A 57,671-nucleotide genomic window follows, 5' to 3' on the forward strand; every position below is an offset into this window, starting at 1 on the left:
AATGGTAGGCGCTGCAGGGATCGAACCTGCGACAACCTGATTAAAAGTCAGGTGCTCTACCAACTGAGCTAAGCGCCCTTAAGAATTGCCCCCAATAATTGCCCCAAATAAATTTTTTAGGAATTGGTGGAGGAAGAGACGGGAAAATACGGACCCGAGGGGCCTCGGTCAATCCATTTTACCGTAGATTGAGGAGAAAGTTTCTGGTTCGGGTTATTTGTATCGTTTTACCAAGTGTTCGCAGACCCTGGCGGAGACAAAATGGCTCACATCACCGCCCATGACGGCGATTTCCTTGACGAATTTAGAGGCGATGAATTGGTAGCGGTCTGCGGCCATCAAAAACACCGTTTCGACATCTTTGTTTAAACGCGAGTTCATGCCCGCCATTTGAAATTCGTATTCGAAGTCAGATACAGCGCGGAGTCCGCGGATAATCACAGATGCCCCCAGACCAGACGCCAATTGGGTCAGCAGGTTATCAAACGACACGACCTCTACCGGATGTTCTTTTCCAATGTCCATCGCCGCGACCTCAGCCTCAACCATGGCGACCCGGTCATCTAGGCTGAACAAGGGCTCTTTACCCGCATTAACCGCCACCGCAACGACGAGCTTATCCACCACCCTGGACGCGCGTTCGATAATATCGGTATGGCCTTTGGTCACGGGATCGAAAGTTCCCGGATAGACGCCAATCCGCGGTGCCGTCATGATTGATCCCCCAGTTTTTTATCGCCCCGATAAAACCTTAGCTTCGCTTGAAAAGTTTGCTTCGCTTTAAGAATCCGCCTCGACTTCATCGCCAACAGTTTCATCTGAAGTCTCGCCGGCTTCATCATCGCTCTCGCCTTCATCATCGTCGTCAACGTCACGTAAGCGCGTGACTGAAACGACATTCTCGTCTTCCGCCGTCTTAAATAACGTCACGCCACGGGTCGTGCGGCCCATGAAGCTGATGTCTTTTACCGGACAACGGATCAATTGACCACCATCTGTCACCATAACGATTTGGTCGCTATCCAAAACAGGGAAGGACGCGATGATCTTCGTCGTCCCCTCCCCTCGGCTGAGATCAATGCTGCGGATGCCCTGCCCGCCGCGGCCTGAAATTCTAAATTCGTAGGCCGACACCCGACGGCCGAAGCCGTCTTCTGTCATGGTGAGGATGAATTCTTCTGCCTCTGCCATCGCTTGGAATTTTTCTTCCTGTAAGTTGGCAGCGGAGGCTTCATCTTTTGCCTTATCTTCAGGTCGGTCGGTATAATCGCTGCCCGCAAGCCGTCGGTTCGCCCCAACCGCAGAAAGATAGGTTTCTCGGTCCGCGACCTCTGCATCGACGTGGGTAAGCCCCGACATCGCGATAACCTCATCCCCATCTGCGAGTTTAATTCCCCGGACACCGGTGGAAGACCGGCTGTTAAACACCCGAAGGTCGTCTACCGGGAAGCGAATGCACTTGCCGTCGCGGGTCGCCAACAGAACGTCATCGTTTTCGCTGAATGTCCGCGCCTTGATCAAGCGGTCATCGGCATCGCCATTCTCAAACTTCATGGCAATTTTGCCATTGGCCTTCACATTGCCAAAGTCAGACAACAAATTGCGCCGCACTTTGCCTTTGGCGGTCGCAAACAAGATATTCAGATCGCCCCAGGTTTCTTCATCTTCCGGCAGCGCCATCAAGGTTGAGATGGTCTCACCTTCTTTCAACGGCAGCAGATTGATCATCGCCTTACCCCGCGCCGTCGGAGAGCCTAACGGCAGCTTATAAACCTTGAGCTTATACACAATCCCAGCAGACGAGAAGAAAAGCACCGGTGTGTGCGTATTGACGACAAACACCTGGGCAACGAAATCCTCGTCCCGTGTGCTCATACCTGAGCGCCCCTTACCGCCCCTGCGTTGAGCCCGGTAGGTCGACACCGGCACCCGCTTGATGTAGCCGGTACTGGACACCGTCACGACCATGTCTTCGCGCTGGATGAGGTCTTCGATGTCATGCTCAAACTCGGACTCGCTGATCTCGGTACGGCGCGGCGTGTCGAACTGCTCCTTCATCTCAAGCAATTCTTCGGTGAGAATCCCCAATAACTTCTCGCGTGATCCGAGGATGGACAGATGCTCCGCGATCTCGGCACACAGTTCTTTTAGATCATCGCCGATTTTATCGCGCTCCAAGCCAGTCAAGCGATGCAGGCGGAGTTCAAGGATCGCGCGTGCCTGGGCTTCTGAAAGCTTGTAATGGCCATCTACGACCTTGCGATCGGGCTCATCCAACAGCGCAATCATTGGCTCAATATCTGTGGCAGGCCAGTCACGCTCCATCAATTGCGCGCGTGCGGTCGCCGGGTCTGATGCCGCGCGAATGAGTTTGATGATCTCGTCAATGTTAGCGACGGCAACCGCGAGTCCCGCCAATACGTGTGCCCGATCCCGGGCTTTGCCAAGTTTAAAGATCGTCCGCCGCCGAATGACGACTTCGCGGAATTCAACAAAGGCGCGGATAATTTCCTTTAAATTCATCAACTTCGGCATGCCGCCATCGAGCGCCAGCATGTTGACCCCGAAACTGGTTTGCAACGGCGTAAAGCGGAACAACTGCGCCAAAACGACCTCGGGCACCGCATCCCGTTTAATCTCAATCACCACGCGAACGCCGTGGCGGTCCGATTCGTCACGAAGATCGCTGATGCCTTCGATCTTTTTATCGCGTACCGCCTCAGCCATGATCTCGATCATCCGAGACTTGTTCACCTGATAGGGAACTTCGGTAACGATGATGGCATAACGGTCCTTGCGGATTTCCTCAACTGCCGTCTTGCCGCGAATAACGACTGAACCCCGACCAGTTTGGTGCGCGGAAACGATTCCTGAACGGCCCAGGATAATCCCGCCGGTGGGAAAATCGGGCCCAAATACATGGTCGGTGATTATCTCATCTATCGTGATATTTGGATTTTCGATATACGCGCAACAGGCGTTAATCACCTCACCCAGGTTATGGGGAGGAATGTTGGTCGCCATGCCGACGGCAATGCCACCAGCTCCATTGACCAATAAATTGGGAATTTGCGCCGGTAAAACTGACGGCTCGTGCTCCGATTCGTCGTAATTGGGTTGAAAATCGACAGTATCCTTGTCGATATCCTCCAACAACGAATGGGCGGAACGTGCCAGTCGAGCTTCCGTATACCGCATTGCTGCAGCACGATCGCCATCCATGGACCCAAAGTTCCCCTGTCCGTCAATCAACGGCAGGCGCAGGGAAAAGCTTTGTGCCATCCGCACCATCGCGTCGTAAATCGCGGTATCGCCATGTGGGTGATATTTACCCATGACATCACCAACGATCCGCGCCGATTTACGGTAGGCTTTGTTATAGTCGTAGCCGTTTTCCTTCATCGAATAGAGAATACGGCGATGGACAGGTTTCAATCCGTCACGGACATCAGGAAGCGCCCGGCTAACGATCACGCTCATTGCGTAATCGAGATACGACCGCTTCATTTCGTCTTCAATGGTGACGGGAACAATGTCCCTTTCGGGAGGCGTCGTCGGAGGTATGGTCAAGAGGTTATCTCGGTAAAATTAAATACGGCAGGGAGGCTCAAACCAGCCGATTAGATGTGCCCCCCTATTGTTACTAAATCTAGCACCTTTAGCTGCACCACACAACAACATGGACGAAAAATCCGTCCCTAATTTTCCGAACCCACGCAAGCAAGCGGCCAGATCGCCGCGTTTTCAAAACGAACCAATTTCACAATCTCGAAACTAGATTAAGTATTTTCAATAATTGATTGATTTAAAACGGTATTTCATCATCAAGATCGCCGCCTGGCGCAGGGGCTCCCCCACCACCACTGGCGCCACCATCACCAGCTGGAGCCGAATCAGAGCCGCCCCATTCGGGCGCTCCTCCACCCCCATCGGCAAAGTCACCGCCGCCACCGCCACCACGGGTATCCAACATCGTCAAATTACCGCGGAATCGCTGCAGGACAACTTCGGTCGTATATTTGTCCTGACCACTGTTATCGGTCCATTTTCGGGTTTGTAATGCCCCTTCAATATAGACCTTGGAGCCTTTGCGAAGGTATTTTTCTGCAACATCCGAGAGACGCTCATCAAAAATCACGACTCGGTGCCATTCGGTCTTTTCTCGGCGCTCTCCAGAACCTTTATCGGTCCAGCTCTCTGAGGTGGCAATCGACAAATTGGCGATCTTGGCGCCATTTTGAGTGTTTCGCACTTCTGGATCCCGACCTAGATTGCCGATTAAGATAACTTTGTTAACGCTGCCTGCCATAACTTTCCCCCACGAGTGGACTGGATAATAAAAACGGAACGCATGTTCCTGAAAATCTTTCGCACTTTACACGCAGTATCCAAACCCACGCCACACCGAAGTAATCCACATATCCACCGTTATTGTGGACGATTTAAATAAGAACATTTCATGAACATACGGTTGATTCGATTCGATGTCAACATACGCTGGTTGGGATATTATGGGTGTTCAACTCAACGATAAAAAATCCGCAAATTTACTGTTTATTAGATGAAACCGGATCAGAATATGCTTAATAATGTCGGTTTGCATATTTTCGGATTATTACCTTGGGGGAGTTTATATGCCGGAGCTTGCAACGAAAGGCTGGCCGAAGACTTCAGACGGCACCACAGATTGGGAGGCCGTCTTCGAAGACGCTGAAGGTGGTCTAATTCCTTTGATTGCCCAGGCAAATTCGCCGCAAGCCCTGCGCGAGTGCGCCATAGTCACAATCCAGATGCTGTTCTCTCGCGACAATGATGCTGAAAATGTCACCAATTTAACTTCCGAACTTAATGAACTTGTGCCTGATGACGCGCAGGCGCATCAGCTTGATTTCTTTGGCAAAGCGATCACAACAGTCCTTCGTCAAATCAAGCAGGAACGAATCGATTTAGCTGAGGAGTATGTGAAAAATAAGAAGCTTGAAGAAGAAGAAAAAGCGGCTGACGTATCAAAAGAAGCGGCAGCACCAAAACCTTCTGACGCCCCTTCAGAACCTAGCAATACGGAACGTCGGTCACCACGAAAGACGAATAAACCGTCCTTAAAGAAGCCGAAGAAAAAGCCCCCACTCAGCCCAATTTGGTCGATTGCTGCTGCTGCTGTTTTAGCAATTGCCCTTGGTGGCGGGGTGTATTTAGCTTTCGCACCGAGCGACACTGAAGTTGCCGCCAAAGCTTGGGCCGGTTGGGCGAAGAAGACTGTCACGGCTCGCCTACCAAGCAGTTCTTGGGCCATTACGTCGGCCAAACAAGGCGATGGTAAAACCGTCGTTATAGAAATCCTCATCAGCGATAAAAATCATATCGCACAAATTAAATCTACGCGGCGTATCGTGAGGTCAGAATTTCTAAAACCCGTCTGCCCAACAGCAGAATCCGGCATCAGCCGCATGATTGATGTCGGTTGGAATTTGTGGATCACTCTGAAAAGCAAAACCGGCAACTTGACCGGCGGCACATGCAAGTACTAGTCCTTTACACGACCTAGACCAAGGTTTAAAATTCGCCTGTTCAGACCGTAATTTCTATCCATTCGTCGAAGGTTAGGCCTGCGCAGCCGAGCGTTGGTTCCGTACTCTATACGAGCGCCGGTATTTAATAATAAAAATTTTGGGTTTCGTTCCTTGGAGGTCTCAATTCTGGATGCGAGCAGCATGCAGAGAGAGGGCTTGCTTGCTCGTAGAACACTATTAGGGGGCGTGTTCAAAGTGTCGCCTCATGATGAGTTATCTTGAGGGGGCACAGTCTTTAACTCCCTCTCTGGAGCCCCTCAAAATGGCAAGCCAAAGTCAGTCCCAGAATAAGCAATCCCAGCAACAACAGCAACAACAGCAGCAAGAACAACTGCAACAACAGCAGCAGGAGCAGCAGCAACAACTTCAGCAACAGCAGCAGCAAGAACAGCAGCAGCTACAGCAACAACAGCAGCAGCAAGAGCAACAGCTTCAGCAACGCCAGCAGGAGCAACAGCAGCAGCTACAACAGCGCCAACAACAACAGACGCAGGCCCAACAGCAGCAACAACAGGCCCAGCAGCAACAGGCGCAAGATCAGTAAGAACCGTCATCTCAACGATAATAACGACTGCGAACAATGACTTAGGCAATCAAGCCCCCTTCGATAATCTTTTCTAACGGGCTTTAGTATTTGTCGGTGGACTGAACGGCGAATTTGCTGACCTCTTCAGCGCGTCGTCAGTCCGCTTTTTCGACCCCACATATTCGCTAACGTCACACCTCCGAAAGTGCTAAGCTCGATTTAGGAGTGATTGATGACATATTGTTTAGGCATAAAGCTGCGCGAAGGGCTCATCTGTCTGTCTGATGGCCGCATCACTTCGGGTGGCCAAGTCTCTATCGCCCGCAAGGTAAGTCTCCACGGCCCAGTTGATCAGCAGGTCTGTGTTATGACATCCGGGCTCCGCTCATTGCGCGACAAGACCATATCCTACTTCGAGCAAGACTTCTCCGAAGAATCGCTGACTGCCGAAAACATGATTGAGGTGGTCGATATCTACACAAGCAGCCTGAGACGCGTCGCGGAAGAAGACCAGAACGCGTTGCAATCCTCGCAACTTTCCTTTGATTTGAACGCAATCATTTCTGGGCAAATTGGCGATGACCCAGAGCCATCGATGTTTCTGATCTACCCGGAAGGCAATTGGGTCGAAGTGACCGAACGAACGCCCTACATCTCAATAGGTGCCACCGCCTATGGAAAGCCGATTCTGGATCGCATGCTTAACTATGAGACACCAATGGAGCTGGCATTACAGGTCGCCTTTTTATCGTTTGATTCAACCCGGGTCAGCATGTCCGGTGTGGGTTTCCCCCTCGACATGCTCACCTTTACCAAAGACCGCAGGTGGCGCGAGATTGAACTTGATATCGATGATGTCGCGGGTATTCGACAATGGTGGAACGACAATGTAACGGCGCTTGCCGCCAATATGCCGCCAGGACCTTGGGTAGATCATTTACTACCGGGCGGCGGACTAAAAATTATCTCAAAAAATTGACCCATGACGCAAATTATCGGTGGCTTTGTTAGCGCTCCCTTTACTGCACCTATATCAGGGTTTAAATCTGAACGGTTCTGAACTCTTTTTCCCGGACCGTGACCCTCTATGGCTCTCCCTAAACACCATGCCCCCAATATTCACGTGCGCGGCGCCCGCGAGCACAATCTTCAAAACGTTGATGTGGAAATTCCCCGCGACAGCCTGACCGTGGTCACCGGATTATCAGGTTCGGGTAAGTCCTCCCTAGCGTTTGATACGATCTATGCCGAAGGCCAGCGCCGATATGTTGAAAGCCTGTCGGCTTATGCGCGCCAATTCTTGGAATTGATGCAAAAGCCGGACGTGGATTCCATCGAAGGCCTTTCACCGGCGATTTCCATCGAACAAAAGACCACGTCACGCAATCCTCGTTCTACAGTCGGCACAGTGACCGAGATCTATGATTACATGCGGTTGATGTTTGCGCGCATCGGCGTGCCGCATTCACCGGCGACAGGCCTGCCCATTGAAAGCCAAACCGTCAGCCAAATGGTCGACCGGGTCATGGAGATGGAAGACGGCACCCGCCTTTATATTCTGGGTCCCATCGCCCGGGGCAAAAAAGGTGAGTTCAAAAAAGAACTCCAGGACCTGCGCAAGCGCGGATTTCAACGGGTTCGGGTAAATGGAGAGCTCTATGATATAGAGGACGCGCCAACCCTGGATAAGAAGTTTAAACACGATATTGAGGTTGTTGTAGACCGTTTGGTCGTTCGGGAAGGGCTTGAGACCCGGCTTGCCGATAGTTTTGAGACGGCACTTGAACTGGCCGATGGCTTGGCCTTTACCGAAAACGCGGATTCGGGGGATCGGGTTACATTTTCGGCCAAGTTCGCCTGCCCTGTCTCCGGCTTCACGATTGATGAGATTGAGCCTCGGCTGTTTTCCTTCAACAGCCCCTTTGGTGCCTGCCCGGCCTGTGATGGCTTGGGCACAGAAATGTATTTTGACCCTGAACTGACGATCCCCAATGACCAGGTATCATTGTCACAAGGGGCCATCGCGCCCTGGGCCAATTCGTCGTCCCACTATTACAGGCAAACCCTGGAAAGCCTCGCCTCACATTATAAATTCGACCTCGCCAAACCGTTCGCCAAATTGTCCAAAAAAATCCGCGAGATGGTGCTTTATGGCTCGGGAAATGAGTCGGTAACGCTGCGCTATAATGATGGTCGAAAGTCTTATGATATCGACAAGCCGTTTGAAGGGGTTATCCCGAACATGGAACGGCGGTGGCAAGAAACTGATTCGTCTTGGGTGCGCGATGAACTAAGTCGCTATCAAACCGTGACAACGTGTGAAACATGCAGTGGCTATCGGCTAAAGCCTGAGGCCCTGTCGGTCAAAATTGATACCCTTAGCATTAGCGAAGTGGCGGGAATGTCTATCGATGAAGCCTGCGACTGGTTCATAGCGCTGGACGCAAAACTTAGCCCAAAACACAGCGAAATTGCCCGTCGAATTTTGCGCGAAATCAATGAGCGGCTGGGGTTCCTGCGCAATGTCGGGCTTGAATATCTGAACCTATCGCGCTCGTCCCGCACCTTATCGGGCGGCGAAAGCCAACGCATCCGGCTGGCATCTCAGATTGGCTCAGGCTTAACAGGTGTTCTTTATGTGCTTGATGAACCTTCCATCGGCCTGCATCAGCGCGACAATGCCCGACTTTTGGAAACCCTGAAACATCTGCGGGATCTCGGAAATACCGTCATCGTTGTCGAGCATGATGAAGATGCCATTCTGGAAGCAGATTATCTCATCGATATGGGACCTGGGGCTGGCATCCACGGCGGCAACGTGGTTGCCCACGGCACCCCCAAAGATGTCATGGTTCAGCCCGACAGTCTGACGGGACAGTACCTAACAGGCTTCCGGCAAATCCCTGTGCCGACCAAACGCCGCAAGGGCAAAAAAGGCAAAGCCCTGACCGTCGTCGGTGCCCGGGAAAATAATCTCGAGAACATCACGGTAAGTTTTCCGCTCGCGACCTTTACCTGTGTCACGGGAGTCTCAGGTGGCGGCAAGTCGTCACTGGTGGTGGAAACCCTCTACAAGGCCCTCGCTCGCCGCCTTCATGGTGCGCGGTTGCATCCTGGTGCCCACGACGAGATCAAGGGACTGGAACTCATTGATAAGGTCGTCGACATCGATCAATCACCCATTGGCCGAACGCCGCGCTCCAATCCGGCCACCTACACAGGTTCCTTTACGGTCATTCGGGATTGGTTCGCCAACCTGCCGGAAAGCCAGCAGCGGGGCTATAAACCCGGTCGGTTCTCCTTCAACGTTAAGGGTGGGCGTTGTGAAGCCTGTCAGGGGGACGGCGTTATCAAAATCGAGATGCACTTCCTACCGGATGTCTATGTGCAGTGCGATGTCTGCAACGGCAAACGCTATAATCGAGAAACCCTGGACATTAGGTTCCGCAATAAATCCATCGCGGATGTGCTGGATATGACCGTGGATGAGGCCTTGGATTTCTTCAAAGCCGTGCCATCGATTAAGAACAAAATGTTGACCTTGCAACGGGTTGGATTGGGCTATATCCACGTTGGCCAACAGGCGACAACGCTTTCTGGTGGGGAAGCACAGCGCGTCAAGCTTGCCAAGGAACTCTCTAAACGTGCCACCGGCAAGACCTTCTATATCCTGGACGAACCCACCACCGGACTGCATTTCGAAGACGTTCGCAAGTTGTTGGAAGTGCTGCACGAATTAGTGGACCAGGGCAACACGGTGCTGGTCATTGAACATAACCTAGAAGTCATCAAAACCGCCGACTGGGTTATTGATCTCGGCCCCGAAGGCGGCTCCAAAGGTGGCCAAATTGTCGCCACCGGCACACCAGAAGAAGTCGTCAAAATCAAAGGCGGATACACCGCTCAATATCTGGCCGGACAACTAGATAAAAAACCAGCGCGTAAAACAGCGTAACCCTGTTTGCATTTTCTTCACTAATTTCTCTCATATTTGGGAGGGGAATTAGGGAAATTGGGGGTAGCCATGTCGGGACCGGCTTACGAACCGAAATATTTCAAGGATATGGAGATAATTTTTGCCGAGGGTGACAGAGGTGGCGAAGCCTATTTCGTTAAATCCGGACAGGTTCGACTGACCAAAAACATCGACGGCAAGATGGAAAATCTTACCACGGTCGAGACCGATGCAATTTTCGGTGAGTTGGCAATTCTTGGCGACATACCCCGCCACGCAACTGCCGTCGCCATCGGCGAGTGCCATTGTTTATCGATCAACCGCCAGGACCTTCATGCGATCGTCGGCGAAACCAGCGGTGAAGTTCAAGGGCTGATCAGTTTCTTGGTTACCTATTGTGAAGAATTTCTGGTCTACGAAATGCGCGGATACATTCCGGGTGAGGCCGAAAAACCCGAACATAGGAAAGCATTTCACCTGCTAAAAACCGGCGAAATCCAACGCGCGATCGGCGAAATAAAAGACCCCGTCATGACCGTCATACTCCGCTCGCTCTATCACTATGCGGAACGCAGGCTGCCACTGGAACTTTGGGAACTTCTCTAACTTCCAGGCCGAATACGTCGCCACACATCACGGGTCACTTCGGCCATGCTTTCGGCCTGGAAATGGCTAAGGCAATTCCGCATACCAACGATGTAATAGTTATTTAGGTCTCGCTTGCAGTCATCGAAGCGCCGACGCGCCAATTTTTCACCCCTCGATTCCGGGTCCTTGCCGATAACGTCACGCCATAAAGAATATCTTTTGAGTCTAGAGACCTCACCCTTTCCAGGCAGAACATTGATCATTTTTTGGGTCAGTCGAGATTCTGTCACCGCATCCTTTTGAGTGATCATAGAGCCCTCGGCACGCTTGCGAAGTGGGCCGGTAAATTGAGCAATTTCTTTTTTGCTCAGCGGATTGATGTCCTTTGGTTTGCTGAGCGGCACCAAAGACCCAAGCTTACCGACCGACAGAGCGGCCTTTTCTACTCTCATAGAAATCAGTTCACGCTCCGGGATACTGATGGTGACGGATGCATAACCGTTAGAACTTTTAATCCGAACCCGGTCGGCGACTGAAACTTTTTTAACCCTGCCTTTTACGTCCTTAACGTACATCGACAAATCAGTTTCAATGGTCGGAAGATATTCCGTCCCATCGACGGGAATTCCGCGCTGTTCTTGCAAACAAAAGGTCGAAAACTCAGCCGAACAGGTGCCATTTTCGCAGGTCATCGGCGTTGCCTCAACCGACGCTATCAATCCCAGAATTTGCGGTGCAGCTTCCGTCCGACCAGAACCAACCAGTAACAACACAGAAATTATCAAGATACGAACAAGCATAACGCCCTCCATCTCTAACCTAAACAAAGAGTCTCACAGACCACAGGGCGGCGTCAACTGGCGGCAATTAGCGACGATTAAAATTAAATATAAATAATTTGATAATAAATGGTTGTATTTTTTCCTAACGTCCCCAGATCGAAATTTAATGATAATGATTATTAATTTAACCAGCACCTAAGGGGAAACGGTGTCCATGGTTCAGAAGACAAAAGACCGTCTTACGAACAACGACCTGCGACAGGTGGTCGATGCCTGTCCTGCCATTATTTACACCCGCGATGTTCAGGGTGACTTCCAAGCAACATTCATGAGTGAGAGCATTACGGAACAACTGGGCTATGAGCCTCAAGAGTTCTTGAATAATGTACAGTTTTGGAATGACCATATCCACCCAGATGATATTTCTCGGGTGCTAAAGGAATTCCCGTCGGTATTAAAGAATGGCCATCTAAGCCATAAGTATCGGTTCCGTCACAAGGACGGTACCTACTGCCTCGTGCGTGATGATATGAAGTTCATCTCTGATGCAGATGGCACGCCTGAGAAAATAGTCGGGACCTTGCTTGATTTCACCAGACAAGACCTAATCGACGAAGCGTTTCTAGCCAGCAATGAACGGTTTCGACGTTTCTTCAACATGCCGTTTACCGGCGCCGGCATAACGGCGATTTCCGACAAAAGCTGGATCGAGGTCAACGACACCCTATGCCGTCTTATGGGTTATAGCCGCGAAGAAATGCTGGAATTGACTTGGGCTGATTTGACCCATCCAGATGACATTGATGAAAACACGCGTCTGTTTAACGAGACTATTTCAGGGGAAAATCTTAAGTCATACGGAATGGAAAAGCGTTATATCCGCAAGGATGGGTCAACGCTTTATGCAATTTTGTATTCCGAATGCGTACGGCAACCAGACGGAACTCCGAGTTATATGGTCATTTCCGTTGAGGATATTACTGAACGCAAGCAGTTCGAAATGGCACTCTTGCAAAGCGAGGAGAACATCAAACAAGAACGCAACTGGCTAATCGATGCAATTAACGCCTTCAAAGACGGATTTGCCCTCTACGACGCAGACGACAAGTTGGTGATCTGCAACGAAAATTTTCTTAAAGCCCATGAAGATTTGAGGAACATTTTGAAACCGGGCATTACCTATGAGGAATGTGTCAGGACCCGTGCAAGGCTTAGCCAGCATAGAGATGGCATAATACGGGACGAAGAATGGATACAAAAAAGATTACACCAACACCGCAACCCAACGGAGCCATTTGAACGATCCTTTGCCGATGGAACAACATTTCAAATTCACGAATTTAAAACGCGTAACGGCGGCACGGCCGTCGCCCGATTTGACATTACAAACCAAAAGAAGGCCAACAATTCGTTGGCTCAAAATGAAATTAAATTGAAGGCGGCACTTTCCAAAGCCGACGAAGCCAACCAAGCCAAATCGATATTCCTAGCCGCCGCCAGTCACGATGTCCGTCAACCCCTTCAGTCAATGGGGATGTTCCTCTCTGTGCTGGAAGACAAGTTATCAAAGACCCCAGTTGGCAAAGAAAAAACCGTTCAGGCCCTGGTCGATCGTATGAATGATTCGGTTTCGGTTCTTACCGGATTGTTTGATTCGCTCTTGGAAATTTCCAAGCTGGAATCACAAACTTTGGAACCGATAATTACAGAATTTAATGTTGCCGAATTGGTCGCACGATTGGCGGGTCAGTTTGAGTCTCGGGCTCGCGATAAGGGGCTTGATTTCAAAGTTGTAAGCGGCGATTTCAAAATCCAGTGCGATAAAACCCTTGTAAGTCAAATCTTGAGCAATTTCCTGAGTAATGCCATCCGTTATACAGACACCGGCGAAATTCTATTCGGAGTTTATCGACAGGGAAGACAAATTAGTATCGAGGTAAAAGACGCGGGCATCGGCATCTCCGAAACAAATATAAATCACATCTTTAATGAGTTCTTTCAGGTCGGAAACAAACAACGCGACCGGACAAAAGGATTGGGTCTCGGACTAGCCATCGCCAAAAGAACTGCCGATCTAATGGCCCTGCCTCTTACGGTATCGTCAAAAGAGGGAAAAGGATCCAAGTTTGCAATTCAAGTGCCTCTCGCTAATGACCATTCGGATACCTCCAAACAGGTCGCTGATGGTGCCTCTAACAAACCAGGAAACAGCGCCACGAAAACGATCCTCGTGATCGACGACGACCCGATCGTTTTGGAAAGCTTGAAATTCCGCCTGGAAGCTTGGAACCACGTGGCACTCGCAGCCCTTTCGCTGGAAGAAGCGCAGGAATTGCTCCTCCAAAACGACACCCACCCCGATATCATCATCTCGGACTTGAGACTGAGCGAGACCATGGACGGCGTTCAGGCTATCAAGGTTCTGCGCGCTGGCCTAAAAAACGATGTTACCGGCATCATTCTGACCGGCGATACCTCCCCCGACCGACTTGCATACATTGAACAAGATGGACTCACCGTGGTTCACAAGCCGGTCCATTCCGATATGTTAGCGGCATTGCTGAACGAGCCCTTCAGTTAACCGATCCCATTTCATCCACGTCGGACGTGCATTTGTAATCCAAATATTGCCCGTCAATAATTATAAACTGGCGAAAAGTAGTGCCTGCACTAGGCATCTGCCCCTCATGAATGCGGCAAAGTAATGTAATGATACTGTCAGGTTTCTGTAAGAGATTTTTAGCTATAATAACAACATCTTAACTACGGTAAAACTCGACGAAACACATCGACATATTGCGAAACTATTTTAGATTTCAAATTTGTAAGTAAAATTAATGACCTATTATACTTAATATAGAAATTCTGGTATACTGAAACCTTAGAAATCTGGATGTACAGTAAATTATTTACATAATAATTATATAAATATTTTTTTCTTGCAAAAATAATTAGCGACCACACATGCAAATCCGAGGGTGCAATCGATGAACACCCTAACGGTAAAGGATTTATGACCATTGGGACACCCAACTACTTTGATTAATCAAGATCAATCGAAGCTAAATTCAGGGAACAATGCGAAAAAGTAAATTAGTTCAGTTATCACATTTCACCTCTAGAGGGAGACTTCAGACATGCGGTTCAACGCCATTCAAACTTGGTTCTCAAACCTACGGACAAAAACAAAAGTCCTCATCGGCGTTTTATCGCCTTTGGTCCTATTAGTTATCCTAGGCATCGTCGCGGTCACCAGCATAAACAGCATCGTAAAAACCAACGGGTGGGTTGACCATACACGTGTGGTTCTGGCTGATGCAGCCGCAATTGTCGGGTCTGCTGTGGACATGGAAACCGGTATGCGGGGCTACTTATTGGCCGGCAAGGAAGGCTTCCTTGATCCCTACAAAGGCGGCGAGAAGCATACCTACGAAAGAATTGCAGAACTCCAAAAGACTGTTAGTGATAACCCTAAGCAAGTGGGGCGCTTGGCTGAGGTCGAAAAGACCCTGAAAGCCTGGCAGAAGAACGTTACCACCCCAACTATTAACCTTCGCCGTAAGATCGGCGACGCCAAGACAATGAATGATATGGCGGCCTTGGTTGGCGAAGCAAAAGGCAAGGTCTTCTTCGATAAATTTAGGGGCCAAATTGCCACCTTCATCGGTCGTGAACAGAAGCTGTTAGATAAACGTGAAAGCGACTTCGGGAAACTCTTGGTTTCGTCCAGCGTCGACAGCGCCGTCGCGAAGCAGACCATCGGATGGGTGACGCATACCTACAAGGTGATCGCTAAGGCTAATGATATCTTGGCGGCTGCCGTAGACATGGAAACCGGTATGCGGGGCTACCTGTTAGCTGGGAAAGAAGAATTCCTGGGTCCTTATAAGGGCGGCGCAAAGCATTTCTACAAGGCAATTTCCGACCTTCGCAAAACCGTTAGTGACAACCCTGCACAAGTTAAACTTCTGACCGAAACTGAAGCCAATATCAAAGGCTGGCAAACGACGGTCACGGAGCCCACAATCCAACTTCGCCGTGACATTGGCACCGCCAAAACCATGGACGACATGGCGGACTTGGTGGGACAAGCCAAAGGCAAAGTCTACTTTGATGGCTTCCGCAAAATCATGGGTGAATTTTCTGCCGAAGAAGCAGGCCTGATGAATACGCGTAAAGCCCACAATGATAGCACTCTCAAATCCACCTTCACCCTTATCGCAGTCTGCATCATTGGCGGCTTGGTCATCGGTATCATTCTGGCGGTCGTTATTGGCGCCGGTATCGCCAACCCAATCAACAATATGACCGGATCAATGAAAACACTGGCAACTGGTGATACCACCGTCGAAGTTCCAGGAACCGGTCGCGGCGACGAAATCGGCGACATGGCCGAAGCGGTGGAAGTCTTTAAGGCGAACATGATCAAGTCTGATGAACTGGCGGATGAACAACGTCAGGAAGCGGAAGCCAAAGAAGCACGGCAGCGGACCATGGAGAACTTGATGGATGTATTCGAACAGGGCGTCACCGGCGTTCTGGGCGAGGTCAGTTCTGCCTCTCATACCATGAAATCAGCTGCGGAAGGCATGGTTCAAACGGCAGATCAAACGCTTGAGCAATCGAGTGTCGTTGCCAGCACGGCGGAACAAACTTCCGGCAACGTTCAAACTGCCGCAACTGCCGCGGAAGAACTCTCGGCCTCGATTGGGGAAATCAGTCGCCAAGTAACTCATTCCTCGCAAATCGCCAATGAGGCCGTAAGTGAAGTGCAAACCACCAGCGGAAAGATCAACGAACTTGCAGACGCGTCGCAAAAGATCGGCGACGTGGTTGCATTGATTACGGATATCGCCGATCAAACCAATCTGCTGGCGCTGAACGCAACAATTGAGGCCGCGCGGGCAGGTGATGCCGGTAAAGGCTTCGCAGTTGTTGCTTCTGAGGTTAAGAACTTGGCCAATCAAACGGCTAAGGCGACCGAAGAAATCAGCATTCATATCACCGGCATCCAGCAATCGACTCAAGAAGCTGTGACGGCGATGGATGGTATTGGCAATACGATCGGCAATATTAACGAGGTCGCATCTACCATCGCGGCGGCGGTTGAAGAACAAGGTGCCGCAACGCAAGAAATCGCTCGTAACGTTGAGCAAGCGGCGGCTGGCACGACCGAAGTGACCAGCAGCATGGCGACCGTTAACAACGCTGCGAGTGAAACAGGCACGGCGGCGAATAGTGTGCTGACCTCTGTAGAAACACTATCGGATCATTCCGATAGCCTACGCGGTCAAGTCGAGCAGTTCCTGAGCGATATCAAGGAGGCGTAAGACACACAAGCACGTACTACAGTTTAAGATCAGGGCCATTCGTACCCCGGGGTTTGCCGGGAAATACGGATGGCCCTTTTCTGTTACAATCTTGTAAGTAGCCCGCTCCAGCGCTATCAGTTGCCCCATGAATATATTGAAAGATACCGACGCACTCAGCGACCGTCCTGTACACGTTATCGGCGGCGGGTTAGCAGGCAGTGAAGCCGCGTGGCAAATCGCCCGCAGTGGTGTTCCCGTGGTACTGCATGAGATGCGGCCTGTACGCGGGACCGATGCGCATCAGACCGACGGTTTGGCAGAACTTGTGTGTTCCAATTCGTTCCGATCCGACGATGCCGAGAACAATGCCGTCGGCCTTTTGCACGAAGAAATGCGGCGCTGCTTTTCGCTGATCCTGCATACCGCTGACGAACATAAGGTGCCAGCAGGTGGGGCACTGGCGGTCGACCGAGACGGGTTTTCAAAGGCCGTGCAAGAGTCACTGGAAGGGCATCCCCTTATATCTATTGAGCGCGAAGAAATCGCCGGATTACCGCCCGAAGACTGGGATTCAGTGATTATCGCGACCGGCCCCCTCACCTCCCCTGACCTTGCCGAAGGAATCCGCCAACTGACAGGCGAAGACTCCTTGGCATTCTTTGATGCCATTGCCCCGATCATCCACAAAGACTCCATCGATTTTGACAAAGCCTGGTACCAATCGCGCTATGACAAGGGAGACGGGGCCGACTACATCAATTGCCCAATGAACCAAGAGCAATATTTCGGCTTCATTGACAATCTGATCGATGGCGACAAGGGCGAATTCAAGGACTGGGAGAAAGACACCCCTTACTTCGATGGTTGCTTGCCGATTGAAGTCATGGCCGAACGCGGTCCCAGGACCCTGTCGTTCGGACCGATGAAACCTGTCGGGCTGACCAATCCACACGATCCGCAAACCAAGGCATACGCCATCGTCCAACTGCGCCAAGACAACGCCCTTGGCACACTTTACAATATGGTCGGATTTCAGACCAAGCTCACCTATGGCGAGCAGAAGCGTGTTTTTCGGACCATTCCGGGGCTAGAGAGTGCAGAATTTGCGCGCCTCGGTGGCCTGCACCGAAACACCTTCCTCAATAGTCCTAAGCTGATGGATGAATCGCTCAGGCTTAAAGCGAGACCCAGTCTCCGCTTTGCGGGCCAAATCACCGGTTGCGAAGGCTACGTTGAAAGCGCCGCCGTTGGCCTAATTACAGGCCGTTTCGCCGCAGCGGAGCGTTTGGGAAATCCGCTCTCCTCGCCGCCTGAGACCACGGCGCTGGGCGCGTTACTAAGCCACATCACCGGCGGTGCCGATGAAAAGACATTTCAGCCAATGAACGTAAACTTTGGGCTTTTTCCGCTGCCGGACGAATTAGACCACCGCGGTCGGCCGGTCCGTGGCAAAGAACGCAAACAAGCGCAAAGCCGTCGCGCATTGACACATTTGGAGGCATGGCTCAATGAAACGGCTTAGTTTTATTCTAGCGTTATTTCTTATCGCAGCTCCTACCCTTGCTGACAGCCCTAAGCGTAAGCCAATCAAGGTCCCAGAGCCTCACGCGCAACGTATAATGAAAATCGGCGAACTGGCGGGTATTGCCCAAGTCTGCGGCATTAGCTGGGCGGGTTACTATATTTCCTTCCTGAAAAGCGAAAACAAGAAGGCGATTTGGAGCGCTGCACAACTAAAAAACGTCGCCGCCATATTCGCCTTTTCTCAGTCCAAGGCGGTTCGGGAGACCAAGACCTGTCCCGTGTCTCAAAAAGAACAAATCCGCACCAAAATACAAAAAGGGACTTAAATCCCACACCCAATTTGGAGTATCCTGACGTATAGACGAGTGATGAGGGGAGAAAACGAAATTGCGTTCCTGGGGTCGCAAGGCAGGAATATTGATGCTGGCCGTCCTGGTTGCAGCCGCAGCACCCGTGAAACTGGAGAAGCCCAAGCGCGGTGTGATCCCGTCGAGTGAACAGCGCCGAGTCGAGCGCGCTGGTCGGGACGCAGGTCTGGCCCAAGCCTGCAACGTGGAATGGAAATCCTTCCACGAAGCCTTCATGAAAAAAGAAAAACGCAAACGGTGGACCCGCCGCCAACTTAAACACATCGACAAGGTCTTCGCCTACGGCCAAGCCAAATCATCCGGCGGCATCAAATCCTGTGACACCTCGCAACGCTTCAAGATCGTGCTGAAACTAAGACGGCGGATGCTCGATTTGAAGGGATGACCTACCCAACCATCGGAAACCGCCCCATTACCGGGAACTTGGGGTCAACGAATCCCGGCGTGGAGAACTGCCCCGGCGGAACAAGGCTGTCGAAATAGGCTTCGTCCTCGGCAGTGAATACGTAGTCCAAAGCTGCAAGATTCGCCCGCCAATGTTGCGGTGTCCGTGGCCCCGGCAAAACCGACGTCACAGCCTTAGAATTCAGCGTCCAGCCAATCGCCAGCGCGCCCGGCGTAGTTCCCTTGGATTCCGCGTAAGTCTTTAATTTCTTTGCGATAATAAGAGATTCCTTGCGGAACTCCGCTTGCAGAATGCGGCGGTCTCCGCGTCCCGCACGGGTGCTCGGGTCAGGCGCTTCATCAGGATCATATTTCCCCGTCAAAACACCCCGCGCTAACGGGCTATAAGGCACCACACCAAAACCGTAATGCTGACAAGCTGGCAACAACTCAACCTCAGGCAGCCGATTCATCGCGTTGTAATACGGCTGACAAACCACTGGAAGTTCGAGTTCGATCTTCTCGCAAACATGCGCGATCAGCCCAATTTGCCAAACCGGGAAATTGCTAAATCCCCAATACCGCGCTTTGCCTGCACGAATGATATCCTTCACCGCACCAAGGGTCTCTTCCAGCGGCGTCGAGGCATCAGATTGATGCAGGTAATAGACATCTACATGATCCATCTTAAGGCGCAAAAGACTTTGATCGATAGCAGTCATCAAACGGCGGCGGTTGAGCCCTTTGTCATTGGGGCCGGGTCCCATGGGGGACGCCCCGGTCTTGGTCGCCACGACCCAGGCGTTGCGATCGCGCTTCAAAAGCTTGCCAACGACCCGTTCGGAAGCAGTTCCCGAATAGCTTTCAGCCGTGTCGATAAAATTGACGCCGGCGTCGCGCGCCATATTAACGATTTTTGCTGCTTGCGCGTCTGTCGAAGCACCACCGAACATCATTGTTCCCAAGCAAATCCGCGACACCTTAAGTCCGCTGGTCCCAAGATTAACGTATTCCACGCTCTGTCCCCCATCCCACTCGACGTCAAAATCGATAAAAGTGTGCAAGCTTAACAGACAGCTAACACATTGTCATATATAGAAAAACTAAGGATTTCTTAGGAAATTTTAACCATATTTGAAATTGGAGTCGTATGCGTGGGTACGTGCGTGTGCGATACTGTGGGGGAATGTGTGAGTGTGGATCGAAAATTGAACCGGTCACTGGGTACATTTGCGAGCGTTAAATCAGGCTTAGGGCAACAGCCCTGCCGCGTCTTCGTGCGGGTATTTCTGATCGCGTTCGTGCTTACAGTATTCACCGTTGTTCCCGCTATTGCCCAATCGAATGCCCCGCCACCCGCTCAAGAACGTCCGCCTGCTGGCGTTACCTTCTCCCGGGCCACAGAAAACTTATTTATGGCGGTACGCCTCAAGGATTTGAATGCTGTTAAGATGGCGATCAAAGAAGGGGCAAAAATTTATGCGACGAACCGCAAAGGAACCTCACCCGTCGGCTTAGCTGTCGATAAGGGATATTTCGAAATCGCCCATTACCTGCTGCGTCTACGGGGGGAGCGGGATAAGAAGCTTTACCAAACAGAACAGCCCAAACCGAAAGGCGCCTGGACACCAAAGGTTACGCTTGCGAAACCGGACGCCCCGGTAAAGCTGAAACCGCCTGTTGCTGAAGCAACTCCTAAACCGACCGGGCCACCTGTACCCCTTACACCTTCGGAACCCACCGTAACTGCGGAGTTGCCTAAAACACCGGAAGAACCCGGCTTGCTGGACTCTATAACCATCCCGCCACCACCGCGCACCCCCGCCCTATCAGACACGGCGTTGCAGTTTGCTGATGCGCCCTCCCCGGAGCTACCTTCCGTCCCAGAGATGCCGACCGCCTTGGAACCACCGAAAGAAGAAATTCCAACGGCACCCATTGAGGCTCTTAAGGTTCCAACAGAAACAGCGGAACTACCGATACCTTCAGGCCTACCCGAAATCGACTTGCCGGAATTGCCCGGTGAACCGGCCAAGCTGAAAGAAGTTGCTAAACCAGACGACACGGCTAAGCCAGATGATGGGGGACTTTCCTTACCGTCCCTGGGAAGCGTTGACGAACCGAAACCCGTTCCGCCTGCCCCCGCGCCAACAGAGCCTAATGACACAGAATCCATTGGTGTGGAAATTCCGACGCAGACACCGGTGCCAGCACCGGTGCTGCCACGCCAAAAAGGATCTTCCCCATCCATTTCTTTGATCTCTAAACTGAAGACTTCGTTTGATCGACTGACAAATGATTTGATCAAAGGTTCGGACACGGCGGACAAAGCGCGCACCTCCAAACTGGTAAATAAGTTCGAAGAATCATTCGACCAGTTTGCCAAACGCTATATTCGGGAACGCGGCCCAGCTGGCGCGAATGAACCGGGGGCTGCTGGCCGTTTGATATCGGAAGTTCGCGAAGCCTATTTACGCCTCATCCAAGGTACCGTATCACCAAGTGGCACACCGCCAAGACAACCCCAACTGGCTGAGACTGGTGTCCCAGAAACTGAGGCTGAAGTCGAATTTCAAGAGGCGCCAAAAACCGAACCCGGCACGGCTCCCCTTCCCTCAGAGGAAGGAGAAGTAACGTTCGAGGAAGCGCCCGTCACAAAATCGGCGCAACCAGCACCCTCAACGACTGACGTTCCACGCAGCCAGAGAACAGCCCTGCAGAAAATGCGCGAAAAAGTTCTGAATACCTGGCGCTTTTTGACTGGCTCACCCGTTCCGGAAGAGAAACCGGCAAAGTCGGCCCCGCGTCAGACTGAAATCGCCAAAAAACCTAAACCTGCCCCAGAAGTTCCTCCCACTCAGACACCTGAGATACAGCGTGAGGCCACAGCCGAGGTCAGCCAAAAGCCCAAGCAGGAACCTACCGCAGAATTACCGGGTCTACCTGAATTGCCAGGCCTCGGCGAACCAGACACACCTCTGCCCACAACAACTGAACCTTCTAAGTCCAAAGACGATGACCAGCTTGCCTTTCTGCCGCCGCCCAAAGGCTATGAGCATCTGGCCAAGCCCGGAGAATCTGAAGACGGTGGCTCAGCCGGCGCTAAGGCCGTTGCCAAAGGCAAGGCACCCACCCTCGAACAACAACTGGATCAAGCCTTCAGCATTCCTGGTCTTGGAGACGATGCCCCCCAGACACCCACCAAGCCATCTGCCAAACCGAAGAAGGACAGCTTGGATGCAAAGCTGGATGATGCCTTTAGCATCCCGTCGTTAGAGGAACCATCCAAGGAAAAGCCGGGTGAGATTCCAGGACTTCCTGGCCTGGAAGAACCAGACACCAAACCCAAGGCTCCTACGCGATCAAATAAGTACAAGACCGTTGGTCCCGGTCCTTCGGGCCCCGCACCGGTCGGCGCACAGCCAAAAAAATCAGAAGGTGGCTTGATCGATAAGCTGGTGGATATGGTGCAACCGGACGAATTGAGTTCGCCCAAAGAAACCGCCGCAACTGCGATCGACAACTCAGACGAATCCGGCTGGGGCGTTAAGAAGATCGAACGCGCAGACACACCGCTTGGCAAGACGGCCCCCCCTAAGGGCGTTCCCCAAGCACCTGGAAAATATATGTCCAATGTGGTCTTGACCATTGGCGAGTCCATGCGCCTCGGCCGCACCACCAGTGATCGAGACGGCAATGGTGCAGACACAGACACCTGCGTCATCAAGCGCCGGGGAACTGTCGCCTTCTGCATTGAGCCAGCGACTTGGCCGGAAGCGATGGTCGAACACTTCACTGTTGATTCGGTCATGTATCAGGGTCCCATGGCCGTCACCCGATACGATGACGGTGTCGCAACCAATCATCATGTTATTTTTGATTCCAAATCATTCGGCAACGTGGTCGACTATTATAAGAGCCGGTTTGGCAATCCAACTTCCGTTATCAGCAGGGGCATCGCCCCCATGGGGGAACCCAGACGCGGCAACCCGGTTGCCATGTGGCAAAGCGTCGATCCCAAGACCAATCTCGTCACCACCCTGGAAGTCCGAAAATTCGATGATGCGCGCGGCGGGTTTCCAGATACGGACAAGGGTGTCGTGATGCTCTACCACGCCTGGTCGTCACCTATATTCCCGCAGTTATCAACTCTGGAATTGATGGTTCTAAAACCACAAGTCCCAGTGGGTGACGCCGGAACCGAAGGCGCTCCACCGCCTGAAGACTTGCCTGTTCCGACCTTCCCTGGGGGGTAAGACCATCGTCCGATAATTTCTAGTACCGCCCTCTCAACACATTAAATAGCAGGCGAATTTTTGTACTAACACGCGCTGCTCTTAAGTCACCTTTAAAAGGATCAAAATTAGCATTCTTCAATTCATCGAGATATCCATCGGCCAGCGTCGCTGACAATAATGCGGCCACGGCAGTCCTTGGCACGGCCTTCTGCCCTTCCCGAGCCTTACGCAAATGTTCGCTTGCTTGAGCCCCTATCACGGCCACAACTTCTGAAATCTCAGGCCCCTTATAGGCCGACCCCTTGACCAGTTCGACTGGCAAGCAACTACGTCCTTGGCGAGCATGAAACGGAATGGCGCGCAGTAATCCTGTTAATGCCCAGGCAATCCCTACATGTCGCCCGACTTCGAGAATGCGAGACTCGCTCTGCCCCAGAATTTGGAGCGTCAATCTGGTCAAAGTCGCCGACGTATTTTCGACGTAAGATTCTAACTCTAACAAGGTCGCAAAGGGCGCATCATCGAAATCGGCTGTCCTTGCGTCCAATAGGACATCGAACGCACTGCGCTCCAAATCAAACTTATTTATGGTCTGACTCAAGGCCGTCGCGACTTGATGAGCCGGCGGCGCGCCGCCAAAAATTCGATCCATACTGTCTCGCCACCATTGCAGACGCATCTGACCAATTAAGGGCTCAGAGACAGATTCGCGGATTCCCGCAACTTCAACGTTAAAGGCGTAAAGCGCCATCAGGTCCGCCCGAATTTCTGAACCCGCGAACAGGCTGCATAAATATCGGTCCGGATCGAACCGTTCGACTAAATTTTGGCAATACGCGTATTCAGTCATGCGAACTCAAGGTTCTGGTGCGACGGAGTCGGCATTCTTGATAAACCCTTATGATATATATGGAAATACACGCGACTGATTTTAATAATAAATTTTGCAACGGTTGCACACCCTTAGGTTTAACGAATAGAATGCGACCCAATATCAATTGCGACAAGTCCATTTAAATTCCAGACCTGCGGGGGAATATGTAAAATGAAGAATCCGCTCGAATCGTTACCAAAGACCATAATTATGGGCTGCATCCTTACGGTGCTTCTCGTCGTTGCGGTCAAAGCAATCAATTAGTTGAAGTTAGGGGAGATATAAATCATGGATATGGAACTCATTACCTTCTTGTGGCGCTGGCTGCATGTTATCAGCGGTGTCATGTGGATTGGTATCCTTTGGTACTTCAACTTCGTGCAAATTCCCAACATGGGGAAAATTCCTGACGAACAAAAACCTGCCATCGGTAAAGTTATCGCACCGGCGGCCCTGTTTTGGTTCCGCCACGGCGCGATGGCAACCATTTTCACCGGTCTGATGCTGGCCTGGTCCAATGGCTCTATTGGTCAGGCACTGTCGCTAGGTCTAAACGGCGGCGGCGCGCAGATTACCGCCATTGGCTTCGGCATGTGGATGGGAATAATCATGTGGTTCAACGTCTGGTTCATCATTTGGCCGAACCAGCAACGTGCCCTTGGCATCGTCGAAGCAGAAGCGGACGTCAAAGCCGCCTCTGCCCGGACCGCGATGCTATTTTCGCGAACCAACACAATGCTCTCGATTCCAATGCTGTTCGCAATGGTATCGGCGCAGAACTATGCCTACTAGTAGATTGTAGGAAGTTGTGAATGAGAAAGCCCGGCGGGAAACTGCCGGGCTTTTTTTTAATTTGCTGCGCTTTGAATGGACGATAAATCCGGACATCGCAACGAGGATTAAATTTAAAACCTAATTTTTTACTATCGATAACTTAATTTGGGTATTATCGATTTAGAAACTTAGTCAATTCACCTTAGGGGGAGACTCATGGAAGCGATCACCAGTTCTGTAAATTGGTTAAATGGCATCGTCTGGGGCGTGCCAATGCTTGTACTGATTCTGGGCGTCGGTCTGTTTCTGACGGTTGGGATGAAATTTCTGTCAATCTTGAAAATTCCGTTTGGCTTCCGGCTTTTGTGGCAAGGCCGAATTCCTGGTGGCGACGGTGAGATTAGCCCCTTCAATGCCCTGATGACGTCCCTGGCTGCGACAATAGGCACTGGAAACATCGCCGGTGTTGCGACGGCTATATTTCTTGGCGGTCCCGGCGCTATCTTCTGGATGTGGATGACGGCGCTCGTCGGCATGGCGACAAAGTTTGCCGAAGCCGTTTGCGCTGTGCACTTTCGTGAAAAAGATGAGCGCGGCAAATATGTCGGGGGACCGATGTATTACATCAAGAACGGCCTCGGCGAAAAGTGGAATTGGCTTGCAGTCTGCTTTGCCCTGTTCGCCGGTATCGCCGGCTTTGGTATCGGTAATATGGTGCAGGCGAACTCCATCGCGAATGCGCTGAATACGACTTTCGCAATTCCTGAATGGTTGACCGGTATTGCCCTTGTCGTCCTGGTTGGCGCCGTGCTGTTGGGCGGCATTGGGCGTATTGCCACGGTGGCAGGCAAGCTCGTGCCGATCATGGCTATCGCCTATATGGGGGCCGGGACCTTGGTTCTACTGCTTAATGCCTCCGCCATTCCCAACGCCTTTGCTTTAATCTTCACGCATGCCTTCACGCCTACCGCGGCAACCGGCGGCTTTGCAGGTGCTGCGGTTTGGGCGGCCATTCGCTTTGGCGTCGCGCGCGGCGTGTTTTCCAACGAAGCCGGCCTTGGCTCGGCCCCGATCGCCCATGCCGCGGCCCAGACCAAAGGTCCTGTCAGCCAAGGCTTAGTTGCCATGTTGGGAACCTTTATCGACACACTGATCGTATGCTCCTTCACCGCTCTGGCGATTCTCTGCACGGGTGCATGGACCAGCGGCGAGACAGGTGCAGCCCTCACCGCCAAGGCGTTTGATTTAGCCTTGCCTGGTGTCGGTGGCTATGTGATCGCTGTGGCTTTGACGGTATTTGCTTTCACGACAATTCTCGGCTGGAGCTACTATTGTGAGCGTTCGCTGCAATACCTGTTCGGCGTCAAGATCATCACGCCTTTCCGCGTCGTATGGTCTTTAGCAGCCCTTGTCGGCGCCACCCTAAAGCTCGGGTTCGTGTGGTTACTGGCCGATACGCTCAATGCATTGATGGCAATTCCAAACCTAATTGCGTTGGCCCTGCTCAGCCCGATCGTGTTCAAGATCACAAAGGAGTTCTTTGACACAAAGGGAAAATCAGAAAACAACCCGTTCTAATCTGATTGGGTTTGTAGAGAGAGGAAGCAATTCTATCTTTTGCACGAGGACGGTAACATTGATCTCCCTGGGATTGATGTGCTGGCTTGTCGGCAAAGCACGCCCTCAGTGCAGGAGTCTTTGTTGATACAACGGCTTCAAGTCGCCAAAATTAGGCATTACGATAGCGATGGCGGTAACACATGTTACTCTCTGACGGTAAAAGCAAAGGAAATAGCATCATGGCGATCCGAATGTTGTTGTTATTCCTGCTGACCCTATTCACAGCGGATTCGGTCAATGCCCAGGGGAGGCAACTAACATTCGTTTTTCCTCAGGAAAAGAACGCTTTCCACGATGCCGCCGCCGAGATTATCCGCCAGGCCTATGCGACTCTCAATGTCACTGTCGTATATAAGACCTATCCGGCGGAACGAGCGCTTCAGATGTCCAACAAAGGCCTTTCGGACGGCGAATTGGTTCGGATTAAAGACATAGAAACAAAGTATCCCAATCTAATTCGTATACCCGTCAGCCATGTCACCGCTGAACAAATGGCTTTCGGCAAAGACGCGTCGGTAAAGATCGATGGATGGAAAAGCCTCAAGCCATACAGACTCGTTTTTCACAGGGGCTATAAAGTTGCTGAGCAAAACACCGTCGGGATGAATCGCCATCTTACAGGCACCGACATTATTGCTTTCAAAATGGTTGATAAGGGGCGGATGGACATCGTTATTGCCAATCGGTTTACCGGCGCAAAGGTTATCCAGGATCAGGGTCTGAAGCACATTGTTATGCTCACACCGCCCCTACAACGGAATCCATTGTACCATTATGTCCATTCACGGCATCGCGATCTCGTCGACGATGTCACGCGGGTCCTAAAATCCATGCAGTCGCAGGGGGATTTTTCGAAAATCTTGAAACAGTTTGGCATTACTTCAAAAGGTCATTAGGCGCGGCTTAATTTTAAATTCCTGCCTATAAGCAGACATAATTTTTAGACTCAATAACAAAAAGTTATGCGAGCCCTACGCCACCGCAATCAACGCAGCCGCAACTCGGCGTTCTTCGCTTAGGAGCACATTGAAGGTCCGGCATGCAGCCCCTGTGTCCATCCATTCCATGCTAATCCCAGCGGCGCGAAGTTCCTCTCGTAGCACCTTGGGCGGCATTAGGAACTTTGGGCCGCAGCCGATCAAGAGGATATCAACCGAAGGGTCCGCTGAGACAATTGGCTCGAGAGCGTCTATAGAGATTTCGTCGACTGTGGTGACCGGCCAGGGAACTGTGGTCTCAGTAAACACCAAGACTCCGCTTTCAAAGACTTCACCGGCAATTCGAAACCGACCATCGCCATAACCGTTAATAAGCTGACGGCCTTCGGGAACCAGTGGCGTGATGTCCAGTCCTGAGATGGCTCTCTACGACGTTTGTTCCGTCGCCTCTACCTGAGTTTGAGATGCGCCGGTGCCGCGGTTGACGTTGAGATACAGCAACAATGGCACGGCCAAGCAAATCGACGAATACGTTCCGATCAGCACGCCCCAAATCATGGCAAAGCTGAAGTCTCGGATGACTTCGCCACCTAAGAAATAAAGTGCGAATAAGGCCAGCAACGTCGTCACGCTGGTAATAACTGTGCGCGACAGGGTCTCGTTAATGCTGCGGTTGAGCAAATCCGTGAATGGCAGAGATTTATACTTCCGAAGGTTCTCGCGCACCCGGTCATAGACAACGACCGTGTCATTGATCGAGTAACCCGCAATCGTCAGGACAGCAGCCACCGTTGAAAGGTTGAACTCAAACTGGAACAGCGCAAACAGCCCGATTGTCGAAATCACATCGTGACTAAGCGCGATAATAGCACCAATGCCGAACTGCCATTCAAATCGGAACCAAATATAAATCATGATCGCGACGATGGCGAACAACACCGCCTGCACCCCGGACCAGAACAGCTCGTCACTGATTTTAGGGCCGACAGTTTCGGTCCGTCTGTAATCCACATTTGCCCCAAGGGCCAATTTAACTTTTTGAACAGCGGGGTCTTGCGCTTGATCACCGCCCGGTTGGCGCTGCACGCGGATGAGCACCGTATCAACTGCGCCGAATTCCTGGAGTTCAACCGCCCCCAGACCCAAGCCTGATAAGGTCTCGCGCATGGCACCGATGTTGGCGGGACCTTGGGTCTTCACCTCAATCATAATACCGCCCTTAAAATCGATGCCGTAATTCAGGCTTTTGCCTAAGAACAGAAAAATCGATGCGATGATAATCACCGCCGAAGCAATAAAGAACATTTTCCGCTTTGGGATGAACTGAAGGCTGATCCCTACGGGAATGAGATGAAGTCCAGACATCCTAAATCTCCAACTTCGTAGGCTTGTTGCGCCGGAGCCACGTCACCACCATCAAACGGGTCAGCATGATCGCGGTAAACATAGACGTCACAATACCAATCGCCAGCGTAACGGCGAACCCACGGATTGGCCCGGAACCAAATTGATACAGCAGCACGGCCGCAATCAAGGTCGTCACGTTGGCATCAATGATCGTGGTAATCGCCCGGGAATATCCGGCATCGACGGCGGAGATTGGTGTCCGCCCGACGGCGACTTCCTCACGGATACGTTCAAATATCAGCACATTCGCATCGACGGCCATGCCAATGGTCAGCACGACCCCGGCAATGCCCGGCAGGGTCAATGTTGCTTGTAAGACGGAGAGTGCGGCGCCAATCAGAATGATGTTCATCATCAAGGCAACGTCCGCCATGCCGCCAAACTTGCCATAACTGATGACCATAAAGACGATTACCGCGATCAAACCGACGATAGCGGCGATCTTACCAGCAGCAATTGAGTCTGCCCCCATTCCAGGGCCAACGGTTCGTTCTTCCAAGAACGTCAAGGGCGCCGGCAGTGCACCAGCACGTAACAGCAGCGAAAGGTCTTGGGTCTCTTGAACCGTGAAGCGACCTGATATCTGGCCACTACCGCCTAAAATCGGCTCGCGAATGACAGGTGCGGTAATGACCTTACCATCCAAAATAATGGCAAAAGGCACACCGACATTTTTTGTCGTGACATCACCAAATTTGCGGGCACCCCGGGTATCAAACCGGAAAGAAACCACGGCCTCGTTGGTGCGCGAATCAAACGAGGGCTGCGCATCAATCAGGCTTTCACCACTGACCATCACCCGCTTTTGGACCAAATATGTGACGGGGCTGCCGTCTTGATATTTATCTTGAGCATCCGGCACCCGCATCGACCCCGGCGGCACCCGTCCCGGTGCCAGCTGACGGTTATCCACCAAATGGAACGTCATCTTCGCGGTCTTACCGATGATGGTTTTTAAACGTTCAGGATCATCTATGCCCGGCACCTGCACCAAAATCCGTTCATCACCTTGGCGAATGATGGTCGGTTCGCGCACGCCGAGCGCATCAATTCGTTTCCGCAAGACTTCAACAGATTGCTCAACCGCACCGACTTTTTGTTCTTTCAGGGCCTTATCGCTAAACGCCATGGTGATGTTATTGCCGCTATTCTCTATGTCCATGCCCGCCTGGTCGGCCGTAAATAAGGAGACCGCTTGATCAACTTTCGCCGGGTCCTTGATCGTCACGCGAACGTTCGTGCCATTGATTCCCAAACCGGAATAGCGAATTTTTGCTTTTCGGAGGGTCACGCGGACATCATCACGAACCGATTCGGCGCGTTCCCGAATGACCGTACCCACGCCGACCTCAATCAACAGGTGTACACCACCCTGCAAATCGAGCCCTAAGCTGATCTGCTTATGAGGCAGATAATCAGGCAAGCCTTCGGCAGCCTCTTTGCTTAGGAAATTTGGCACAAGAAACGTCAGCCCGAGCAAACACACGCCCAGGACCATCGCAATCTTCCATTTTGCAAAATAAATCATGGCTGCCGACTAAACTATTTCCGGCTTCCGCCAAAAATACCGCCTAGCATGCCGCCCTTTTTCTGAGAGTCGTCATTGCTGGCTGTCGGTGCGGCCTGAGACGGATCAATCTTGGCAATCACTTGCGCCAAAAGTGCCCGTTGAACGCGGACCTTGACGCCGTCAGCGATTTCCACGGTGATCTCATGATCATCTATCACCTTGGTCACAGTCCCCATGATACCACCACCCATGATGACCCGGTCACCCCGGCGCACCTGGCTCAACATGGCCCGGTGTTCTTTTTGTTTCTTTTGTTGCGGGCGGATCAATAGAAAATAGAAAACCGCAAAGATCAGGATAATCGGCAGGAAGCTCTCTAGGCCTCCACCACCGGAACCACCAGCAGCCTGCGCGTATGCGGGAGATACGAACATCTCAAACTCCTTAAAACAGTAAATTGGTAAAGCTCGACGGACTATACCCCTGGGGCTCTGACTTGCAACCAGTAACTTAGTGCCATTGATCACCGGATTGGGTTGACCTGACCCATGTCAGTAGATACGTTCCCCCGCCATGACAGATGACCAATTATATCCGCTGCTTCAACGGATTGCGGACAGCCTGGAGCGCTTGGCCCCGGCCCCCGCAGAGAAGCCTGATCTGACAGCCTCTGATGCCTATGTTTGGCATAAGGAGACCGAATGGCTGGAAGTCGTCCCCGAAGTCAATCGGATTGAGTTAGAATTGCTGCAAGGCATCGAAAAACAACGCGACACCTTGATGGAGAACACCCGTCGTTTTACCAACGGATTGCCCGCCAATAACGCACTTTTATGGGGCGCCCGTGGTACTGGCAAAAGTTCCGTGGTTAAAGCCATTCACGCCAAGATCAACGAAGATAAGCCCGGTGCATTGGCATTGGTTGAGATTCACCGCGAAGACATCACCTCATTGCCGAAGTTGCTGCATATCCTGCGCGATTCGGACCGGTTTTTTGTTCTGTTTTGCGATGACCTTTCATTCGATGGCGGTGAAACCGAATACAAGTCTCTGAAGGCTGTGCTTGAGGGTGGAATTGAAGGACGGCCAGAGAACGTCATTTTCTACGCGACTTCCAACCGCCGCCACCTAATGCCTCGCGACATGATGGAAAATGAACGTGGTACGGCGATTAATCCGTCTGAAGCGGTAGAAGAAAAAGTCTCCCTATCGGATCGCTTTGGACTGTGGCTTGGTTTTCACAACCACAACCAAGATACATATTTCGCCATTATCGAAAAGTACGCTGAATTTTATGGTCTGGATGTTCCCCAACAAGAACTGCGCGCCCAGGCCGTCGAATGGGCGATGACCCGAGGCTCACGTTCAGGCCGGGTTGCATGGCAGTTCATTCAGGACTTAGCTGGAAAAATGGGTAAGCGGCTTTAAGCTTTAGCTGCTTTACCCAACTCCTCGCCAACTGCTTCCACCACATCCCCCCAGTCTCCTGCCGACTTTTGTCGGAAAAGCCGCATACTGGGGTACCACGGACTGTCATCCCGTCCCATCAACCAGCGCCATTCGGAAGCAAAAGCCAGCAACGTCCAGGTTTGCTTGCCCATTCCCCCGGCTAGATGCGCAACCGCTGTGTCGACTGAAATGACCAAGTCCAATTGATCGACCACGGACGCGGTGGCAGAAAAATCTTTCAGCTTTGCAGACAGGTCGATCACCTTTTCGGCCAAGTCCAGAGATTTAATTTCCTTTTGCCGGTCACCGACCTGCAGGCCGTAGAACACACACTCCGGTACATCCAACAAGGGCGTCAAAGTCTCCAACGGGATCGACCGTTGTTTGTCGTTCCGATGTGTCGCACTGCCGGCCCACACCAGTCCGACCGCAAATTTTTTGCCTGGTTTAATTTTGACGACTGGTTTCTTTGGCGCTTTCAAATAGGTAAACGCCGGGATCGTTTCCACTTCTGTTCCGAATATTCTAGGCAGACTTAACAGCGGTATTTGCGTGTCAAAGTTAGGGAACTTATCGCCTTGTCGGACGACAGTGCTTACCCCTTCTACGTCTGCCATCAGTCCCGCCACTTCCGGCTGGCACTCAACCACCACGGAGGCCCCCGCTTTAGCAACGAGGGGCGCATATCGGATAAACTGTAATGTATCGCCGACTCCTTGTTCGGCGTGGATCAGGATGGTCTTTGCGTCCAAGGGGCTGCCGTCCCATCTCGGTTTGCCGAAGTCGCGGTTTGGAGTGGTGAAATCATGCCGCTGCCAGCGCCATTCGTATTCATTCCAGCCTTCTTTAAAATGCCCTGCACGCAGGAGAACCAAGGCACACGTCCAATGATAAATCGGATTCCGAGGAGAAATTTGCACGGCACGACGGGCCGCGGCGAGGGCCTGGTCCAAATTGCCTAAGTCGTTGAATGCAACTCCTAAATTCGAAATGGCTTCAGGGAAATTGGGATTGATCTCAAGCGCCCGACGGAAACAGGCGATGGCTTCTTGGTCCTGATTAAGCACCCTCAACGCGTTGCCCATAGCATTAAGTGCATCGATCAAATGCGGATCAACCGCCAAAGCCCTGCGCAGCCATTTGATCGCATCGTCAGGCTTATCTTCTTTGGAATATGTGATCCCCATATGAGCCAAAGCGGGCGTGAAATTTGGGTCAATGTCCAAAGCCTGACGATAGCTGGCCATGGCATGGGGGAAGTTTTTGAGTTCCAGATAAGCGTTGCCAATATTATCGAAAAGGTAAGCCTGATCCGGTTGAAGTTTTTGCGCCTGGTGATAGTAACCGATGGCCTCTTCCTGTCGCCCCAATGCCTGAAGCGTAAGGCCAAGATTATTCAAGATCGCGACTTGTTCCGGATTAATTTTAAGGGCCCGGAGATAGAGTTCCACGGCCTCCTGGTGCCGCCGACCATCGCGCAAAATATTGGCACAATTGTAAAGCGCACCACTGTGTTTAGGATCAATCGAAAGCGCGTATTGATAGGACGCCAGGGCCGCATCGACCTTTCCCTGCTGACGTAACACAACTCCTAAATTGACGTAGCAATCTGGATTATCGGGATCGGCATCGCGTACCTGAGTAAAAGCTTTTTCGGCCTCTTCAAGGCGGCCTTCGCGGGCATAAACTATCGCGTTTTGAATTAATTCCTGTTGGTCCGCGGCCACGTCTCCAAATTTCCTAGGCCGCTGCCTTGCGGGCTGAAGATTTAGCTGGAGATTTGGCTGTTTTACGAGTTGATTTGCGCGCGGGTTTCGCCTTTTCTCCCTTGGGCCATGCTAGGCCAAATGGGAATGGCAATTCTTCTGAATGGAAGGTCAAAAACACAATACTTTCCTTGGCGTACAGGGCCAAGCTTAAGCCTACAGATTGCAGTTGTGCATTCACTGATCCCGTTAGCAGCTTTATGAGGAACTGAACGACCGCGATAAAAAACGTCAACGACGATACAATGTAGAATGCGAAACCATAGAAAACCATTGCGGCGAAGCGGATCCAAGTGCCGGATTCTTTGACATTCTCTGTGACATTATCTGTCGAAAACTTGTCCATGCCTAAGCCTCTCCCGATTCTGAGATTCAATAAAGCATTTTACCGACGAATCCTCAAATTTTCTACTAAATCCGCAGCCTCGATAAATACTTCTGCGGGTCTACCGCGCGCTTTCCTTTGCGCAATTCGAAGTGAAGCTGCGGCGTGTTCACGGTACCTGTGCTGCCAACACGGGCGATGGATTGCCCTTTTTTAATACTTTGCCCGCGTTTGACCAGAAGAACTTGGTTGTGGGCATACGCCGTCACCCAGCCTTCTGAATGTTTGATCAGCAACAGGTTGCCAAAGCCACGTAGTTCATTGCCAGCATAGGCCACCACACCATGATCCGCAGCAAGTACCGGCACGCCCCGACGGGTCGCAATATTGATTCCATCGTTGTGCAGACCTTTGGCTTTCGCACCAAACCTTGAAACCACCCTTCCCCTCACCGGCCAAAGAAACCCAGACGATGAGCGAGCTTTTGGCGGCGGCAGAGGCATAACGGGTTGGGGAACCGGCGGCGGTGCCGAATTTGATTGCTTAGAGGTACCTCTGGGCCGAGGCTTTTTCGGCACATCAGAGCTTCTTCGCGGTCGGGCTTTGGCAGCGATCGACCGGCTCCAGCCTGGAATTTTAAGCGACTGTCCAACCCTGATTAGATAAGGTGCCTGTAGTCCATTGGTGCGAGCCAAGGAATACATCCCGACACCATAGCGCAAAGCAATTGCGTAAAGTGTATCGCCGCTCTTAACCACATGGACCGGAGAACGCGGCAACGCTAAAATTTGGCCTGCTCTCAATCGATAAGGCGGCCGCAAGCGATTCGCATCAATAAGGGCACGAACAGAGACCCCATGGCGCCGTGCGACATTGTAGACAGTGTCACCAGTGGCAACCTTGATCGTGCTGGGCCGTGCCCTCTCATTACTCCGCGAGCCCTTATTTTCCGGGGCTTTTCCACCATATTTTGGAAATGAAACAGGCTTCGGCGGCCACTCCGCCCAGCCGCAACCAGACACCGCCGCCACAATACAAAAACAGATAAATTTCCACCCTATAGACCTCATAGCGCAATTATCTCTAACCCGTGGACTCACTGCAACTTTTCAAGTCTGTCCTTCGTGCTATCATGGCTTGATCTTAGTCAAAGACTTGGACCCAAGACCAATTATGTTTTGCACTCGCGATGAAGCGTCAAGCAGGAAGGGTGATCAATGAGTTTAGAAAAAATTGAAGTTACAACATCAGGTGATGGTCATGTTGAGACCCGTGATTTGCCGGTGTTGGATTTAGGCGATTATCTCAGCGGGGATGAAAGCAAGAAACAGACCCTGGCCGAAGAACTTAGATTCGCCAGTGAAACAGTCGGGTTTCTGGCCCTAAAGAACCATGGCATCCCGCAGTCACTGCTTGACCGCGCAATTACTGAGAACGAGCGCTTTTCTGCCTTATCTCTCGACGAAAAACTTAAAATTCAGATCAACCGAGACCAGCGCGGTTTCATCCCTCCCCGTGCGACCCTGATCAAGCATTCAACCTATAACGCGAACACCAAGTTCGATCTCAATGAAACAACTGTTTTCGCAACAGATTATCCAGCGGACAACCCTCATGTGAAGGCTGGAAAGCAGTTCTACGCGAAAAACCAATGGCCGGAGAACCTACCAGGTTTCAAAGAAGTCGTTGAAGAATACATGGGCGCCATGGAGGCCCTTGGGAAAAAGCTTTTACCGCTATGGGCATTAGCGTTGGAGCTACCTGAAGACTTTTTCCAGCCCTATTTCAAAGAAAACTACACCTATTACCGCATGGCCCATTATCCACCGAAACCAACCGCCGAGGACAACGAGTTTGCGCTAGGTGCCCATGCCGACACGGGGTTCATGACCTTGTTGCCGGCAGCGGACGTTGAAGGACTAGAAATTCTAGATAACAATGGGATTTGGTTTCGACCGAGGAAAGTGGAAGGTGCTATTCATGTCAACATTGGGCAGTTCCTGGAACGATGGAGCAACGAGCGCTTTATCGCCACACCGCATCGCGTCGCAATCCCAAAATCTAAAAACAGATACACTGTCCCAGTCTTCGTAAACCCCGATCTTGAACCGGTCGTTGAATGTCTGCCGACATGCCAGAGCCCTGACAATCCACCGAAATACGCACCGGAATCGTATTGGGATTTCTTCAGGTGGTACATGACCAACAGCTATAAACACTACGATGAATTTGATGAGGCCGGTTAAGAGCTAATTTGTTCCCATGCCCTCAAGCATCGGGACGAATCTCACGGCACCTAAATCTTTGGTCTTAATGCCGTCTTCCGTACGCTCTACCAGTTCCAAGCGTTGGTCGTGATCGCCATCGCCGACGGGAACGATCATCAGCCCACCAACCGCTAATTGCTCAACCAAAACCGGCGGAATATCAGCCGCGAAAGCTGTGACAATAATGCGGTCGAAGGGTGCTTGCTCCGGCCACCCCTTGGAGCCATCGGCCGCCAATGATGTGATATTAGTAATCCGCAGTTCAGCAAAGCGCGCCTCGGCTTCTTTTAACAGCGGACGGTGACGCTCAAACGTATAAAGCCGCCGGCACAGCTTGGATAAGACCGCCGCCTGATAGCCAGACCCGGTGCCGATTTCCAAGACCTTCATCCGTTCGCCGACATTCAATGCCTCGGTCATTAAGGCCACCACGGTGGGCTGACTGACGGTTTGATGGTATCCAATTGGCAAGGCGGTATCGTCGTAGGCATTGCTGCGCAAGGGTTCCGGCACGAACAATTCACGCGGCACGGCTTCCATCGCCGCCATCACCCGCGCATCGCTCACGCCAGCTTGACGCAAATCCAGGACCAAGCGTGCTTTTCCCGACTCACCTGTCATGAAAAGGCGCCCTTCAGTTTCTTAAGAGTCGGCCCATGGGTCAGGTCTAACCCCAACGGAGTCACTGAAATGGCGCCTCGGTGGACGGCTTCCAAGTCCGTGTCTTTTCGAAACCGGTCCTCATCCCGTTGCGCGCCAATCCAAAAATAGGACTCACCACGGGGGTCCTGACCTTCCGCCAATTCGCCGCCAATTTTGCGCCGCCCCTGGCGATTGACTTCAATCCCTGTCACAGCACGAGTCGGCACGTCCGGTATATTGACGTTGATCAGGACGTTCTCGGGCCAAGGGTTCTTTGCCAGCTGTTTTAAGACTTTGGGAACCCAATGTTCCGCCGTCGCCCAACGCGGCTTAGTGCGATCCGTAACGACTTGACTAACGGCGACCGAAGGAATGCCCAAAAGCGTCCCTTCCATGGCAGCAGCGACCGTGCCTGAATAAGTCACGTCTTCGCCCAAGTTTCCACCTCGATTGATACCGCTCAGTACCAAGTTGGGCGAATTGCCTTTCATGACCTCGTTAACCCCCAACAGCACACAATCGGTTGGCGTACCGTCAATGGCGCAGCGTTGGCTGGAGACTTTGCGAATGCGCAAAGGTCTGCGGAGTGTGAGGGAATGCCCGGCCGCACTTTGCTCAGTCTCAGGAGCGATGACCCAAACATCTTTAGATAATTTGCGGGCGATTTTCTCCAGGACTTTAAGCCCCGGCGCATCGATGCCGTCGTCGTTGGAAATCAGAATCCGGGCCTTGGCCAGGTTCAAAAATGCAGGAGATTTAGCCATCAGCTGTGATGACCTCCAGCCCCCCCATGTAAGGTCGAAGCACTTCTGGCACAACGATGGAACCATCGGCTTGCTGGTAGTTTTCCAATACTGCAACCAAGGTTCGGCCAACCGCCAGCCCAGACCCATTCAAGGTATGGACAAAGCGCGTCCCTTTCTCTCCTTCAGGGCGATAGCGTGTCTTCATCCGGCGGGCCTGAAAGTCGCCGCAGTTGGAACAGCTGGAGATTTCCCGGTAGCGCTTCTGCCCCGACAACCAAACTTCGATGTCATAGGTCTTCTGCGCTGAAAACCCCATGTCACCTGTCGATAATACCACCACTCGATACGGCAATTCTAACTTTTGTAAGATACCTTCAGCGCAGGACGTCATGCGTTCCAGCTCGTCATTCGATTGTTCGGGCTCGGCGATGCTGACAAGTTCGACTTTGGTGAATTGGTGTTGGCGAATCATGCCGCGGGTATCGCGCCCGGCCGCCCCCGCTTCAGACCGAAAACACCAGGTCATGGCTGTGCGCCGGATTGGCAATTGATCCTGCTCCAAGATTTCACCGGAAACGAGGTTGGTCAGTGGAACCTCCGCTGTCGGGATCATCCAAAAGCCATCAGTCGTTCGAAACAAATCCTCGCCGAACTTCGGCAATTGCCCCGTGCCATACATTGCCGTGTCATTGACCAAGGCAGGTGGATTGACTTCTTCATAGCCATTTTCCGTGGTGTGCAAGTCCAGCATAAACGACGCCAAAGCCCGCTCCATCCGCGCCAGTGCGCCTGATAACACTACAAACCGAGCACCCGAAATTTTCGCCGCCCGGTCAAAATCCATCATCCCCAGGCTTTCGCCCAAATCAAAATGTTCCTTGGGCTCAAAATCCAGTGCCGCGGGGTCGCCCCAGGTTCGGACTTCGATATTGTCGTCTTCGTCCTTACCAATCGGCACACCGTCGCCGGGCAAGTTCGGAATGGCTGACAGCGCGTTATCCAGTTCGCGGGTTAGTTCAGTCGCTTCTTTTTCCGCTTCGCCTTCCGCTTGCTTGGAAAGAGAAACCTGGGCAATCAACGCAGCCGCATCCTCACCCTTGGCTTTGGCCGCACCAATTTGTTTGGAAATCTGATTGCGGGCGGCTTTGATTTCTTGGGCTTGAGTCTGTGACGCGCGACGTTTTTTATCCAAGTCAATTAGATTTTGCGAAAGGGGTGCCACCCCACGTTTGTCCAAGCCCGCATCGAAGGCCGCCGGGTTTTCACGTATCCACTTAATATCGAACATTCTCGGTTCCGTTTTAGTCTGTGGTCTCGGCCTCAGCGGCCTCTTCTTCGCGTTTCTTCTCGACCATTTTTACGCAGATTATAGAGATTTCATAGAGCAAGATCGTCGGCAAGGCCAAGCCGATTTGGCTAATTGGGTCAGGTGGTGTCAAAATCGCCGCGGCGATAAAGGCGGTTACGATGGCATAGCGTCGTTTTTCCCGCATACCTTTGGACGAAATCACACCAATTTTGCCCAGCAGCGTCATCACCACAGGCAGCTCGAAGCAAACGCCGAATGCGAATATCAGCCGCATGACCAGCGATAAGTATTCGTTGACCTTGGCTTCTAATTGGATCGGCAACCCGCCAGGTGCGGCCATTTGCTCGAAGCTCAGGAAAAACTTCCAGGCCACCGGAAGGACGAAATAATACACCATGGCGCCGCCCATGAGAAACAAGATTGGCGTCGCCACCAGGAAGGGCCAGAAAGCTTTCTTCTCATTGGAATAAAGCCCAGGCGCAATGAACTTCCAGATTTGCACAGAGATCACCGGAAACGCCAAGAACATCGCCATAAAGAACGCGACCTTGATGTAGCTGAAGAAGGTTTCATGCAGGGCCGTGTAAATCATCCGACGGTTGCCGCCCATATCCGCCAAGATGTCGGCCAGCGGTTGCACTAAGAATGCATAGATGGAGGGCGCGAAATAAAAGCTGATGACAAACAACACCAGGATCGCAATGACCGAATGCAGCAGACGCTGACGCAGCTCGATTAAATGCTCAAGCAGCGGCATTTTGGTTTCTTCGCCAGATTGATCTGCGGATTGATCTGCGGATTGATCTGCGGGTTGGTCAGCCATGTCTGCTACCCATCCTGCTTGGTCGGCGCGGGCGCGGGCGCGGACTCTGGCTCAGGAGCATCATCTGCAGAGGCGCTCGCCGTATTTTCTTCGTCTGTCGTTTTCACAACCTCCGGCATATCGACGGGAACAGCCTCGGTGTCTGCGATGTTAACGTCGCTATCGTCACCTTCGTAGTCGTAAAAATCTTCGTCATTCTCGTCGTCGTCATCGTCCCAGTTATCCGTCTCATCGAACTCATCATCCAAGCTTCCTTGAATGTCTTTTTCTAGGTCGCCTGTCGGGTCCAAGGTTCCCTTGATTTCGTTTTCAAAGTCGAAATCCTCGGCCCCTGTCACGGATTTTTTGATGTCTTCCAGATCGGCTTCGCGTACCACATCATCGATGCCGCTTTGAAATTCGCTCGCCATGGCGCGTACTTTGCGTAACGCTCCGGTTACCGCGCGCAACGTTCGAGGGAGTTCCTTGGGTCCGATGACAATGATGCCGATAACGGCAACGATGAACAGTTCTTGCCAGCCGATGTCGAACATGGCGGCGTTACTCCTGGAGAAAGGAAACGTAAGGGGGCTGAAAAAGCATTAACAACAATCAAGCCAACGCTCAGGTCTTCTGCGCGCTGTCCTTCTCTGCCACGCTATCAACAGCTTCCGCCTGTTCTGATTTCAGCGCTTTTGGCGCTTCTTCAGTGGCTGCATCGGCCGTTTCGTCTTCCTTCATCCCTTTCTTGAACGATTTCAGACCCTTACCGAAATCACCCATCAACGAAGAAATCTTTCCCTTGCCGCCAAAAAGGACCAAGACAACGACGAGGACAATAAGCCAATGCCAAATACTAAACGCGCCCATATTCGTATTCCATTCATAATAATTAGGGGACCGGTTGTGGCGGATAATGGCAGAAAGATCAAGGGGCTGCAACGTAGAGCCCCAGAATGATTAACGCCCTAAATCAGCTGCCCTCCTCAACCACCGGGCAAAATCTCTTCCGAACCCACCACATCATCATCAGGATTTAGAGGTTCGGCAACCAGCTCAGATTCTTCTTCGAGCACGACACCTTCCGGCTGAGGCTCGTCGGCGCCATTGCTTTCGCTCTTCTCCGCCAAGTCACCACTGACCCGATAGGCATTGATCGCAGGGCCAGAATCCAGCAGGCCTGCGGCCTTCAACTCTGCCATTCCTGGCAGGTCTCTCAGGCCTTCCAGACCGAAGTGGTCCAAGAATTCATCCGTTGTTACCCAGTTGGCGGGGCGGCCTGGGGTTTTTCTGCGACCGCGGGGACGGATCCAGCCGTGTTCGAACAACAGGTCGAGGGTGCCTTTCGAGATGCTAACGCCGCGTATTTCCTCAATCTCGGCCCGTGTGACTGGTTGGTGATAGGCGACGATGGCCAAGGTCTCGACGGCCGCACGAGAGAGTTTGCGACTGACTTCGGTTTCCCGGTTCAATTGCGCCGCCAAATCAGGGGACGTACGGAAGGCCCAGGATTTTCCAGCCTGAACCAAATTCACACCGCGTTCCGCATACTGCGCTTGCAGTTCCTTTAGCAATTCAGGCAAATCAGCCTCTTCCGGCAAGGCACGTGCCAGGAGTCTCTCCGGCAGCACCTCTGTGCTCGCGAACAGTACCGCTTCCAAAAGTCGCAGGTGATGGGTGTTGATCTCGCTCATGAGTCCGTGTTTCCAGATGAGGGGTCGCCGGCGGCTCGAATATAGATCGGCGCGAACGTCCCATCTTGGCGTATTTTTAGTTTACCTTCCTTAGCCATTTCAAGGCTGGCGGACAAGGTTGAGGCCACAGCAGAGCGGGTCGATATTCCGTCCTTCATTCCTTCCGGCAAGAACTTACTCAGCTCAGACCAGTCAGGAACGTGGCCAACCAGCTTCCGCAAGCGTGACAGCGCGTCTTCGACAGAAAACAACTCCCAAGGCTCAATGTGCAGCGTGCCGTCGCCCTTGGCTCTGCTCGCCTGATCACCGTAGGCCTTTAAGAGGTCATACAAGGTGACATCAATGACCGTCTTCCAATTGGTTACGAATTCTTCTGGGTCGCCGCGATCATAAAAATCTTCACCTAATTGAGGTCGTGCCAGCAGGCCCTCCCCGGCTTTCTGCATCGCCTCCAAGCGGCGAATTTGGAACGCCAGTGCATCTGCCATTTCCTGGCCGCTGGGCTCATCCTCGTTACCCAAATCAGGCAGCAGAAGACGCGACTTCATATAAGCGAGCCACGCAGCCATCACGAGGTAATCCGCTGCCAGTTCCAAGTTCACTTTTTGGGCCTGAGCGATAAATTCCAGGTATTGATCCGCCAATTGCAGGATGGAGATTTGCGCGAGGTCTACCTTTTGATCACGGGCAAGCTGCAGCAACGCATCGATTGGGCCTTCATAGCCATCAATGTCGACGACAAAGGGGTTGATGCTCGGTGCGCCCTCCCCTTCGAATTCCTCAATTGCTTCTAAGTCAGCCATGTTCCGTTAAACAATCCCCGCCATGTTCACAACGACATCCATTAAGTATGACGCCGGGCCCCCGACAAGCCACCAAAAAACGTTCAAATCCATGCCCAATTTTGCGCCGAGCCACGGCAATAGAAATACCGCACCCAGGATAATAAACATTCCGGCCCTCTCGAGCCCCGCCAACCGATAAGCTAAATTCGGCGGTAGCACCCCAACGGCAACCCGTCCACCATCCAATGGCGGCAGCGGCAGCATGTTGAAAACACACAACAGCAAATTAATCCAAATCAAGTTGCCGAGGTTATAACTGACCCACTCTGCCACGTCACGCGGCAGAAGCGATAATGTATGGAACAAATAGGCCGCAACGATGGCCAGCAATAAATTGACCCCAGGCCCCGCTAAAGCCACCAACACCATATCCCGGCGCGGATGAAACAAGCGGTTGAAATTGACAGGCACCGGCTTGGCATAGCCGAACATCACCTGCCCGCCTGAAAAATACAGCAGCATCGCTGGCAACAAAGCCGTGCCAAACGGATCAATGTGCTTGATCGGGTTAAACGTCACACGGCCCAGCATATAAGCCGTATCATCACCGCGCTTCCACGCAACCCAGCCGTGCGCAGCCTCATGGAAGGTCACGGCCAGAATGACTGGAATTATCCAGATCGAAGCCTGAAATAGAATTTTATCCAGGTGCATATCCGACATCATGTTTTTGCCAGCAGCTGATCAAGTCGTTGCTGCGCTCCTTCGAAATCAAAATCTTTGGGGGTATCGATTAATTTGGCAGCCCGCTCTATCCGTTCAAGGGCTGCCACACTTAGGGGCGCAGTTCCCGCAACAACCGCTTCCATTTCTTCCATCACCCCGTTGCAATGAAGCACAACATCGCACCCAGCTTTTAGCGCCGTTTCAGCCCGTTCAGTGAAGCTCCCGCGGAGGGCTTGCATGGATAGATCATCCGATAACAAGACGCCATCAAAGCCAATCTCACCGCGGATCACATCGCCGATCACGGTCGCTGACGACGTCGCAGGGTTATCCCCGTCAATAGCTTGGTAGACCACATGGGCCGTCATCGCCCAAGGCATGTCAGCGAGCGCCTTAAATGGTTTAAAGTCGAACCTGCTTAGGTCTTTGTGAGAGGCATCAACGATGGGCAAGGCCTTGTGGCTATCAACAGTTGCTCTGCCATGACCGGGGATATGCTTGATCACGGGCAGCACGCCACCTGCCAAATACCCTTCGCAGGCTGCACGGCCTATGATCGCCGCCTTTTCTGGGGTCTCCCCTGAAATCCGATCACCAATAATAGGGTCCGCGTCGGCCTGTGGAAGATCAAGGACCGGGGCGCAATTAACATCGATCCCCATCGCCAGAAGCTCAAACGCGATCATTTGCGCGTTCAGCTTCGCGGCCGCGGCACCACGATCCGCTAATTTAGAGAACACCGCAGCAGCTGGCGGGTGCCGCCAATGGGGTGGTTTTAGGCGCGCAACCCTGCCGCCTTCCTGATCTATCAGGACCGGCGCATTGTCCCGGCCCACAGACGCCCGCATCTCAGCCACCAGCGCCCGTACTTGGTCTGGCGATTCACAGTTACGCTGAAACAGGATGAAACCGAAAGGATTGGCGTCGCGATAAAATGCCCTCTCATCCCGGCTCAGCGTTGTGCCGGCACAGCCAAGAATGACAGCGCGGGACGCATTATTTGTCACGAACAACCATGCAGCCAATTTTGCGCCGGGTCAGTTGAGCGCAGAGAGCTTTGGCGGTTGATTCTGTCGCCACCGGGCCCGCCCGCAGCCGATAATATATCCCCTTCACAGGGCCCAGGTCCGCCTTGGTTACAGTCAAGCTAAGACCCTTCAACAAATCAGCATGCTTGCGCCGAAGTCGGGACCATTCTGTTGTTGCCCGTTCAACACTTCGAACAGCGGCCAGCTGAATTTTAATCTTGCCTGTTCCCTTCGTTACCGACGATTTTGCCGATGCAGCAGGCTTTGTAACGGGGGGTGCCTGCACCGACTTTGGCGCTGGTAATGGCTTTGGTTTGCTGTCCTCAAGCGACTTCAAAACAAAAGGCTCTGCTTTTGGTTTTGCCGGGGATTTTGCTGGCGCTTTTGGGGGCTCAGGCTGAACCATTGGAGGTGGCGGCGGTGGTGGCGGTCGCTTAACGACTTTGGGTTCGGACTTTGGCTCCGGTTTCGTTTCCGGTTTGGGCTTTGCACCTTCCACAACAGGCGACATGGGTGCCGGAACGGGCGATTTAATTGACGCGACATCTTTTGGCGTCGGGGTTGCTGGACCGGGTTTCACGGGTTTGGGCGGTGTCGCCTCGACCACAGGCGGCACGACTTTGGGAGCTGGTGCCACTTTGGGTTCGACTTTCTTAGGCGGTGGCAGGGGGGATTCGGGCGGCGGGTTTAGAACTTCCACAGGGGTCCGTTCGGCCCCACCCGGCAAGCGATCATAAACCAACTTATCACGGTGCTGCACGTCCATGCCGCCAGGGTTCTTCGGACGGGTCTTTATCGGGCCAGCCTTGGCGCGGATGAGGGGAACGCGAAATTCCTCGCCTTCTTCCAAGGACTCTTCAAAAACAAGATAGCCCGCCCCGGCCGCACCAATGATCAACAGCACAAACGTGATACCAAAGATCAGTCCCCAGCGCGGTTTCGGTTTGGCATGACGGCTCACAGGCTTAAACGCAAGCCCGTTCCCACTCTCTGGTATGGCCTTATCGGAAAGATCCGGCGGCGCCATGCTTACATTTCCCTGACTTACAATTTCGAGATATTACATCTCTTGAACTGGCGTTACCCCAAATACCTGAAGACCGGACGCAATGACGAAGGCCACGCCTTGGAGCAACGCCAGGCGGGCCTTCGTTACGTCCGGGTCGTCGGCGATTATAAAGCGCAGGTGGGCGTTGTCCTTGCCTTTGTTCCAGAGGCCATGGAAGCCAGAAGCTAAGTCATTCAAATAAAAGGCTATTCTGTGGGGTTCATGAGCAAGTGCTGCGCTCTCAACCATCCTCGGCCAGGCCGCCATGGTTTTAATTAGCGCTAATTCATCCGAATCGGTCAACTTGTCGAGCGCTACTGACGACAAAGCATGTGCCGTAATCGCGTCCGTGCCAAACTCATCTGCCGCGTGCCGCATCACCGAACAAATGCGTGCATGGGCGTATTGAACGTAGAATACGGGGTTGTCTCTAGACTGCTCCGTCACCCGCGCAAAATCGAAATCCAAAGTCTTGTCATTGGTCCGGGTCAGCATGATGAAGCGGACAACGTCTTTGCCGACTTGCTCCACCACATCGCGCAACGTGACAAAGGTCCCGGCGCGCTTTGACATCTTTGCGGGCTTGCCGTCTTCCAGCAGGTTCACCAAGCGGCAGACTTTTACATCCAGTTCGCCGTCGCCTTCGGTGACCGCCTTAACCGCAGCCTCCATGCGTTTGACGTAGCCGCCATGATCCGCACCCCAGACATCAATCATGGTCTTAAAACCGCGCTGGTATTTGTCCAAATGATAGGCGATGTCGGAGGCGAAATAGGTCCATGTACCGTCGGATTTTTTCAGAGGACGATCCACATCGTCGCCAAAATCGGTGGCCTTGAAGAGGGTTTGGGGCCGTTCTTCCCAATCGTCAGGCTTTTTACCTTTCGGTGGTTCGAGGACGCCTTGATAGATCAGGCCTCGATCTTCGAGGAATTTCAGAACTGAGTCGACTTTTCCGGCCTCCACCAGTCCGTGCTCGGAGGTAAACATATCAAACTTTACCCCAAGCTCCGCCAAGTCGCCCTTGATGAGCTCCATCATCGCGTCGACGGCTAGGGTTTGGAACGGCACCAACCAGTCGTCTTCTGGGATATTTTGCCATTTATCGCCATCTTTTTCGGCGAGGTCTTTGCCGACGGGAATCAAATAATCGCCGGGATAAAGTCCTTCAGGGATTGCGCCAATGTCTTCGCCCAAGGCTTCGCGGTAGCGGAGATGGAGCGACCGAGCCAAAACCCCAACCTGGGTTCCGGCATCGTTGATGTAATATTCTCGTGTGACATCAAAGCCCGCTTTCTCCAACAGTGCCGCCAAGGCATCACCGAACACGGCTCCCCTCGCGTGGCCAACGTGCATCGGGCCGGTGGGGTTGGCGGAGACGTATTCGACGTTCACGCCCTCACCTGCCCCAAATTTCGAATCGCCGTAGGAAGTCGCAGCGCCCAAGACATCGCCCAAACGTGCGTGCCAAAATTCACTGTCGATCCGCATGTTGATGAAACCCGGGCCGGCGATCTCTGCCGATGTCACATGATCAAGTCCTGCAAGCTTTTCTACTAGTAGCGCCGCGATATCACGCGGATTCATCTTTGCTGGTTTGGCCAGCACCATGGCGGCGTTGGTGGCGATATCACCATGAGCCGCTTCCCGTGTCGGTTCGACATTCACGCGAGCTGTTTCCAGACCTTGCGGGAGGTGCCCATCATCGACCAAGTCCTGGACGCTCTCCAAGACGCGACCTTTAAAATATTCGAATAGGTTCATGATGTTCGTGTTTGCAAATCAAATAGTTGTTGGTGCTCGTCCACTGCATGGCGGTCGGTCATGCCAGCGATGTAGTCCGCCACGACTTGGGCAGTAATCACACTTTCAGGTGCCGCCGCTTTTCGCCGCCATTCATCAGGCAGGCATTCAGGTTCCTTAATCAGCAAGCCAAATAGTTCTTTCACCACGCGGCGTGCCTTGCTGGTCATACGGTTGAGCTTGGTGTGGCGGTACATATTCTGAAACAGAAACTTCTTCAATGCCTTATCGTATCCGTGCATGGCTTCTGAGAAGTCTGCGATGGGATGATCCAATGCGCGGATTTCATCAGCAGTCTTCGGTGCGGCGTCAGATAATCGGCGTTTGGTTTCCTCCAACAGATCAATAACCATCTCACCAATCATGGCGCGAATGGATTCGTGGATTAGCCTGTTTTTATCGAGGTCCGGGTGGTCTTTGCGGACCTGCGCAAACACCGGACCGACCAAGGGCACGTCTTTCAAGTCGTTGATGGTGAATAAGCCCGCGCGCAGGCCATCTTCGATGTCGTGGTTGTTATAGGCAATATCGTCTGAAAGTGAGGCTATTTGGGCTTCAGGCCCGGCAAAAGTGCTGAGTTCCAGGTCTTGATAACCCGGGTATTCTGTAATCGCGCGGGGCAAGTCCTTGCCTTTGCTTTGGGGGCCGGTCAGGGGGCCATTATGTTTAACGATCCCCTCAACCGTCTCCCAGGTCAGGTTCAGGCCGTCAAACCCCGCGTAACGTTCCTCCAGCCGGGTCACGACCCGCAGACTTTGGGCGTTGTGATCAAAGCCGCCGAAGGGCTCCATGGTTTCTTTCAGGGCGTCTTCTCCCGCATGACCAAACGGCGGGTGGCCGAGATCATGGGCCAGGGCCAAGCCTTCGCCCATTTCTTCGTTTAATCGCAAATAACGACACACAGAGCGGGCGATTTGGGCGACCTCCAGGCTATGGGTCAGCCGTGTGCGAAAGAAATCCCCTTCGTGGTTGACGAAGACCTGGGTTTTGTACTGCAGGCGACGAAATGCAGCCGAATGAATGATCCGGTCACGGTCGCGCTGAAAACAGGTCCGTGTGGCGCTTTCCGGCTCCGTATGCACGCGCCCCCGGCTCTCTTCCGGGATGCAGGCATAAGGGACTAAATTTTGTGTGCTGGTCATGGGCCGGAAGGTACAGGTACCGGCATGGATTGACAAAACTTATTCCGAGATTACATGTTGGGTGTAAATGAGTTATAATCGAAGCGTTTGAAATCAGAGGGTTCCATGCCAGACGGACAAGCCAATAGCGAAAGTGCAGACATTGTCATTACCGACAATGCGGCAGCACGAATTGCCAAATTGATAGAGATGGAGGGTAACGAGTCGCTTAAACTCCGCATCGCCATTTCGGGCGGCGGCTGCTCTGGCTTTGTCTATGGGTTCGAATTGGATGAGACCATTGGCGATGATGACCTTGTGTTTGAACACAACGGCATCAAGGTCTTGGTCGATGATACGTCCATCGAACTGATCCGCGGGTCTGAACTCCACTTCAAAGAAGAAATGTTGGGCGCGTTCTTTACTTTAGAGAACCCCAATGCATCGGCGACGTGTGGCTGTGGGACTTCGTTCGCGGTTTAAATTTCAGTTATTGATGCGCGAGCATCCACTTTGTCATATCACTGACGACCTTGTCCTCAATTCCGTTAAAACCGTGGTAGGCGTGTGGTGAACAGTCTTCGTCTTCAGAGGCACCCCCGTCGTATGCTAAAATCTTAATCACGGGCGCATTAATCAGATCATTTTTGATTTCAGCGGCACCGGAAAATGGCGTCACCCAGCATTCGTCCTTTTTGTGATGCGAAATCAGGACGGGAACCCGAACTTTCTTCAGATCAAAATCCATGACGTGCGGCCCACCATTATTCGCCTCTGACATTGAGGCCGTAAATACGAGACCATTGGCACCGCCTTTTAAAATTTTGGTCCCTCCGTTGGCCACCGAATTGGTGCCACGACTGGTCCCCACCAGCCAGACCGGCACGTGAAAGCGGTCACGTGCAAGTTTAAGAAGCGCCTTCAAATCAGTCGTATGTTCCTTAGTCTCCCTGAACCAGCCTTTCATACCGTCTGAATCGTTGTTATCGGACGGCGCATCGGGAACGATGGCGGCAAAGCCGTGCTTAACAAATAGATTTCGCGACCGAACAAGGAAATTTTTCGACTTTACCCGACCTGCTTTGTTAATTTTTGCACGGCCACTGCCCCCCATGAATAGGATAGCGGTCCCCTTTGGACGTTCAGGTGCAACCACCAACACGCGCAATCTCACGCCGTCGCGGGGGCTTAGATCGATAACTTGATCTGCCGCCGCTGAGGTCGATGCCAAAACCGCCAATAACAATAGAACCGCACGCATATATTACTCCTCGTCTTGTCGCTCGTCCCCTTGGGCGTTATGAAGGATGATTAGCTCATAAGGGGGCCCGGATGGTCAAGATTGCAACCTGGAACGTGAATTCGGTAAAAGCTCGGCTTGAGCATGTCTGCAAGTACTTGAAATTAGCAGAACCTGACATCCTGCTGCTCCAAGAACTCAAGCTGACCGAGGAAAATTTTCCCCGGCTTGAGATTGAAAGCCTCGGTTATAACGCCGCCGTCGTTGGTCAAAAGACCTACAACGGTGTCGCTATCCTGTCCAAAAGCCCGATAGAGGTGCTGCATACTGCACTCCCCGGCGACCCAAGCGACGAACAAGCTCGCTATATTGAGGCACAAATTGACGATGTCCGGGTTGCCTCCATCTATTTGCCCAACGGCAATCCCATCGACACTGAGAAATTTCCCTACAAGCTAGATTGGATGGAACGGCTGTATGAGCACGCCAAGGGGCTATTAGAAACCGAAGAAACGGTTGTCTTGGGCGGGGACTACAATGTCATTCAAGAAGAAGGCGATGTGTATGATCCGGCAGGTTTCGCGGATGAAGCCCTGTATCAGCCGGAAACCAAGGCTGCATTCCGTAAAATCCTCTATCTCGGCTATACCGAAGCCTATCGCGCCCTGCATTCAGAGACCGGGCAATACAGTTGGTGGGGCTACATGGCTGGAGCTTGGCAGAAAGATAACGGGGTGAGGATTGATCACTTGCTGCTGTCTCCGCAAGCCGCCGACAGGCTTACAGGCTGCGATATTGATCGCCGTCCGCGCGGTTGGGAGAAGCCCTCAGACCACACGCCTGTTTGGTGTGAATTAAGCTAACTGAAGACAATTAACTCTTTTTCAGTTTATTTTCTGAAATCCAGCCAGAACCTAGCAACGGTGCACCGTTTCGGCCGGTCACTGGCGTCGCAAGCCCCAGAATAGCGGCCTTAAGTTGCCCGGCTTGCCATAGGGGGTTTACGGCCTTAAGTCGCGCGGCAAGCGCCGTAACCCTAGGCACCGCAAAGCTTGAACCGGCTACTGGGCGTTCACTGCCTCGATAATCCCGAGCACTTAACTGTTCTGCCGGAACACCGATATCCACAGCCACGGCACCCCAATTTGAGCCGCGAGCAATCAACCCGGATTCAGTTACCGACGTCACAACCAACAAATTTTTAAGAGTAAATGCGGCGGGATAAACCGGGCGGGCATCTATATCCCGGCCATTGTTGCCTGCAGAAACAACGAACAAAATTTCAGGGTGTCGAGCCGCCGCATCGCGAAAGGCCGACCATTCATTTTCAGTGTTGCTCCCCATCGGAAGTGCCACGATTTTAGCGCCAACTTTATACGCAATTTCAACTACTTGTAAGAACTTATTCATGTTATTTCTAGGATAGCGTATGGGCACAAGTCGGATTGGGGGTCCCTCTCTCAATAAGACGTCAGCGACCAACGATCCGTGGCGGCGTACCATAAACGGAGACAGCGATGTATCTGCGTCATAAGGCAGACCATCTTCGTCCCACAAATCGGCCCCTAATATGCGTCCCGCCTTATCTCGCGCCAGTCTTGCCGCCAGGTGGGGCTGGTCATACGCGATCCCCGAATCTACATGCACAACAGTGACCCCGGCAACGTCCGTTCCAGGAGGGATGGGAGGGTTTAGCGGCTCGCGCCCTAGAACTTTTTCAAAGTTAGCACTATAAATCACCAGCTTTCGGGCAATTCCTTTGGTGTCATAGCGGATGATGCGGCCCTGGCGCACCTCGCACCCCGAACCAGATATGATATTGGCCGTTGGACGAGATGACCTCGACATCTCTGTGGCTAGCCTAAGCCCGACGCCACCCCGCATAATCGACACGAACGAAATTTGCTCATCGTTCGGCGCTGCATAGATATGCGTCACCCTTGATGCGCCACGCCTGAGCGGCAAGCGCTTGGTGGAAACGAACGAAGCACCGGGTAAGATGTCGGCAAGGCGCTCCCGTTTGAAGACATACCCAGCCTTTGATGGCAAACACACAGCTTCAATAATATTGCTGAGAGCTTGCAGGTCTTTGTCTGGGGCCGCGTTAACGGGCCAAGCCACGCTAATCAGCCAAAAAGATAGAAATAACCTTGGGAGCATGAATTAGCCCTTCACCGCCTTTCCTTCCTCCGTTTCCGGCGTCCATTGCTTTTCGTGGGCGTCGTGTTTGTCAGCATTCCATTCGTGTTCGGTACCATCCCCCATGAAGACGACGAAGACCTCGCAACCGTCTGGGTATTCATAGGGTCCGTGCAGATCATCCCAGCCAAACACGTAATCCCCTGGCCGCAAGTCCTTGCCCGCAACGCACATCCGTCCTTTCAGCACGACGATGGAATGCCAGCTTTTGTGACTGTGTTCAGGCTCGACATAGCCCGGTGGAAACTGCACCTTCATATCAATCCGCTTCATCGCCTTGTCGTGGCTCAAAACCTTGGCCTTCACCCCAGCTGGCAAGGTCATAAGTTCGTTCGCAACCCCTTCTTCCCAGGGGATTTCGTGGTCGTGAATGGCTTTGAAACTATGGTCGTATTGGTCAGACATTTTTTACTCCAAATTAGATTTAATCGGCACTTAGAACTTGCTCGGTCAACGTCGCCCAGTAGCTTGCGCCAATGGGCAGGATTTCATCGTTAAAGTCATAACGCGCGTTATGCAGAATACAGCCACCTTCACCAGGGCCGTTGCCAATCCAGGCGTAACAGCCAGGGCGTTCCTGCAGCATGTAGGAAAAATCTTCCGCCCCGAGACTCGGGTTCGGATTTCGGTCCACTTTATCCGCACCGACCACGGCGTTTGCAGCACGGGCCGCGAGTTCAGTTTCTGCTTCTGTATTGATCGTCGCCGGATAGCCTTTGCGGTAATCCACATCGACTTCGGCGCCATGGGCAGACGCTATGCCTTCACAGATGCGCCGGACCGATGCTTCGATGGTGTCGTGGACTTCAGGCCTTAGCACACGGGTCGTACCATTGAGAACAGCTTGGTCAGGCACAACGTTCGCGGTGTCGCCCGCATGAAACTGCGCGACTGACAACACCGCCGCATCCAAGGGATCGGTCTTCCGTGCACATATGGATTGTAGCGCCAGGACGATTTCAGCTGCAGTCAGCACTGCATCCACACCTAGATTGGGCATGGCGCCATGAAATCCTTGGCCCTTAACGGTAATGGTAAACCGGTCTACAGCGGCCATTTGCGGACCTGCCGTCATGGCCATGGCCCCTAACGGCATACCGGGCCAGTTGTGCATGCCAAAGACCTTATCGACGGGGAGTTTTTCAAACAGACCATCTTCGACCATCTTCCGGCCACCACCTTCGTTTTCTTCTGCAGGTTGGAAGATAAACCGGACCGTACCTTTAAACCGCTTGGTTTCCGCTAGATACCGTGCGGCCCCCAGCAACATTGTCGTATGACCGTCATGGCCGCAGGCGTGCATTTTGCCATCATGAGTAGACTTGTGGTCAAAGTCATTGAGTTCATCAATGTGCAACGCATCCATATCTGCACGAAGCCCGATGGTGGGACCATCCCCCGTACTGAGCGTGCCAACAATGCCCGTTCCGGCGAGTCCCTTATGGACCTCAACCCCAAAACTTTCCAGTTTATCGGCAACGATGGCAGAAGTCCGATGCTCTTCAAAAGCGGTTTCCGGATGGGCGTGAATATCTTGGCGCCAAGCCGACATGTCTTTGTGAAACTCTGCAATGCGGTTGATGATCGGCATGAAGGCTCCTGTTCGAATGTTCGCCAAAAAATACATTGGTCCAAAAACCATAGTTCACTTGCTCCCATCTCGCCAAGCAGGTCATATGGAATTATTCAAAAATAAGGATTGCCGGATGAAACCTTGTAGTGCCCTCCCCCCAGGAGCAGAGATCGATCCCCTTGGAACTTGGTGCCAAATCATTCGGTATCAGCCTCAGGGATCTGCTGCTCAGCCCGCCTTGTTCTTGGACCGAGATGGCGTGGTCGTGGAAGAGGTTCATTATCTACACCGGGTTGAAGATACCATCATAGTGCCGGGTGCCGCCGACGTCATCCGACAAGCGAATGAGCGGGGGATTCTCGTCGTCATCGTGACCAATCAAGCAGGGGTTGGTCGCGGAATCTATACTTGGGATGATTTTATTACTGTCCAGGATCACATTTTAGACGAACTCTCTGCCGCTGGAGCAAGAGTGGATGCCGTTTATGCTTGCCCACATCACACGCAGGCCGGCCCTCCCTATAACGACCCGGACGCACCTGATCGTAAACCCAATCCGGGGATGTTACTGCGTGCGGCGGATGCTTTTGAGATTGAGATGCGGCAATCGTGGATAATTGGTGATCGAGCCAATGACTTGGTCGCGGGACTTCGGGCCGGGATAAATGGTGGCATTCATGTCTTTATGGGCCACGGAGTGGAATCTGGAGAACGGGAACAGGCTTTAGCCTTAAACAGCAAAAACTTCTCGGCTCATGGAGCAGACTCCATCGCCGATGCATTGAAAATTATTCCCCTATTAAGCGGCTAGCTGCGCTTTTTTTCCCCTATATCGCTGAATTTATGACCTTTACTCAAGTTTTTTGCATTTCCCCCCTTGATGCACAGCGGTACTAAAAGTATAGAAAACATCTAAGTTAGTTGGTGGCATGAATGTCTCATTAAATGTTACTGTGACAGATTATATGAAGATCGTTCTGGCTCGTGCCTAAGGTTTTTTTTACAATCGGCACCATATAGTGAGTTAGAGCAACACGAGGATTTCTAGACGATGGCTTTGCGCTACGGATTGATCTATTCGACAAACGGTACCATTGCCGAAATTGAGGAATGGCTAGATGAATTCTGTGTCGGTAAATTTCAAGTAGCACTTGAGGACATGGACGCCGACCTAACAAAAAAGAGCGTCCGCGTGATGTTTGAAAATGAAGCGGATAAAATGAACTTCAAGGCAGAATACTGCTAAAGTCCGCCGTTATAGTCTTATTTCGTCAAAATTTTATCTGGTTTTTTTCAATCGAGCTCTAGAACTCTCGTATTCCACTATTTTTTTGCGGCTGGCAGTTTTGTCACTCGTACGCAGCCCCGTCCGGTGGACCCACCAGATCCTAAAGTGTACGCCCCTTTGAACAGGCGATAGTCATTGATCAAGCCACCTCTGACCACTCGATTGAGTGCGTCCGGAAGGCGGGACCTGCTTTTACTGGAATCAACACCTTCAGACGTGAAGCGTACAGTCCGCGCATTGAATTCTTGAACAATGGCGTCACGAATACGAAAAACGTAGGGCAAATCTTTTTTGGCGCCCCGTCATCCTTAACGACCAAGTAAACTGTGATCGGAACGTTATGACGACGCCCCTTTGATGTCTGCACCGGCAGGAAAAACGTTTTGAGTTGAACGTACGTTTTTTTTGTAAACGCGGCTTCCGCGGAGACGCTTCCGAGACCAAAGAACGCCACTAATCCTAACGTGCATAAAAGTTTTTTAATCATCACCACCATCCTAAGTATATTTGAGTCTACTATTTAATATTCAATTGTGGAGAAACAATGACCAAATTTGCCTATGTTAACCCGTCGTAACCCCAAAGGGTGCGGCCCAGCCTAATCCTTCTAATGTTCCAGCGTACGGTTTGTATTCACAGGAAACCCACCCCTGATAACCTACCTCATCAATTACATCGAATAAATACGAGTAGTTGATTTCCCCATTGTTAGGCTCATGACGTCCGGGAACGCCGGCAATTTGAATGTGATTAATGACATCAACATGTTGACGAATATTCTCAGCCAAATATCCCTCCGTCATCTGCGCATGATAAATATCATATTGTAAAAATAGGTTCGGATGCCCAACGTCTTTCATGATCTCTAGCCCAAATCGCGGTGTGGACAGAATATACCCCGGCATATCGATCGCATTAATCGGCTCTACCTGCGCCTTAATGCCTTCCTTCGCACACGCCTCTGCGGCAAATTTTAGATTATTAACTAAGACAGACCGTGCTATTTCGGGATCGATATGATCTTCCAATACACCGGACATAACATGAAGCTGTTGATTCCCGAGGGCGCGGGCGAACGTCAAGGCCTCTCCAATCGCGTCCTGAAACTCTCCTTCCCGTCCCGGAATGGCTCCGATTCCTCTTTGTCCTGCCTCCCAATCACCCATTGCGGCATTGAACTGAATTAAATGAACACCTGCGTTCCCAATGATGTCGACCATTTGTTCTGTTGGGAGTTCGTTTGGCGCAAGCAGTTCCACGCCCTTGAAACCAGCCTGAGCTGCAGCTTCAAATCGATCAAGCAATGGTCGTTCCGTAAATAGATATCCGAGATTCGCCGCCAATTTCATGTTCATTCCTATCAAACTTTCAAAAACAATGTGTTAGACTATCATGGCAGCAAAGAATTTCGAGGCATTTGATATGATTCTCGCTCAAATATCAGATTTACATTTAAGAACAGATGGCAACATATTGAAAAATAGCCTTTTTGGATCACCGTTAATTGATTCATGTATCGAACATATCAATGGCTTAAGGCCACACCCTGACGTTGTTTTGGCAACAGGGGATTTGGTCAATACACCATCAGATCAAGATTATGAGGCCCTGCGGACGGCATTGGATGAACTTTCCGTGCCGGTTTATGTCATCCCGGGCAATCACGATGGTCGAGAGGAATTACGAGAAACCTTTTCGGATTGGGGCTACCTGCCTGAGGGGCCATTCCTACATTATACTGTCGAACACTACCCACTACGGTTGATCGGGCTCGACACCCTGGCCCCTGGTAAAATTGGTGGAGAAATGTGTTCGGAACGCCTGTCCTGGCTGGACCAAAAACTCTCGGAAGAACCCGGCCGCCCGACCTTAATTTTCATGCATCACCCGCCGTTCGAAACTGGCATCGGAAAAATGGATGCACACGGTTTTGAAGGCGTTGAGGAATTAGAGCAAATTGTTTCACGACATTCACAAATTGAGTGGATTGCCTGTGGCCACCTTCACCGCCCGATCCATGCTCGGTTTGGCGGCACGGTTGCCAGTTGTGCGCCAAGCCCTGTCTTTCAAATGACTCTGGACCTGACCGCTGACGGCCCTAAAGGCTGGCGGCACGAACCGCCAGGAATACAAGTGTATTATTGGCAACCAAACAAAGGCGTCGTCACCCATTACAGCGTTATCGGCGACTTCGGACCCGTAACACCGTTCTAATAAAAAAAACCCGGCGACGAATTAAAATTCGCCACCGGGTCTTGAGACGGTGTCTTAACAGTATTAGACGGAGCGCATATCTCCTAGGAACTTATCGACTTCTTGCCGCAGGCCGGATGACTGATCCGACAACATGCTTGCTGCACTCAATAGATCGTCTGCGACCGTGTTTGTTTCGCTAACAACACGGCTTACACCTTCAATATTGTTTTTTACATTTTGGGTTTCATTGGCTGCATTTTCCACGCTTCGAGCAATTTCACTTGTGGCAGCACCTTGTTCTTCGACCGCCGCAGAAATTGTCGCGGAAATTTCGTTCACCTCGCCGATGGTCTTCGCAATTTCGTCGATGGCTGATACGGCCCCTTGTGTCGCATCTTGAATGTCGGAAATTTGGCTGCTGATTTCTTCAGTCGCCTTCGCCGTTTGGTTGGCCAAGTTTTTAACCTCGGACGCGACGACGGCAAAGCCTTTACCGGCATCCCCAGCGCGGGCCGCCTCGATGGTCGCGTTCAGCGCCAACAAGTTGGTTTGATCTGCAATATCGGTAATCAAAGCAACCACTTCGCCAATCTTTTGCGCGGCCTCAACCAAGCTCTGAACCATTTCTTTGCCGCGTTCTGCTTCAGTTACAGCCATGGTGGTGCTTTCGGCAGACTGCGAAACCTGACGACTGATTTCAGTTATAGATGAAGACAGTTGCTCAGCCGCGGCGGCAACGGTTTGAACATTAGATGCTGCCTGATCCGATGCCTCTGAGGCCGCACCTGACTGGGAATTGGTCTCACCAGCAGAACCTGATAGTTGCCCTGCCATATCGTTGATTTTTGATACCTCGTTAGAAACGGATTCAAGCATCGTCGAAACATGTGCATCAAACCCATTGGCTAGTTTTTCCATCTTCCCAACCCTGGCTTCACGACTTTCGTTCTGAGCCTTTGTGTCTGCTTCAAGCTTTACCCGAGTAATGGCATTTTCACGGAAGACATCCACGGCTTCAGCCATGGCGCTAATTTCAACAGCGTTTTCCTGACTGGAAACATCTATGTCCGTATCACCTTCTGCCAAACGTTTCATAGCACCCGTCATATGGTTTATCGGCTGAACGACCCGGCGTGCCATAAATATGTTAATCGCCGTTAAAATTAGACCAACAAGAACAATGGCAACCATAATGTACATGCTCAGCGAAGAGCCCCGGGCTAGCGCGTTGTTCAATGACGAGGAGACTTCGAGGACACCCCGTACATCACCCAGTTTCCAGTCGTCTTTGGGG

Annotated in this window: 53 protein-coding genes, 1 tRNA gene and 1 pseudogene (1 of these 55 running past the window's edge); 20 read left to right on the forward strand and 35 right to left on the reverse strand. The window is 52.1% G+C overall.

What is annotated here, in order from left to right:
- Positions 1-2: 2 nt before the first annotated feature.
- The 4 genes from HOM51_15930 to ssb form a co-directional block, all read right to left on the reverse strand.
- Positions 3-78 (reverse strand) — tRNA-Lys (locus HOM51_15930).
- A 135-nt stretch (positions 79-213) separates the two neighbouring features.
- Positions 214-714: a pantetheine-phosphate adenylyltransferase gene (coaD, locus tag HOM51_15935; protein ID MBT5036004.1), complete on the reverse strand. Its 501-nt coding sequence runs from the start codon at positions 712-714 to the stop codon at positions 214-216.
- 66 nt (positions 715-780) lie between these two features.
- Positions 781-3,570, reverse strand: coding sequence for a DNA gyrase subunit A (gene gyrA / locus HOM51_15940; protein MBT5036005.1), 2,790 nt, complete (start codon positions 3,568-3,570; stop codon positions 781-783).
- 235 nt (positions 3,571-3,805) lie between these two features.
- Positions 3,806-4,309, reverse strand: a complete 504-nt coding sequence (gene ssb / locus HOM51_15945) for a single-stranded DNA-binding protein (GenBank protein MBT5036006.1) — start codon at positions 4,307-4,309, stop codon at positions 3,806-3,808.
- 325 nt (positions 4,310-4,634) lie between these two features.
- On the opposite strand from ssb, the gene HOM51_15950 reads away from it, so the two are divergent.
- The gene (locus HOM51_15950; GenBank protein ID MBT5036007.1) at positions 4,635-5,528 is read left to right on the forward strand and encodes a hypothetical protein; all 894 of its coding nucleotides are present in this window, start codon (positions 4,635-4,637) and stop codon (positions 5,526-5,528) included.
- A gap of 408 nt (positions 5,529-5,936) precedes the next feature.
- Here the strand turns inward: HOM51_15950 and HOM51_15955 are convergent.
- Positions 5,937-6,007 (reverse strand): annotated as a pseudogene (locus tag HOM51_15955) (streptolysin S family bacteriocin).
- 321 nt (positions 6,008-6,328) lie between these two features.
- Between HOM51_15955 and HOM51_15960 the strand changes: the two are divergent.
- From HOM51_15960 to HOM51_15970, 3 genes are all read left to right on the forward strand, one after another.
- Positions 6,329-7,075, forward strand: a complete 747-nt coding sequence (locus HOM51_15960) for a peptidase (protein ID MBT5036008.1) — start codon at positions 6,329-6,331, stop codon at positions 7,073-7,075.
- Positions 7,076-7,183: 108 nt separating this feature from the next.
- Entirely contained in the window at positions 7,184-10,051 is a 2,868-nt protein-coding gene (uvrA, locus tag HOM51_15965; GenBank protein MBT5036009.1) for an excinuclease ABC subunit UvrA, read from the forward strand.
- Between the two features lie 69 nt (positions 10,052-10,120).
- The gene (locus tag HOM51_15970; protein MBT5036010.1) at positions 10,121-10,657 is read left to right on the forward strand and encodes a cyclic nucleotide-binding domain-containing protein; all 537 of its coding nucleotides are present in this window, start codon (positions 10,121-10,123) and stop codon (positions 10,655-10,657) included.
- On the opposite strand, the gene HOM51_15975 is transcribed toward HOM51_15970, so the two are convergent.
- The gene (locus tag HOM51_15975; protein MBT5036011.1) at positions 10,654-11,439 is read right to left on the reverse strand and encodes a hypothetical protein; all 786 of its coding nucleotides are present in this window, start codon (positions 11,437-11,439) and stop codon (positions 10,654-10,656) included. The genes HOM51_15970 and HOM51_15975 overlap by 4 nt on opposite strands.
- A 196-nt stretch (positions 11,440-11,635) precedes the next feature.
- Here HOM51_15975 and HOM51_15980 point away from each other — a divergent pair, with 196 nt between their 5' ends.
- The 5 genes from HOM51_15980 to HOM51_16000 all read left to right on the forward strand — a co-directional run bounded on the left by HOM51_15980 (position 11,636) and on the right by HOM51_16000 (position 19,010).
- A complete protein-coding gene (locus tag HOM51_15980; GenBank protein ID MBT5036012.1) occupies positions 11,636-14,002 on the forward strand; it encodes a PAS domain-containing protein in 2,367 nt (788 codons plus the stop codon).
- Positions 14,003-14,558: 556 nt separating this feature from the next.
- A complete protein-coding gene (locus HOM51_15985; GenBank protein MBT5036013.1) occupies positions 14,559-16,751 on the forward strand; it encodes a HAMP domain-containing protein in 2,193 nt (730 codons plus the stop codon).
- A 127-nt stretch (positions 16,752-16,878) separates the two neighbouring features.
- Positions 16,879-18,255, forward strand: a complete 1,377-nt coding sequence (trmFO, locus tag HOM51_15990; protein MBT5036014.1) for a methylenetetrahydrofolate--tRNA-(uracil(54)-C(5))-methyltransferase (FADH(2)-oxidizing) TrmFO — start codon at positions 16,879-16,881, stop codon at positions 18,253-18,255.
- The gene (locus tag HOM51_15995; GenBank protein ID MBT5036015.1) at positions 18,242-18,583 is read left to right on the forward strand and encodes a hypothetical protein; all 342 of its coding nucleotides are present in this window, start codon (positions 18,242-18,244) and stop codon (positions 18,581-18,583) included. The genes trmFO and HOM51_15995 overlap by 14 nt, the downstream gene beginning before the upstream one ends.
- Positions 18,584-18,677: 94 nt before the next feature.
- Positions 18,678-19,010 carry a hypothetical protein gene (locus tag HOM51_16000; GenBank protein ID MBT5036016.1) on the forward strand — a complete coding sequence of 111 codons (333 nt, stop codon included), beginning with the start codon at positions 18,678-18,680 and terminating at the stop codon, positions 19,008-19,010.
- Position 19,011: 1 nt separating this feature from the next.
- Here the strand turns inward: HOM51_16000 and HOM51_16005 are convergent, their stop codons facing one another.
- Positions 19,012-20,025, reverse strand: coding sequence for an aldo/keto reductase (locus tag HOM51_16005; protein MBT5036017.1), 1,014 nt, complete (start codon positions 20,023-20,025; stop codon positions 19,012-19,014).
- A gap of 192 nt (positions 20,026-20,217) precedes the next feature.
- Here HOM51_16005 and HOM51_16010 point away from each other — a divergent pair, with 192 nt between their 5' ends.
- Positions 20,218-23,265 carry a hypothetical protein gene (locus tag HOM51_16010; protein ID MBT5036018.1) on the forward strand — a complete coding sequence of 1,016 codons (3,048 nt, stop codon included), beginning with the start codon at positions 20,218-20,220 and terminating at the stop codon, positions 23,263-23,265.
- Between the two features lie 19 nt (positions 23,266-23,284).
- Here HOM51_16010 and HOM51_16015 read toward each other — a convergent pair whose 3' ends face one another.
- A complete protein-coding gene (locus tag HOM51_16015; GenBank protein MBT5036019.1) occupies positions 23,285-24,097 on the reverse strand; it encodes a squalene/phytoene synthase family protein in 813 nt (270 codons plus the stop codon).
- 312 nt (positions 24,098-24,409) lie between these two features.
- Between HOM51_16015 and HOM51_16020 the strand changes: the two genes are divergently transcribed.
- The 3 genes from HOM51_16020 to HOM51_16030 all read left to right on the forward strand — a co-directional run bounded on the left by HOM51_16020 (position 24,410) and on the right by HOM51_16030 (position 27,411).
- The gene (locus tag HOM51_16020) at positions 24,410-24,913 is read left to right on the forward strand and encodes a hypothetical protein (protein MBT5036020.1); all 504 of its coding nucleotides are present in this window, start codon (positions 24,410-24,412) and stop codon (positions 24,911-24,913) included.
- A gap of 198 nt (positions 24,914-25,111) precedes the next feature.
- A complete protein-coding gene (locus tag HOM51_16025) occupies positions 25,112-26,473 on the forward strand; it encodes a sodium:alanine symporter family protein (GenBank protein MBT5036021.1) in 1,362 nt (453 codons plus the stop codon).
- Positions 26,474-26,694: 221 nt separating this feature from the next.
- Positions 26,695-27,411, forward strand: a complete 717-nt coding sequence (locus HOM51_16030; protein ID MBT5036022.1) for a transporter substrate-binding domain-containing protein — start codon at positions 26,695-26,697, stop codon at positions 27,409-27,411.
- Between the two features lie 75 nt (positions 27,412-27,486).
- Here HOM51_16030 and HOM51_16035 read toward each other — a convergent pair whose 3' ends face one another.
- From HOM51_16035 to yajC, 4 genes are read right to left on the reverse strand one after another with little or no spacing between them, the layout of a single operon-like run.
- The gene (locus tag HOM51_16035) at positions 27,487-27,864 is read right to left on the reverse strand and encodes a hypothetical protein (GenBank protein ID MBT5036023.1); all 378 of its coding nucleotides are present in this window, start codon (positions 27,862-27,864) and stop codon (positions 27,487-27,489) included.
- 15 nt (positions 27,865-27,879) lie between these two features.
- Positions 27,880-28,818 (reverse strand): protein translocase subunit SecF, encoded by a 939-nt coding sequence (gene secF / locus HOM51_16040; GenBank protein MBT5036024.1) that lies wholly within the window; start codon positions 28,816-28,818, stop codon positions 27,880-27,882.
- Position 28,819: 1 nt separating this feature from the next.
- Positions 28,820-30,388 carry a protein translocase subunit SecD gene (secD, locus tag HOM51_16045; protein MBT5036025.1) on the reverse strand — a complete coding sequence of 523 codons (1,569 nt, stop codon included), beginning with the start codon at positions 30,386-30,388 and terminating at the stop codon, positions 28,820-28,822.
- A gap of 14 nt (positions 30,389-30,402) precedes the next feature.
- Entirely contained in the window at positions 30,403-30,804 is a 402-nt protein-coding gene (yajC, locus tag HOM51_16050) for a preprotein translocase subunit YajC (GenBank protein MBT5036026.1), read from the reverse strand.
- A 139-nt stretch (positions 30,805-30,943) separates the two neighbouring features.
- Here yajC and HOM51_16055 point away from each other — a divergent pair, with 139 nt between their 5' ends.
- Positions 30,944-31,798 carry an ATP-binding protein gene (locus HOM51_16055; protein MBT5036027.1) on the forward strand — a complete coding sequence of 285 codons (855 nt, stop codon included), beginning with the start codon at positions 30,944-30,946 and terminating at the stop codon, positions 31,796-31,798.
- Here HOM51_16055 and HOM51_16060 read toward each other — a convergent pair.
- The 3 genes from HOM51_16060 to HOM51_16070 form a co-directional block, all read right to left on the reverse strand.
- Positions 31,795-33,546 carry a tetratricopeptide repeat protein gene (locus HOM51_16060; GenBank protein ID MBT5036028.1) on the reverse strand — a complete coding sequence of 584 codons (1,752 nt, stop codon included), beginning with the start codon at positions 33,544-33,546 and terminating at the stop codon, positions 31,795-31,797. The two genes, HOM51_16055 and HOM51_16060, sit on opposite strands and share 4 nt — an antisense overlap.
- Positions 33,547-33,559: 13 nt before the next feature.
- Positions 33,560-33,931: a DUF4389 domain-containing protein gene (locus HOM51_16065; protein ID MBT5036029.1), complete on the reverse strand. Its 372-nt coding sequence runs from the start codon at positions 33,929-33,931 to the stop codon at positions 33,560-33,562.
- A 65-nt stretch (positions 33,932-33,996) separates the two neighbouring features.
- Entirely contained in the window at positions 33,997-34,980 is a 984-nt protein-coding gene (locus HOM51_16070; protein MBT5036030.1) for a LysM peptidoglycan-binding domain-containing M23 family metallopeptidase, read from the reverse strand.
- A 147-nt stretch (positions 34,981-35,127) separates the two neighbouring features.
- Between HOM51_16070 and HOM51_16075 the strand changes: the two genes are divergently transcribed.
- Positions 35,128-36,156 (forward strand): isopenicillin N synthase family oxygenase, encoded by a 1,029-nt coding sequence (locus HOM51_16075; GenBank protein MBT5036031.1) that lies wholly within the window; start codon positions 35,128-35,130, stop codon positions 36,154-36,156.
- Between the two features lie 3 nt (positions 36,157-36,159).
- On the opposite strand, the gene HOM51_16080 is transcribed toward HOM51_16075, so the two are convergent.
- From HOM51_16080 to HOM51_16140, 13 genes are all read right to left on the reverse strand, one after another.
- Entirely contained in the window at positions 36,160-36,798 is a 639-nt protein-coding gene (locus HOM51_16080; protein ID MBT5036032.1) for a protein-L-isoaspartate(D-aspartate) O-methyltransferase, read from the reverse strand.
- A complete protein-coding gene (gene surE / locus HOM51_16085; GenBank protein ID MBT5036033.1) occupies positions 36,795-37,583 on the reverse strand; it encodes a 5'/3'-nucleotidase SurE in 789 nt (262 codons plus the stop codon). Before surE ends, HOM51_16080 begins: the two co-directional genes overlap by 4 nt.
- A complete protein-coding gene (gene serS / locus HOM51_16090) occupies positions 37,576-38,853 on the reverse strand; it encodes a serine--tRNA ligase (protein ID MBT5036034.1) in 1,278 nt (425 codons plus the stop codon). Before serS ends, surE begins: the two co-directional genes overlap by 8 nt.
- Before the next feature lie 13 nt (positions 38,854-38,866).
- Positions 38,867-39,631 carry a twin-arginine translocase subunit TatC gene (tatC, locus tag HOM51_16095; GenBank protein ID MBT5036035.1) on the reverse strand — a complete coding sequence of 255 codons (765 nt, stop codon included), beginning with the start codon at positions 39,629-39,631 and terminating at the stop codon, positions 38,867-38,869.
- A gap of 71 nt (positions 39,632-39,702) precedes the next feature.
- On the reverse strand, positions 39,703-40,230 hold the full coding sequence (tatB, locus tag HOM51_16100) for a twin-arginine translocase subunit TatB (protein ID MBT5036036.1): 528 nt from the start codon (positions 40,228-40,230) through the stop codon (positions 39,703-39,705).
- Positions 40,231-40,300: 70 nt separating this feature from the next.
- Positions 40,301-40,546 carry a twin-arginine translocase TatA/TatE family subunit gene (locus tag HOM51_16105; protein MBT5036037.1) on the reverse strand — a complete coding sequence of 82 codons (246 nt, stop codon included), beginning with the start codon at positions 40,544-40,546 and terminating at the stop codon, positions 40,301-40,303.
- A 116-nt stretch (positions 40,547-40,662) separates the two neighbouring features.
- Positions 40,663-41,370, reverse strand: a complete 708-nt coding sequence (gene scpB, locus HOM51_16110; GenBank protein MBT5036038.1) for an SMC-Scp complex subunit ScpB — start codon at positions 41,368-41,370, stop codon at positions 40,663-40,665.
- The gene (locus HOM51_16115; protein ID MBT5036039.1) at positions 41,367-42,173 is read right to left on the reverse strand and encodes a segregation/condensation protein A; all 807 of its coding nucleotides are present in this window, start codon (positions 42,171-42,173) and stop codon (positions 41,367-41,369) included. The genes scpB and HOM51_16115 overlap by 4 nt, the downstream gene beginning before the upstream one ends.
- Positions 42,174-42,179: 6 nt before the next feature.
- Positions 42,180-42,881 carry a site-2 protease family protein gene (locus HOM51_16120; protein MBT5036040.1) on the reverse strand — a complete coding sequence of 234 codons (702 nt, stop codon included), beginning with the start codon at positions 42,879-42,881 and terminating at the stop codon, positions 42,180-42,182.
- On the reverse strand, positions 42,878-43,888 hold the full coding sequence (nagZ, locus tag HOM51_16125; GenBank protein MBT5036041.1) for a beta-N-acetylhexosaminidase: 1,011 nt from the start codon (positions 43,886-43,888) through the stop codon (positions 42,878-42,880). Before nagZ ends, HOM51_16120 begins: the two co-directional genes overlap by 4 nt.
- On the reverse strand, positions 43,878-44,936 hold the full coding sequence (locus tag HOM51_16130; GenBank protein MBT5036042.1) for a hypothetical protein: 1,059 nt from the start codon (positions 44,934-44,936) through the stop codon (positions 43,878-43,880). Before HOM51_16130 ends, nagZ begins: the two co-directional genes overlap by 11 nt.
- Before the next feature lie 33 nt (positions 44,937-44,969).
- The gene (locus HOM51_16135; protein MBT5036043.1) at positions 44,970-46,721 is read right to left on the reverse strand and encodes an arginine--tRNA ligase; all 1,752 of its coding nucleotides are present in this window, start codon (positions 46,719-46,721) and stop codon (positions 44,970-44,972) included.
- Complete coding sequence (locus HOM51_16140; protein ID MBT5036044.1) at positions 46,718-47,902, reverse strand: deoxyguanosinetriphosphate triphosphohydrolase; 1,185 nt, start codon at positions 47,900-47,902, stop codon at positions 46,718-46,720. The genes HOM51_16135 and HOM51_16140 overlap by 4 nt, the downstream gene beginning before the upstream one ends.
- 105 nt (positions 47,903-48,007) lie before the next feature.
- Here HOM51_16140 and erpA point away from each other — a divergent pair, with 105 nt between their 5' ends.
- Positions 48,008-48,364 (forward strand): iron-sulfur cluster insertion protein ErpA, encoded by a 357-nt coding sequence (gene erpA / locus HOM51_16145; GenBank protein MBT5036045.1) that lies wholly within the window; start codon positions 48,008-48,010, stop codon positions 48,362-48,364.
- A 7-nt stretch (positions 48,365-48,371) separates the two neighbouring features.
- Here erpA and HOM51_16150 read toward each other — a convergent pair whose 3' ends face one another.
- The gene (locus tag HOM51_16150) at positions 48,372-49,142 is read right to left on the reverse strand and encodes an alpha/beta hydrolase (protein MBT5036046.1); all 771 of its coding nucleotides are present in this window, start codon (positions 49,140-49,142) and stop codon (positions 48,372-48,374) included.
- Positions 49,143-49,213: 71 nt separating this feature from the next.
- On the opposite strand from HOM51_16150, the gene xth reads away from it, so the two are divergent.
- A complete protein-coding gene (gene xth / locus HOM51_16155; protein ID MBT5036047.1) occupies positions 49,214-49,984 on the forward strand; it encodes an exodeoxyribonuclease III in 771 nt (256 codons plus the stop codon).
- Between the two features lie 10 nt (positions 49,985-49,994).
- On the opposite strand, the gene HOM51_16160 is transcribed toward xth, so the two are convergent.
- Genes HOM51_16160 through HOM51_16170 form a run of 3 tightly spaced genes read right to left on the reverse strand, consistent with a single transcriptional unit; the run spans position 49,995 to position 52,911 of the window.
- Positions 49,995-51,242, reverse strand: a complete 1,248-nt coding sequence (locus tag HOM51_16160) for a S8 family serine peptidase (GenBank protein MBT5036048.1) — start codon at positions 51,240-51,242, stop codon at positions 49,995-49,997.
- A gap of 42 nt (positions 51,243-51,284) precedes the next feature.
- The gene (locus HOM51_16165; GenBank protein ID MBT5036049.1) at positions 51,285-51,725 is read right to left on the reverse strand and encodes a hypothetical protein; all 441 of its coding nucleotides are present in this window, start codon (positions 51,723-51,725) and stop codon (positions 51,285-51,287) included.
- A 19-nt stretch (positions 51,726-51,744) separates the two neighbouring features.
- Positions 51,745-52,911, reverse strand: coding sequence for an amidohydrolase (locus tag HOM51_16170; protein MBT5036050.1), 1,167 nt, complete (start codon positions 52,909-52,911; stop codon positions 51,745-51,747).
- A gap of 115 nt (positions 52,912-53,026) precedes the next feature.
- Here HOM51_16170 and HOM51_16175 point away from each other — a divergent pair, with 115 nt between their 5' ends.
- Positions 53,027-53,704 (forward strand): HAD family hydrolase, encoded by a 678-nt coding sequence (locus tag HOM51_16175; GenBank protein ID MBT5036051.1) that lies wholly within the window; start codon positions 53,027-53,029, stop codon positions 53,702-53,704.
- Positions 53,705-53,944: 240 nt separating this feature from the next.
- Positions 53,945-54,139 carry a hypothetical protein gene (locus HOM51_16180; protein ID MBT5036052.1) on the forward strand — a complete coding sequence of 65 codons (195 nt, stop codon included), beginning with the start codon at positions 53,945-53,947 and terminating at the stop codon, positions 54,137-54,139.
- 77 nt (positions 54,140-54,216) lie between these two features.
- On the opposite strand, the gene HOM51_16185 is transcribed toward HOM51_16180, so the two are convergent.
- Together HOM51_16185 and HOM51_16190 are read right to left on the reverse strand one after the other, a co-directional pair.
- Positions 54,217-54,465, reverse strand: a complete 249-nt coding sequence (locus HOM51_16185) for a hypothetical protein (GenBank protein ID MBT5036053.1) — start codon at positions 54,463-54,465, stop codon at positions 54,217-54,219.
- Between the two features lie 279 nt (positions 54,466-54,744).
- Entirely contained in the window at positions 54,745-55,530 is a 786-nt protein-coding gene (locus HOM51_16190; GenBank protein ID MBT5036054.1) for a TIM barrel protein, read from the reverse strand.
- A gap of 73 nt (positions 55,531-55,603) precedes the next feature.
- On the opposite strand from HOM51_16190, the gene HOM51_16195 reads away from it, so the two are divergent.
- Positions 55,604-56,395 (forward strand): phosphodiesterase, encoded by a 792-nt coding sequence (locus HOM51_16195; GenBank protein ID MBT5036055.1) that lies wholly within the window; start codon positions 55,604-55,606, stop codon positions 56,393-56,395.
- 63 nt (positions 56,396-56,458) lie between these two features.
- Here the strand turns inward: HOM51_16195 and HOM51_16200 are convergent, their stop codons facing one another.
- A protein-coding gene (locus HOM51_16200; protein ID MBT5036056.1) for a DUF3365 domain-containing protein crosses the window boundary here: on the reverse strand, positions 56,459-57,671 show its 3' portion. Its footprint extends 536 nt past the window's final position; only the last 1,213 of its 1,749 coding nucleotides appear in the window; its start codon lies off the right edge, out of view; the stop codon is at positions 56,459-56,461.

It is taken from the genome of Rhodospirillaceae bacterium, assembly GCA_018660465.1.
GTDB lineage: Bacteria > Pseudomonadota > Alphaproteobacteria > Rhodospirillales > JABJKH01 > JABJKH01.

What these genes read in the sequence shown, in the direction of transcription:
- HOM51_16055 (MBT5036027.1), top strand. Translation starts at nt 30,944, where the DNA reads ATGACAGATGACCAATTATATCCGCTGCTTCAACGGATTGCGGACAGC.
- HOM51_15975 (MBT5036011.1), bottom strand. Translation starts at nt 11,439, where the DNA reads ATGCTTGTTCGTATCTTGATAATTTCTGTGTTGTTACTGGTTGGTTCT.
- HOM51_15995 (MBT5036015.1), top strand. Translation starts at nt 18,242, where the DNA reads ATGAAACGGCTTAGTTTTATTCTAGCGTTATTTCTTATCGCAGCTCCT.
- HOM51_15985 (MBT5036013.1), top strand. Translation starts at nt 14,559, where the DNA reads ATGCGGTTCAACGCCATTCAAACTTGGTTCTCAAACCTACGGACAAAA.
- HOM51_16170 (MBT5036050.1), bottom strand. Translation starts at nt 52,911, where the DNA reads ATGCCGATCATCAACCGCATTGCAGAGTTTCACAAAGACATGTCGGCT.
- xth (MBT5036047.1), top strand. Translation starts at nt 49,214, where the DNA reads ATGGTCAAGATTGCAACCTGGAACGTGAATTCGGTAAAAGCTCGGCTT.
- HOM51_16065 (MBT5036029.1), bottom strand. Translation starts at nt 33,931, where the DNA reads ATGGACAAGTTTTCGACAGATAATGTCACAGAGAATGTCAAAGAATCC.
- serS (MBT5036034.1), bottom strand. Translation starts at nt 38,853, where the DNA reads ATGTTCGATATTAAGTGGATACGTGAAAACCCGGCGGCCTTCGATGCG.
- secD (MBT5036025.1), bottom strand. Translation starts at nt 30,388, where the DNA reads ATGATTTATTTTGCAAAATGGAAGATTGCGATGGTCCTGGGCGTGTGT.
- HOM51_16105 (MBT5036037.1), bottom strand. Translation starts at nt 40,546, where the DNA reads ATGGGCGCGTTTAGTATTTGGCATTGGCTTATTGTCCTCGTCGTTGTC.
- HOM51_16025 (MBT5036021.1), top strand. Translation starts at nt 25,112, where the DNA reads ATGGAAGCGATCACCAGTTCTGTAAATTGGTTAAATGGCATCGTCTGG.
- tatC (MBT5036035.1), bottom strand. Translation starts at nt 39,631, where the DNA reads ATGCCGCTGCTTGAGCATTTAATCGAGCTGCGTCAGCGTCTGCTGCAT.
- coaD (MBT5036004.1), bottom strand. Translation starts at nt 714, where the DNA reads ATGACGGCACCGCGGATTGGCGTCTATCCGGGAACTTTCGATCCCGTG.
- HOM51_16135 (MBT5036043.1), bottom strand. Translation starts at nt 46,721, where the DNA reads ATGAACCTATTCGAATATTTTAAAGGTCGCGTCTTGGAGAGCGTCCAG.
- HOM51_16130 (MBT5036042.1), bottom strand. Translation starts at nt 44,936, where the DNA reads ATGGCGCCGCCGGATCTTTCCGATAAGGCCATACCAGAGAGTGGGAAC.
- HOM51_16190 (MBT5036054.1), bottom strand. Translation starts at nt 55,530, where the DNA reads ATGAAATTGGCGGCGAATCTCGGATATCTATTTACGGAACGACCATTG.
- HOM51_15950 (MBT5036007.1), top strand. Translation starts at nt 4,635, where the DNA reads ATGCCGGAGCTTGCAACGAAAGGCTGGCCGAAGACTTCAGACGGCACC.
- ssb (MBT5036006.1), bottom strand. Translation starts at nt 4,309, where the DNA reads ATGGCAGGCAGCGTTAACAAAGTTATCTTAATCGGCAATCTAGGTCGG.
- HOM51_16180 (MBT5036052.1), top strand. Translation starts at nt 53,945, where the DNA reads ATGGCTTTGCGCTACGGATTGATCTATTCGACAAACGGTACCATTGCC.
- HOM51_16120 (MBT5036040.1), bottom strand. Translation starts at nt 42,881, where the DNA reads ATGATGTCGGATATGCACCTGGATAAAATTCTATTTCAGGCTTCGATC.
- HOM51_16165 (MBT5036049.1), bottom strand. Translation starts at nt 51,725, where the DNA reads ATGTCTGACCAATACGACCATAGTTTCAAAGCCATTCACGACCACGAA.
- HOM51_16195 (MBT5036055.1), top strand. Translation starts at nt 55,604, where the DNA reads ATGATTCTCGCTCAAATATCAGATTTACATTTAAGAACAGATGGCAAC.
- yajC (MBT5036026.1), bottom strand. Translation starts at nt 30,804, where the DNA reads ATGTTCGTATCTCCCGCATACGCGCAGGCTGCTGGTGGTTCCGGTGGT.
- HOM51_16075 (MBT5036031.1), top strand. Translation starts at nt 35,128, where the DNA reads ATGAGTTTAGAAAAAATTGAAGTTACAACATCAGGTGATGGTCATGTT.
- uvrA (MBT5036009.1), top strand. Translation starts at nt 7,184, where the DNA reads ATGGCTCTCCCTAAACACCATGCCCCCAATATTCACGTGCGCGGCGCC.
- HOM51_15960 (MBT5036008.1), top strand. Translation starts at nt 6,329, where the DNA reads ATGACATATTGTTTAGGCATAAAGCTGCGCGAAGGGCTCATCTGTCTG.
- HOM51_16175 (MBT5036051.1), top strand. Translation starts at nt 53,027, where the DNA reads ATGAAACCTTGTAGTGCCCTCCCCCCAGGAGCAGAGATCGATCCCCTT.
- HOM51_15970 (MBT5036010.1), top strand. Translation starts at nt 10,121, where the DNA reads ATGTCGGGACCGGCTTACGAACCGAAATATTTCAAGGATATGGAGATA.
- HOM51_15980 (MBT5036012.1), top strand. Translation starts at nt 11,636, where the DNA reads ATGGTTCAGAAGACAAAAGACCGTCTTACGAACAACGACCTGCGACAG.
- HOM51_16015 (MBT5036019.1), bottom strand. Translation starts at nt 24,097, where the DNA reads ATGACTGAATACGCGTATTGCCAAAATTTAGTCGAACGGTTCGATCCG.
- HOM51_16070 (MBT5036030.1), bottom strand. Translation starts at nt 34,980, where the DNA reads ATGAGGTCTATAGGGTGGAAATTTATCTGTTTTTGTATTGTGGCGGCG.
- tatB (MBT5036036.1), bottom strand. Translation starts at nt 40,230, where the DNA reads ATGTTCGACATCGGCTGGCAAGAACTGTTCATCGTTGCCGTTATCGGC.
- HOM51_16080 (MBT5036032.1), bottom strand. Translation starts at nt 36,798, where the DNA reads ATGACAGGTGAGTCGGGAAAAGCACGCTTGGTCCTGGATTTGCGTCAA.
- HOM51_16000 (MBT5036016.1), top strand. Translation starts at nt 18,678, where the DNA reads ATGCTGGCCGTCCTGGTTGCAGCCGCAGCACCCGTGAAACTGGAGAAG.
- HOM51_16140 (MBT5036044.1), bottom strand. Translation starts at nt 47,902, where the DNA reads ATGACCAGCACACAAAATTTAGTCCCTTATGCCTGCATCCCGGAAGAG.
- scpB (MBT5036038.1), bottom strand. Translation starts at nt 41,370, where the DNA reads ATGAGCGAGATCAACACCCATCACCTGCGACTTTTGGAAGCGGTACTG.
- HOM51_16115 (MBT5036039.1), bottom strand. Translation starts at nt 42,173, where the DNA reads ATGGCTGACTTAGAAGCAATTGAGGAATTCGAAGGGGAGGGCGCACCG.
- HOM51_16020 (MBT5036020.1), top strand. Translation starts at nt 24,410, where the DNA reads ATGGATATGGAACTCATTACCTTCTTGTGGCGCTGGCTGCATGTTATC.
- HOM51_16030 (MBT5036022.1), top strand. Translation starts at nt 26,695, where the DNA reads ATGGCGATCCGAATGTTGTTGTTATTCCTGCTGACCCTATTCACAGCG.
- HOM51_16150 (MBT5036046.1), bottom strand. Translation starts at nt 49,142, where the DNA reads ATGCGTGCGGTTCTATTGTTATTGGCGGTTTTGGCATCGACCTCAGCG.
- erpA (MBT5036045.1), top strand. Translation starts at nt 48,008, where the DNA reads ATGCCAGACGGACAAGCCAATAGCGAAAGTGCAGACATTGTCATTACC.
- trmFO (MBT5036014.1), top strand. Translation starts at nt 16,879, where the DNA reads ATGAATATATTGAAAGATACCGACGCACTCAGCGACCGTCCTGTACAC.
- surE (MBT5036033.1), bottom strand. Translation starts at nt 37,583, where the DNA reads ATGGCTAAATCTCCTGCATTTTTGAACCTGGCCAAGGCCCGGATTCTG.
- secF (MBT5036024.1), bottom strand. Translation starts at nt 28,818, where the DNA reads ATGTCTGGACTTCATCTCATTCCCGTAGGGATCAGCCTTCAGTTCATC.